Here is a 46,358-nt window from a genome sequence, read left to right on the forward strand (position 1 = left end):
TGCTCGGTTCGCTCGTCGACAAGTCGCTGGTCCTCGCCGACCTCACCGACGACGGCGCCCGCTACCGGATGCTGGAGACCATCGGCGAGTACGCGGCCGAGCGGCTCGACGAGTCGGGTGAGCGCGCGGCGGTCGAGCGCCGCCATCTCCGCTGCTTCCGCGAGTACATCCGCACCACCGACCCCAAGCTGCGCGGCGCCGACCAACTGCTCTGGCTGGCACGGGTGGAGCGCGAGCACGAGAACCTGCGGGTCGCGCTCCGCCGTGCCGTCGAGCTCGGCGACGAGCAGGAGGCACTGCAACTCGTGCTGTGCTGCGGCTGGTTCTGGGAGATGCGCAACTACCACACCGAGCAGCTGACCTGGCCGGCCGCGGTGTCGGCGCTGGGACCCGACCCCTTCGACGAACCGCCCGTGCTGGAACCGGTGGAGCACGGCCCGCTGGAGACGCCGCCGCCGATGGGCCCGGCGCAGCTCGACGAGGCACGGCGCTGGGTGCGAATGATGCAACTCGTCGCCAACGACGCGGACATGGAGAACCGCTGGGGCGAGCCCGACGTGGCCAGGGCCGGCCGGGCGATCATCGAGGCCTATCCGCCGCATCTGCCGCAGACGGCCCGGCGGCCGGGACTGATGAGCCCCTTCGCGGCCTTCCTGTCCGGGGACTTCGAGCGGCTGCCGGAGCTGGCGGACAACCTGGTGCGGAGCTGCCGGGAGTTCGGCGGGCCCTGGGAGCTGGCGTTCGCGCTGCAGATCCGCGCCAAGATGCTCAACGACGTGTCCGAGAAGCTCGAACAGTCGATGGCCGACGTACGGGAGAGCCGGGAGCTCTTCCGGCAGGTCGGCGACCGCTGGGGGATGGCCGAGGCGCTCGCCGCCGAGGCCGAGGCGACCGCGAACGGGGGTCAGTGGGAGCGCTCGGCCGAGTGCTGCCGTGAGGCGATCGGGCTGGCCCGGGAACTGGGTTCGTATCAGCAGGTGCCGCTCCTCAAGGTGCGGCTCGCCGACATGATCATCAACATCGGGGACGTCGACGCGGGCGAGGCGATGCTCCGGGGGGCGATCGAGGACGCCGACGAACTCGGTCCCGTCGCGGGCGGCTCCGCCTTCTACGGACGGGTCCTGCTCTGCGCGCTGCTCGCCCGCCGGGGCGAACTCGACGAGGGCCACGCCCTCGTCGACCGGATGCTGGCCGTCCCGCCGACCGGCGTCCCGGTGTTCGTCCAGGGAATGCTGCGCGGGATCAAGGGCTGGCTGACCTGCCGCAGCGGCGACCCCGAAGGGGGCATGGTGCTCCTGCGGCAGGGGCTCGACGAGCTGAGCAGCAGCGTGCTGACCGAGGTCATCGCCCCGCGGATCGGCATGCTGCTGATTCCGGTGGCGGTGACGATCCTGGTCGCCCAGGCGTCCGCCGCACCCACCCCGCAGGTCAAGGAGACGATGGCGGCCCGGGCCGCCACCATGCTCGGCGCGCACGACCGGCTGCGGCCCACCGTCCCCTCCCCGCTGGAGAAGCTGGAACTGGCGGAGGGCCAGCGGGATCTGCGGGCGCTGATCGGCGACGCCGCGTACGAGACGGCATACGCGGAGGGCGATGGCCTCTCCGCTCTGGAGACCATCGCCCTGATGCGTGACGGGGACTGACACGGGGACTGACACGGAGGCCAGTCCTGACCGGGCCGGCGGGTGCCGGTCAGGTCTTGTTGCGGAACTTCCGGACGGCCAGCGGCGCCGTCACCAGCGTGATGCCGACCGACCAGGCCAGGGTGACCAGGACCGAGTGGGCGACGGGCCCGCCGTTCATCAGGTTCCGGGCGGAGTCCGCCAGGTTGGACAGCGGATTGACATCGGTGAAGCTCTGCAGCCAGCCCGGCATCGTCGTCGTCGGTGCGAAGATCGACGATCCGAACTGCAGCGGCATCAGGACGAGCATGGCCACCCCCTGTACGGCCTGCGCGGTCTTCATCGTCAGCCCGAGCAGGATGAAGATCCACATGAGTGAGGCTCCGAAGACCATCGAGAGCGCGACCGCGGCCAGCAGATGGAACACGGACGTCGAGATCGACAGGCCCAGGATGAATCCCATGACCAGCAGAATCGTGGTGGCGACCAGCATCCGGCCGATCTCCACGATGATCTTGGCGATCAGCACCGAGGAGCGGGCGATCGGCATGGTGCGGAAGCGGTCCATCACACCGGTGCTGAAGTCCTGGTTGACGCCGGTGCCGACGGCCATCGAGATGTTCATGCCCATCATCGCCATCAGGCCGGGGATCACGTAGTTCACGTAGTCCTGCTGATGGCCCTTGCCGGAGATCGCGCCGCCGAAGACGAAGACGAACAGCAGCGTGAAGATGATCGGCATCAGCACGGCGTCGAACATCGACTCCGGGTCTTCCTTGATCTGCAGCATGTTGCGGCGCGCGAGCGCCCCGATGTGCCGCAGATTGGCCCGGAACCCTATCCGGCCCTCATGGGACTGCGCCTTGGCGGGCGCGGTGGTGGTGATGACTGCGGCGCTCATGCCGCTACCCCCTGTTCTGCGTCGGACTTCTCGGTGGCGGACCCGGACTGCTCGCCGGAAACGGACTGCCCGGCGCTGCCGGGCTGCCCGCCCTGGTCCGGCTTCTGGCCGGTGATGGAGAGGAACACCTCGTCCAGGCTGGGGAGATGGGTCCCTATCCCGGCGATGCCGAAACCGCGGGTGCCCAGCAACCCGACCACCGCGGTCAGCTGCTCGTCGCTGAGGATCGGCACATTGAGCACGCCCTCCTCGTGGTCGACGGTGGAGCCGGCCACCCCGTCCAGCCCCGCGTCCGCGAGCGCCGCCGACATCGCGGGCAGCGTCACCGTGTCGATCGGCCGGATCTGCAGGGTCCGCCCGCCGACCTTGGCCTTGAGCTCGTCCACCCGGCCGTTGGCGATCACCCGGCCGCGGTCGATGACCGTCAGCTCGTCGGCGAGCTGCTCGGCCTCCTCCATGTACTGCGTGGTCAGCAGGACCGTCGCGCCGTCGGCGACCATCCGCTTGACCTCGGCCCACACCTCGTTGCGGGTGCGCGGGTCCAGGCCCGTCGTCGGCTCGTCCAGATAGAGCACCGACGGATTGCCGATCATGGAGGCCGCCAGGTCCAGCCGGCGCCGCATACCGCCGGAGTACCCGCTCGCCGGCCGCTTGGACGCCTCGGTGAGCGAGAACCGCTCCAGCAGCCCGTCGGCGCGGGACCGCGCGTCCTTGCGGGACAGATCGAGCAGCCGCCCGATCATGTAGAGGTTCTCCCAGCCGGAGAGCTTCTCGTCCACCGAGGCGTACTGCCCGGTCAGACCGATCACCCGGCGCAGCTGCCGCGGCTGCTTGAGTACGTCGTAGCCGGCGACCCGGGCACTGCCCGCGTCCGGCTGGATCAGGGTGGACAGCACCCGTACCAGCGTCGTCTTCCCGGCCCCGTTCGGTCCCAGCACACCGAGCACGGTGCCCTGCCGAACGTCGAGGTCGACACCGTCCAGGGCCTTCGTCTCGCCATAGTGCTTGACCAGCCCCCGTACCTCGACGGCGGCGCCCAACTTGTCACTCTGTCGCGTCGTCATGCGTCAACAATGGCGGGCCCCGCTGACAGCGGACCGACACGCCACCGACACCGCCCCCACCGGGCTGACACGACGATCACACGGCGATGACACGGTGATCGGCCGGCGACCGCCGGCCGTCACGCGGTCGGAACGGAGACCAGGTGCTGCCCGGTGGAGGTGACGACGTCGAAGCCGGTGATGTCGGCGGGGGAGAGGCCTGCCGCACCCTGGACGGTGAGCGGTTCCGGCTGCGCGGTGGTGCCGTACCCGGCCGACGGAACCGACCAGGTGGCGACGGTCTGCCGGCTTCCGTCCCGGCCCACGGCCACCAGACTGCAGGTCAGCGGGCCGTTGACACCGGACAGCTTGAGATCGACCTGGGTGCCCCACTTCTTGCCGGTGACGCCGACCGTGGCACTGGCCCCGGTCGCCGGGTCGCCCGCCGTGAACTGCGCGGCGGCCGCCGCCGGCGCCCCGCTGTCCTGCTGGGTGACGAGGACCGCGACGGCCGAGCCGCCGAGGGCCAGCACTCCGCAGGCCGCCAGCGCGAGCACCAGCCGCCGGCCGCGGCCGGGCCGCCGCCTGGGACGGTGCGTCGCGATCTGCTGGGCCGGCTGTACGGTCCGCTGGGCGTAGGGCTGCGCGGCGGGATCGGGGAACGGCTGCGGGAACGGCTGCCCCGCCGGTCGCGCGGACGTCGCGCCGGACGGCCACTCCCGCACGGGCTCCGGTACGCCGCCGCTCTGCCGCAGCTCACCGAGGAGCGGTACGAGTCCGCTCAGCTCGTCCAGCTGCCGTCCGCACTCCTCGCAGCCCGCGAGGTGCTGCTCGAAGCGCGTCATCGCGTCGTCGTCCAGCGCGCCGATGAGGTAGGCGCCGACCTCCAGGTGCGGGTCGGGGGGTGCCCCCGGTCCGGGTGCGTACTCCGTCATGAGGTGGTCACCCCTCTCTCCTCCAGTGCGTTCCTGAGCGCCCGCAGGGCGTAGAACACCCTTGAGCGCACCGTGCCGGGCGGTACGCCCAGCTCGTCCGCCGCCTCGGTCACCGTACGACCCGCGAAATACGTCTCGATCAGCACCTGCCGGTGCGCCTCGGTCAGATCGCCGAGTGCGTCGGAGATCGTCATGAGCCGCAGCGACCGGTCGAGTTCGTCCTCGGCGGGCAGCAGGTCGAGCGCGGCCGGCGGCGCTTCGGGCGGACGGGACTGCCGGCTGCGATGGCCGTCGATCACGATACGTCGCGCGACCGTCACCAGCCAGGGCCGCAGCGAACGGGCCGCCGGATCCAGCCGTCCCGCGCTCTTCCAGGCCCGCAGCAGCGTCTCCTGGACGACGTCCTCCGCCAGATACCGGTCACCACCCACCAGGTTCAGCACAAAGCCCAGCAGCGCGCCCGCGTGTTCGCGGTACAGCGCGCGCATGAATTCCTCTTCCGGGAGCGGCCCGGTGGGATCCCCGTCCACGGCGGCATCCTGTCGTACCCGGCGCCGCGGCGCGAGTGTCGGCGATGAGTGGTTCTGCATCAGTACCCGTTCGACCCGGTATCGGACGGTGTGGGCGTCTGCGCCGCACCGCCGGCCTTGGTGCCGTCGGGGGCCACCGCGAACCAGGTGCCGCCGACGCCCTGGCCGTGCGTGTCGCCGGCCTTGGCGTCACCGCTGTAGCGGTAGAGCGGCCAGCCGCCGAGGGTGGCCTGCTTGCTGCCGTCGGCGCGGGTGACGGTGCCCACCAGGTTCTGGTCGACGCCCTTGACCGCGGTGTCCGACACCGCGGCGACGGGCGGCCAGATGGCCGCGCACTGTCCGGCGCAGTTGGACGTCGGCGGAGCGGCCTTGTCCTTGTCGAACCGGTAGAGCGTGAAGCCCTGCGCGTCCGTGACGATCGCGCCGAGCTTGGCGTCCTGCGCGGCCGCCAGCCCCGCGCCGGCGTTGGTCGACGCGGACGCGGCCGGGGGAGGCGGGGTGGTGTCGCCACTGCTGCCGGAATTCGAGGATCCGCATGCGCTGAGTGCCAGCAGTGCCGCGGCGGCGAAAGCTCCGGCCGCCGCCGTTCTGCTGGTGAGGGTGATAGGCATGATGACTTCCCGTACTGTGCGGGGTTCGCCGCCGCTGGCGGCGCTCACCCTGTAGTACGCATCCCGGGCCCGGACGACTCACCCGCCGGCGAACGAGTCGTCCGGATCCGGAACGGCTCCGCCCTGCTAGTGGAAGCTGTGCTCCTCGGCCGGGTACGCCCCGCCGGTCACGTCCTCGGCGAACGCCTTCGCCGCGTCACCCAGCGCCGAGCGCAGCTGCGCGTACTGCTTGACGAAGCGCGGCACGCGGTCGCCGGTCATGCCCGCCATGTCGGTCCACACCAGCACCTGGGCGTCGCACTCCGGCCCGGCGCCGATGCCGATGGTCGGGATGTGCAGCGACCGGGTGACCTCGGCGGCCAGTCCGGCCGGCACCAGCTCCAGGACGACCGCGAAGGCGCCCGCGTCCTGGGCCGCCTTGGCGTCGCGCAGCAGCTGGTGGGCGGCCTCGTCGCCGCGGCCCTGGACCCGGTAGCCCATGGCGTTGACGGACTGCGGGGTCAGTCCCAGGTGCGACATGACCGGGATACCGGACTGCACGATCAGCTCGGTCTGGGCCAGCGAGCGCTCGCCGCCCTCCAGCTTGACCGCCTGCACCCCGGCCTCCTTGACCAGCCGGGTCGCGCTGCGCAGCGCCTGGACCGGGCCTTCCTGGTAGGAGCCGAACGTGAGGTCGCCGACGATCAGGGCACGGTTGGTGCCGCGCACGACGGCTGCGGCCAGCATCGTCATCTGGTCCATGGTGACCGGGACGGTGGTGTCGTAGCCCAGGTGACAGTTGCCCATCGAGTCGCCGACCAGCAGCACCGGGATCCCGGCCTCGTCGAAGACGGAGGCGGTCACCGCGTCGTAGGCGGTGAGCATGGGCCACTTCTCGCCGCGGTCCTTGGCGGCGGTGATGTCGCGGACGGTGATGCGGCGCGTGCCCGTGCCCCCGTACAGCGCGCGGACGCTGTCGGATTGCTTCTGGGCAGCCGGAATCTGCGTCATTGCAACGGCTCCTTCAGTCATCTCGAGGCACCCTGACGGCGTCCCCGGATCCCTTCCATGCTGGCACGTGCGGCCGCCTACGCAAAGAGCCCCCCTGTTTTTACCCCTGCTTTACGATACGAGACGGTCCCGTATCGGAAATGCGGGCTAGCGTGGAGCCATGTCCATACCCTCGAGTCAGTCCCGAGCCATCCCCGAGGCGATCCACCGCCGCCGGTGGGCGATCCTCACCGTTCTGCTGTTCAGTCTCCTGGTGGTGGTGCTGGACAACTCGATCCTCAATGTGGCGATGAAGACGATCGCCCAGCCCGCCCCCACCGGCCTCGGGGCGACCCAGAGCCAGCTCGAGTGGGCGATCAACTCCTACACCCTGGTCTTCGCCGGGCTGCTGTTCACCGCGGGACTGCTGGGTGACCGGCTGGGCCGCAAGAAGGTGCTGCTCTTCGGCATGCTCGTCTTCGGCATCGGCTCCGCGCTCTCCGCGGTGTCCGACTCGTCGGGGCAGCTCATCGCCTTCCGTGCGCTGATGGGCTTCGGCGGCGCGTTCATCATGCCCGCGACCCTCGCGATCATCATGAACGTCTTCGAGCGCGACGAGCAGCCCAAGGCCATCGGCATCTGGACCGGTGTGGTCGGGCTGGCCATCGCGATCGGCCCGATCACCGGCGGTGCGCTGCTGGAGCACTTCTGGTGGGGCTCGGTCTTCCTGATCAACGTGCCGATCGTGGCCGTCGCCCTGGTCGCGATGGTGATCCTGGTGCCCGACTCGAAGGACCCCGACCCGGGCCGTCTCGACCCCGTCGGCGTGCTGCTCTCCGTCGTCGGCCTGGTCGTGCTGATCTACGGCATCATCAAGGGCGGCCAACTCGGTGACTTCACCCGGCCCCAGGTCTGGCTGACGATACTGGCCGGCCTCGTGGTGATCGCCGGCTTCGTGGTCTACGAGAAGCGCAGCGACCACCCCGCCTTCGACGTCAACTACTTCCGCAACCGGCAGTTCTCGGCGTCGGTCGCCGCCATCGGCCTGGTCTTCTTCGCGCTCATGGGCGTGACGTTCTTCGTCGTCTTCTACACGCAGAGCGTGCGCGGCTACAGCGCCCTGGAGTCCGGCGTGCTGCTGCTGCCGCTGGCCGCCGCCCAGATGATCTTCGCGCCGCGCGCCCGGCTGGTCGTCGACCGGTTCGGCCCGCGTGCGGTGTGCGCGGCCGGGCTGGGGCTGACGGCCGTCGCGTTCCTCGGCTTCCTGCTGCTCGACCAGGACACCCCGATCTGGATCCTGGAAGTGATCTTCTTCCTGATGGGTACGGCGATGGCACACGTCATGCCGCCCGCCACCGTCATGATCATGTCGTCGCTGCCGCGGGAGAAGGCCGGCTCCGGATCCGCCGTCAACAACACCTTCCGGCAGGTCGGCGGCGCGCTCGGGGTGGCCATCCTCGGCTCGCTGCTCTCCACCACCTACCGGGACGGCATCGACAGCCACCTCTCCGGTGTCCCGGCGCCCGCCCGGCACGCGGCCGGTGAGTCCATCCAGGCGACGCTCGGCGTCGCGGAGAACATGGGGCCCGCGGGCAAGGCCCTCGTCCAGCCCGCCAACAACGCCTTCATCCACGCCATGCACATCACCGCGATCGGGTCCGCGTCCGTCGCGGTCGTCGGCACCCTCGTGGTGCTGGCCTTCCTGCCGCGCAAGGACGCCGTGCCCGAGCAAGGCGGAGAGCGGGCCCCGGAGGCGGTCGGAGCGGAGCGATGAGCGACGCCGGTACCGACGCCGTACCGCGCGGCCGCCCGCGCAGCGCCGCCGCCGACAGCGCGATCACCGAGACGGTGCTCCGGCTGCTGGAGGAGGGCGTCACGATCGGCGATCTGTCCATCGAGGGCATCGCCCGTGACGCCGGGGTCGGCAAGGCCACCGTCTACCGGCGCTGGCCGGGCAAGAACGCGCTGCTGATGGACGTACTGAACTCGATCGACGAGCCGACGCCCGAACTGGCGGGCACCTCGGTACGGGACGACCTGGTCACCATGATCGACGCCATCCGGCGGCGCGGTCTGGCCAAGCGCTCCTCGGCCGTGATGCGCAACATCCTCCTGCAGTTCCAGCAGGTCCCCGAGTTGTGGAAGCAGTACCACGACACCGTGATCGTCACCCGGCGCGACGCCATGCTCGCGGTGCTGGAGCGCGGGGTGCGAACCGGCGAGATCCGTGCGGGACTCGACCTGGAACTGCTCGGCGACATCTTCGCCGGCCCGATGCTGAGCCGGGCCATGATGCGGCCGGGCGCGTCGCTGGAGGACGGTCTCTCGGAGCTGATCGTCGACACGGTCCTGGAGGGCGCGCGCCCGCGTTGACCGCGTTGACCGATATGTACGCGTCTTGTCACAGGGGAAGGGGCGGCGGGTTCCGGTGGAACCCGCCGCCCCTTCCGGCCCGTCGGTTCTTATGTCGATCCCTTAGGGTCGGCATGGCAATCGGCAAGGCAGTGAGGACCCCCCATATGACCCAGGCGCACATGACCGACGCGACCACGGACGGCCCCGAGCCGAACCGTTCGGCCTCAGGAGCGCGACGGCGCTTCGGCTGGCAGCGCGACGGCATGTGGCGCAGAGGCATCATCACCGCCGCTCTCGCGCTGATCCTGGCACTGCTGTTGTCCTTCCACTCCGACGTGCCGAACCGGATCGGCAACCTCGGCAGCCTGTTGGAGACGTTCCTGCCCTGGCTGGGCCTGGCCCTTCCGGTGCTGGTGGTGGTGGCACTGGTGCGCCGCTCGGCGACGGCGCTGATCGCCGTACTGCTGCCGGTCCTGGTGTGGTTCAACCTCTTCGGCGGACTGCTCACCGACAACGAGGAGTCCGGCGGCAACCTGACGGTGCTCACGCACAACGTGAACGCCGACAACCCCGACCCGACCGGCACCGCGAAGGACGTCATCGCCGCGGGCGCCGACCTCGTCGCGCTGGAGGAGCTGGCGGCCGGTCAGGTCTCCACGTACCGGGCGGCGCTGGCCGGCGCCTACCCCTACCACTCGGTGCAGGGCACCGTCGGGCTGTGGAGCAAGTACCCGATCCAGGGCGTGCGCGCGGTCGACATCAGGCTCGGCTGGACGCGGGCGATGCGGGCCGCGGTCTCCACCCCGCAGGGCCAGATCGCCGTCTACGTCGCGCACATGCCGTCGGTGCGCGTGAAGTTCAACGCGGGCTTCACCGCCGGGCAGCGCGACAGCGCGGCCGACGCGCTCGGGCAGTCCATCGTGCAGGAGCCGCTGACCAAGGTCGTGCTGCTCGGTGACCTCAACGGCACCATGAACGACCGCTCGCTGGCGTCCGTCACCTCACAGATGCGCTCCACGCAGGGCGCGGCGGGCAACGGCTTCGGCTTCAGCTGGCCCGCCGACTTCCCGATGGCCAGGATCGACCAGATCATGGTCAAGGGCATCGAGCCGATGCGGTCCTGGACGTTGAAGAAGACGGGCAGCGACCATCTGCCGGTCGCCGCCCGTCTGCAGATCTGAGCCGGGGAAGGTCAGTTCTCCGCGCGGCCGGTCTCGCGCCACCGCGAAGTGATCGGCAGCCGCCGGTCCTTGCCGAAGCCCTTGGCCGAGATCTTGGTGCCCGGCGGGTACTGGCGGCGCTTGTACTCGGCCGTATCGGTCAACTTCAGGATCCGGGTCACCAGCTCCGGGTCGAAGCCCGCGGCGATGATCGCGTCCCGGCCCTGGTCCCGGTCGACGTAGAGCTCCAGCACCCGGTCGAGCACGTCGTAGTCGGGCAGTGAATCGGTGTCGACCTGGCCCGGGCGCAGTTCGGCGCTGGGCGGCTTGCTGATCGAGTTCTCGGGGATCGGCGGGGTCCCGCCCTTCGCCGCGGCCGACGCGTTCCGCCAGCGGGCGAGCTGGAAGACCGTCGTCTTGTAGACGTCCTTGATGGGCCCGTACGCGCCGACCGAGTCGCCGTACAGCGTCGAGTAGCCGACGGCCAGCTCGCTCTTGTTGCCCGGCGCGAGCACGATGTGGCCCTCCTGGTTGGAGATGGCCATCAACGTGGTGCCGCGCAGCCGGGACTGCAGGTTCTCCTCGGCGAGGCCGGTGAGCCCCAGCGCCGCCATGTACGCGTCGAACATCGGCGCGATGGGGACGGTCCTGAGGTTCAGCCCGGTGCGGCGGGCCAGTTCCTCGGCGTCACCGATCGAGTGCTCCGACGAGTACCGGGACGGCATCGCGACGCCGTAGACGTTGGCGGGCCCGATCGCGTCGCAGGCGATGGCGGCCACCAGCGCGGAGTCGATACCGCCGGACAGCCCGATCAGCACCGACCGGAAGCCGTTCTTCGTGACGTACGCGCGCAGGCCCGTGACGAGGGCCGTGTAGACCTCCTCGTCGTCGGTCAGCCGCTCGGCGTAGCCGCCGGCCACCTCCGGCTCGTAGCGCGCGACCGGTTCGGTGGAGAGGGTGACGTGCTCGATCTCCAGGCCGTCGTCCAGGACGCCGGACGGCACCGCGCCCGCGGCGGGCAGCTCCAGGTCGACCAGCACGCAGCCCTCCTCGAACTGCGGGGCACGGGTGATCACTTCGCCGGTCGCCGAGACGACGATCGAGTCCCCGTCGAAGACCAGCTCGTCCTGGCCGCCGGTCATCGCCAGATAGGCGAGGGTGCAGCCGGCCTCCTGGGCGCGCTTGCGCACCAGCTCAAGACGGGTGTCGTCCTTGTCCCGCTCGTACGGCGAGGCGTTGACCGACACCAGCAGCCCGGCGCCGGCGGCGCGGGTGGCGGGCACCCGGCCGCCGTCCTGCCACAGGTCCTCGCAGATGGCGAGCGCGACGTCCACACCGTGTACCCGGATCACCGGGAGGGTGTCACCGGGGACGAAGTAGCGGAACTCGTCGAAGACGCCGTAGTTGGGAAGGTGGTGCTTGGCGAAGCGCAGCGCGATCCCGCCGCGGTACAGCACCGCCGCCGCGTTGCGCGGAGCCCCGGCGGGCTGCCCGTAGCGCGGCTGGGCCTTCTCGCTGCGGTCCAGATAGCCGACGATCACGGGCAGTTCCCCGAAGCCCTCGGCGGCCAGCCGGCCGGCGAGCCCGGCCAGCGCGGACCGGCTGGCCTCGACGAAGGACGACCGCAGCGCGAGGTCCTCCACGGGGTATCCGGTCAGCACCATTTCGGGGAACGCCACCAGGTGGGCTCCACGCTCTGCCGCATGCCGGGTCCAGTGCACGATCGACTCGGCGTTCCCGGCGATGTCACCGACGCAGGAGTCGATCTGATTCAAGGCGAGGCGAAGTTGAGGCACCCCTCCACTGTAATCGTCACACCGACGCGATGTCCTGGCCGGACGGCGTGTCCGCCAGCACATCGCGTCGGCCCGACACGTCCCGCACCCGTGTCCCGCAGGGGCCCGCCGGGTCCCGTCAGGCGCCGGATCCGTCCCGGGTCCGCAGCCAGACGGCCGTGTCCGACGGCAGCAGATCGCCGGTGAGCGGGCCGCTGGCCAGCAGCACGGCGGTGTCCGGCGGTAGCGCGACGGCGTGGTCCGAGAGGTTGACGACACAGGTGAAAGCGTCCGTCCGGCGGAACGCCAGCACCCCGGGAGCACTCTCCAGCCAGCGGATCGGCCCGTCCCCCAGACCGGGCTCGGTCGCCCGGAGCCGCAGCGCGAAGCGGTAGAGCTCCAGCATCGAGGCGGCGTCACCGGTCTGCGCCCCGGCCGTCCGGTCCGCCCAGTCGGCGGGCTGCGGCAGCCACGGCGGCCGCGCCGCGCCGTCGGGGCTGAAGCCGAACGGCGGCTCCTTCCCCGACCACGGCATCGGGACGCGGCAGCCGTCCCGCCCCGGCACGGTGCCGCCGGAGCGCAGGTACATCGGGTCCTGCAGCCGCTCGGCCGGGATGTCCTCGACCTCGGGAAGCCCCAGTTCCTCGCCCTGGTAGAGGTAGACCGAGCCGGGCAGCGCCAGCGTCAGCAGCGCGGCGGCGCGCGCCCTGCGGGTACCGAGCACCAGGTCGGTCGGGGTGCCGTGGGCCTTGGTCGCGAAGTCGAAGCCGGTGTCGGAGCGGCCGTAACGGGTCACCGTGCGGGTCACGTCGTGGTTGGACAGCACCCAGGTGACGGGCGCGCCCACCGGCTCGTGCGCGGCGAGCGTCGTGTCGATGGACGCGCGGAGCAGCGCCGCGTCCCAGGGGCACGACATGAAGTCGAAGTTGAAGGCGGTGTGCATCTCGTCGTGCCGCAGATACCGCGCGAACCGCTCCGCGTCGGGCATCCACACCTCACCGATGAGCGCGCGGCTGCCGGGATAGGAGTCGGCGATCCGGCGCCAGGAGCGGTAGATGTCGTGCAGCTCGTCGCGGTCGTCGTAGGGGTGCGGGCCGTTCCGGTCCTCGGTCAGGTCCGGCAGGGCCGGGTCCTTCACGGGCAGGCTCGCGGAGTCGATGCGCACTCCCGCCGCGCCCCGGTCGAACCAGAAGCGCAGCACGTCCTCGTGCTCGCGCCGCACGTCCGGGTGCTCCCAGTTCAGGTCCGGCTGCTGGCTGTCGAACAGGTGCAGGTACCAGTCGCCGGGCGTTCCGTCGTCGTTCACGGTCCGCGTCCAGGGCACCCCGCCGAACTGGGACGGCCAGTTGTTGGGCGGCAGTTCGCCGTGCTCGCCGCGCCCGGGCCGGAACCAGAAGCGTTCCCTGGCCGGACTGCCGGGACCGGCCGCCAGCGCCTCGCGGAACCACGGGTGGGCGGACGAGACATGGTTCGGGACGATGTCGATGATGCTGCGGATCCCCAGGTCCAGTGCCTCGGAGATCAGCTTCTCGGCCTCGGCCAGGGTGCCGAACACCGGGTCGATGTCCCGGTAGTCGGCGACGTCGTAGCCGCCGTCGAACATGGGGGAGGGGTACCAGGGGTTGAACCAGAGGGCGTCCACGCCCAGCTCGCCGAGGTACGGCAGCTTGGCCCGGACACCGGCGAGGTCTCCGATCCCGTCGCCGTTGCCGTCGGCGAAACTACGCGGGTACACCTGGTAAATGACCGCGTTGCGCCACCAGTCGCCCGCAGCGGGGTGGTGGTCGGAGACGGGCGGGCGGGTGTCTGCCACGGAGACGTCCTTTCGGGCAGGAGGGACCCCGCCGCCGGCCATTCAGCGGGGATGGGGCAGGGGACCGGCGGCGGAGTTCTGAGGGGTTCAGTCCTGGCGAAGCGCTGGTCAGCCCTTGAGGCTGCCCGCGGTCAGACCGGACATGATGTTGCGCTGGAAGAGCAGGAAGATGGCGATCGTCGGCAGGGCCGAGATGGCCAGCGCGGCGATGAGGACGTTCTGCGGCACGCCCTGCGAGAGGGAGTTGATCCCGATGTTGATCGGCTGCTTGTCCGTGTCGGGCTGCACCAGCATCGGCCAGAGGAAGTCCTTCCACACGTTGACCACCGCGAAGATGGACACCACGCCGAGGATCGGTCTGGACATCGGCAGCACGATCGACCACAGGGTCCGCAGCGGACTCGCCCCGTCGATCGCCGCCGCGGACATCAGGTCCTCGGGGATCGAGTCGAAGAACCGCTTCAGAAGGAAGATGTTGAACCCGTTGGCCACGGTGGGCAGCCAGATCGCCCAGGGGGTGCCGATCAGATTGATGTGCAGCAGCGGCAGGTCGAGCACGGTCAGGTACTGCGGCACGATCAGCACGGCGGCCGGGATCATCAGCGTGGCCAGCATCATGCCGAGGATCAGATTCCCCAGCACCGGCCGCAGCTTGGAGATCGCGTAGGCCGCGGCCACGTCGAAGACCAGCTGGAAGGCGAGCGCGCCGAAGGCGTAGTACATCGTGTTGAACAGCAGCCGGGCGATCTTCAGCTGGCTCCACGCCGTCTTGTAGGTGCCCGGCTTCGGGTCCTTGGGGAAGAGGGTCGGCGGATTCTGGAGCACTTCCTGCGCGGATTTGAAGCCGCCGGAGACCATCCAGTAGAGCGGCCCCAGGAAGACCAGGGTGAAGACCACGACGGTCAGCGAGAGAACGGTCCAGTAGATGAGCTTCCCGCGGGGCCTGTTCAGCGCGGCCGCGGATATCAGGGTGCGCTGCTGCGGTTGGTTCGCTGCCATGTCCTTCTCCCCGTCCTAGTCGCTGTTGCGGCTGAGCCGCGCGTACAGGCCGGAGAATCCGCCGAGTACCACCAGCATGATGAGTCCGAGCGCCGAGGCGCTGCCGAAGCTGTCGTAGCGGAACGCGTACTGGTACACCATGTAGACCACGGTCCCGGTGGAGTTCTCCGGGCCGGCGCCGCCGGTGAGCAGATAGACGTTGGTGAATTCCTGCATCGTCGCCACGATCTGGAGCAGCAGCATCAGCGACAGGACCGGCCTGGTCTGCGGGATGGTGATGTGCCAGATCTTGCTCAGCAGCCCGGCACCGTCCAGGTCGGCGGCCTCGTACAGCTCACCTGGCACGTTCTGCAGTGCCGCCAGGTAGATGAGGGTGGCACCGCCGGCGCTCATCCAGGTGGCCGCGATCACCACGGAGATCATCGCGGTGCTCGACGAGTCCAGCCAGGCCTGTTCCGGCAGGTGCAGGAAATGCAGGATGTGATTGAAGAGGCCGTATTCCGGGTTGTAGAAGTACTTGAAGAGCAGCACCCCGGCGACCGGCGGCAGCATCACCGGCAGATACACCAGGATGCGCAGATACGCCTGGGCGTGCCGGAATTCGTTGAGAACGATGGCGATGACGAACGGCACCGCGAATCCGATCACCAGCGCGTACAGCGTGAACTGCATCGTGTTGCGCCAGGCCGGCCAGAACCCCGGGTCGTTCCAGACCGTTTCGAGGTTCTTCCAGCCCACCCAGGTGGTCTCGCCGCGCTTGGTCTTCTGGAAGCTCATGATGACTTCGCGGACCATCGGATACCAGGAGAAGAATCCGAAGCAGAGCACCGCGCCGATCATGAATGCATGCGCCTGCAGATCGCGGCGCAGTCTCCGGCCGAACCCCGCGCGGGCGTTCTCGTCCGGAAGTCCCGGACGGCGCCGGGAACCCCTCGGCGACGACTGCCCGGAACCGCGTTTGGCCTTGTTGTGGGAGACGGTGGTCGCCGCCATGAGAACTCCTCGACTGGGGCCGGGGGCATCCCCGGTGGGCACAGCTGCTGATCGGCGGACGGTTGCCGCGGCGCGGGGGCCGGCGCTCCGGCCGGCCCCCGCGCCCGCTGCTACTGGCTGGCGGCCAGCAACGTGTTGACCTGCGTCTCAGCGGTGGAGAGGAGCTTGCCGATGTCGGCGTTCTTGTTGGTCAGCGCACCCGACATCGCGTTGTCCAGGACCGTGTAGATCTTCTGGGCGTTCGGCGGCTCGGGCTTCACCGGGACCTGGGCGGCCACGTAGGTGGCGAAGTTCTCGACCGGTACGGTCGCGCTCGCGGTCTTGGTGGAGGTGTCCTTGTCCTTCGACGCGCCGGTGAAGAAGAACGGCTGCGGCAGTCCGACCGGGATGCCGTCGGTCTTGTTGCGGGCGTAGTTGAACTGGCCCTTCTCCAGGGTCAGGAACTTGAAGTTGACCCAGGCGATGCCGGCCTTGATCTGGTCGGGCGTGGACGACTTCTTGAACATGTAGTCGGCGCCGCCGAACAGCGAGGTCTTGCCGCCCGGGATCGGCGCCATGCCGAGGTCCTCGAACTTGGCCTGGTACTGCTGGACGACGAGCGGGATGTCGTCAGGAGCACCGACGTACATACCGACCTTGCTGGTGCCCATGGCCTTCTGGACGTCGCCCCACGCGAGTCCGGGGGTCGCGGGCAGGCTGTTGTCGGTGAAGCGCATGTCATGCAGGGTCTGCAGGAGGGTCTTGCTCTCGTCCGTGTTGAAGGCGGCCTTCTTGCCGTCCTCGGAGGTCACCTGGCCGCCGAGCCCGTAGAGCTCCGAGGTGAAGTGCCAACCGCCCTGGTTGCCGCCGGCGTTCTCGATGAAGCCGTGGATGCCCTGGCTGCCCAGCTTGTCCTGGATCGTCTTGGCCGCGGCCCGCACGCCTTCCCAGGTGGTCGGGGGCTTGTTGGGGTCGAGACCGGCCTGGGTGAAGATCTTGCGGTTGTAGATCAGGCCCATCTGGTAGTTCGAGGTGGGCAGGCCGTACAGCTTGCCGCCGTCCTTCAGCACGTTCATGACGTTGGGGTCGATGTCGTTGAGGTTCGGAACGGTCTCCGGCGTGACGTACGGAGTGATGTCAGCGGCCTGACCCGCGTCCAGAACCTGGTCCTTGTCGGTCATGTACGTGTAGAAGGTGTCTGTTTGCGTTCCGCCCTTCATCATGGCCGTGAACTTCGCCGGATCCTCGCACGGGAATCCGTCCTTGCCGTTCACCGTGACGTTCGGGTAGAGCACCTTGAACGCGGCTATGTCGTCGAGCCACTGCTTGCGCTCGGCCGCCTTGGTGGTGGGCGGCATGCAGTCGACGCTGATGGTGACCTTGGTGCTGGGGTCCAGCTTGGCGCTCGCGCTCTTGTCACCTGAACCGGGGTCCTTGGCCGTGTCCTTGCTGTCGGAACATGCCGCGGCGGTCATGCCGACGCCGGCGACCAGCACGATGGCCACCAGCGTCCGGTAGCGGTTTGTCTTCATTGATCAACCCTTCCCCTGAACCACTGCGCGACGATGCTCCGCGCTCTGAGATCTGCGAACCCTGCGCGGTTGCGTGGCGCGGGGTGTGCGCCGCCGTCTCGGGTGGGCTCAAGGTACTGAACCCGATAGATGTCCGCAAGATTTCGCGCGAAGCTCGCAAAGACACGACTTGATTACGAAGCCGTTTCCCAGTCAGTGGTGTCGGGGAGGGTTGCCAACGAGATTGCCAACGAGATTGCCAACGACCGCCGGAGCCGGACCGGCCCTACCTGCTGGTCGCTTCCACCCCCGGCTGCTGGGGCTGTTCGGCCCGCGGCGCGGGGCCCGTGGAGCCGCGTACGACGAGCTCGGGCTCGAAGAGCAGCTCGTCGTGGTCGACCGGAGTGCCGCTGATCTGACCGCTGAGCAGGTCGACGGCGGCCCGGCCCATGGCTTCGATGGGCTGGCGCACGGTGGTGAGCGGCGGATCGATGCAATTCATGAACATCGAGTCGTCGTAGCCGATGACCGAGAAGTCCTGGGGCACCGACAGCCCGCGGCGGCGGGCGGACCGGATGGCGCCCAGCGCGATCGGGTCGCTCGCGCAGATGACGGCGGTGACGCCGCGCTGGATCAGCCGGCTGGCCGCGGCCTGCCCGCCCTCCAGGGTGAACAGCGCGTGTTCGACGGCGGTGTCCGGGAGTTCGCCGCCGCGCTGCCCGATCCAGCGGCGGGCCGCGGCGAGCTTGCGCCGCGACGGAACGTGGTCGGGCGGGCCCAGGATCAGGCCGATCCGCTCATGGCCGAGCGACGCGAGATGGGTCATCCCCTGTTCCACGGCGACCGCGTCGTCGCAGGACACCCTCGGGAAGTCGAGATCGTCGATGGCGGCGTTCATCAGCACGGTGGGCAGATTGCGCTCGGCGAGCCGGGCGTAGTGCTCGTGCGACGACTCGGCCTGGGCGTACAGACCGCCGAAGAAGATCGCCCCGGAGACGTGCTGCTGCAGCAGCAACTCCACGTAGTCGGCCTCCGACACCCCACCGACGGTCTGGGTGCAGAGCACGGGCGTGAACCCCTGCTGTGCCAGGGCGCCGCCCACCACCTCGGCGAAGGCCGGGAAGATCGGATTGGAAAGCTCCGGGAGAACGAGCCCGACAAGCCGGGCACGCTCCCCGCGCAGCTGGGTCGGTCGTTCGTAACCGAGCACATCGAGTGCGGTCAGCACTGCGGCTCTGGTCGCATCGGAGACTCCGGGCTTCCCGTTCAGCACTCGGCTGACGGTCGCCTCGCTCACCCCGACCTTCTTTGCCACCGTGGCAAGTCGTCGTGTCATGACGTCAACTCTAGTACAGGTTTCGCAAGTTTCTTGCGGGAAATTTGCGCCAATCCTGCAAGGTTCCGCGTCCGGCCCGGTGTCCGGTGGATCACCCCGGACACCGGTGATCCGTTACTGGCGGTAGCCGAGGACCGCCATCATGCCCACCTCCGCGTGGTAGACGTTGTGGCAGTGGATCATCCACAGTCCTGGATTGTCCGCGTCGAGATCGACGCTGAGTGTCCGTCCGGGCAGCACGATAGCGGTGTCCTTGCGGGCGCCGCCGCCGGTCAGCGAAAAGGTGTGCCCGTGCAGATGCAGGGGATGCCACATCCGGGTGTTGTTCGCGAGCGTCAGCCGGACCCGTTCGCCCTGCCGCACGTCATGGCGGACCGCCGGATCGTAAGCCGCCCCTTCGAAGGCCCAGTTGTAGTTGGCCATGCTGCCGGTCAGCCGCAGCTCGACCGTGCGGTCCGGCGTCCGGCCCGGGTCCGGCAGGGCCACCGAAGGGTCGGGCCGCAGATCGCCGGCCTGGAGGAGCCGCCCGGACAGTTCCTGCGGGCGGTCGGCGGCGGTCGGCGCCGTTCCACCGCCGGTGCGCAGCACGTCCAGCGCCGCCGCGTCCTTCCCCTCCGCGAGGGCGACCAGCGGGAAGACCCCGTCACCCGCCGTGACCAGCACGTCGTACCGTTCGCCCATGCCGATCAGCAGCGCGTCGGTCGCGGCGTGCACGACGGGGTAACCGTCGGTGTGCGTGATGGTCATCCGGTGCCCGCCGAGCGCGACGCGGAAGGCGGTGTCGCCGCCCGCGTTGACGAAACGGATCCGGATCCGGTCGCCGGGCTTGGCGGTGAAGCCGCGCGGGGCTTGCGGGGCGCGCCCGTTGACGAGGTAGTACGGGTACTTCACATCGCCCGGGTCGCCGCCGAGCAGATCGCTGGTGGCGCCCGTCAGCATGCGGCTGGGTCCGGCCGGGGCGGCCGGGTCCTGGCTCGCCGGGCCGTCCATTCCTTCCATGCCGTCCATGCCGGAGTGGTCCGTCCCGCTCCGGCCACTGCTGCCGGCGGCCGCCGTGCCCGCGCTCTTGGTGAGCTCGGCGAGGACCGCGTCCGGGGTGCTGCCGTCGACCCCGTCCACCCAGTCGTCCAGGACGACGACCCACTCCTTGTCGTACTGCAGCGGCTCCTTCGGGTCCTCGACGATGAGCGGCGCGTACAGCCCGCGGTCCAGCTGCACGCCGGTGTGCGGATGGAACCAGTACGTGCCCGGCCGGGCGACCGCGAAGCGGTACGCGTAGTCGGCGCCGGCCTTGATGGCGGGCTGGGTCAGCCCCGGTACCCCGTCCATGTCGTTGCGCAGGGCGAGGCCGTGCCAGTGCGCGGACGTGGCCTGCGGCAGATGGTTGGCGAGCGTCGCGGACAGGGTGCCGCCCGCCGTCACCCGGATCTCCTTGCCGGGCAGTTCGCCGTCGTACGTCCAGGTCTTGACCGTGGGACCGCCGAGGTCCACGACGCCTTCGACGGCGGTCAGCCGGACCTCGCTGACCGGTCCGTCCCCGGCGCGCGCCTTCTCCGCGGCGACGACCTCGGGGCCGTCGGGCGCGAGGTATCCGTCTCCCGCGGACTGGGAGTTGCCGTGCCCGGGATGCCCTGACGACGCGGATCCGCCGGAACAGGCGGCGAGCAGGCCGCCTCCGGCGACCGCGATTCCCGCGCCGAGCACGGCGCGGCGGTGGTAGGTACGCATGCTGAATACACCTCATGGGTGTCGATGGATGGGCAGGACGGACCGCGTGACCGTCCCCGGGGTACAGGCCCCGGGGCGGCCGGGCGGCGTCCTATATGCGCAGCACCGGCAGACGGGAGAGGGGTATCCGTGGGGGCGGTGGCCACGGCCACCGCCCCCGGGGGAGCAGGGAGCGGGCCGCCGCCACGGAGCCGGCCGGCGGGCCGGCCGGCAGGCCGAGGGCGGCGAGCAGGACGACGACGGCGGTGCCGAGCACGGCCAGGCAGAGCGTCAGCGGGCTCGTGTCGTGAGCGGGCCGGTGCGCGGGCGCCGGCCCGTGCCGGTCGGCGTCCTCATGCGCCATTCCCATCGCATCAGGGGAGGCGCCATGCTGGGAGGCCCGGTCCACGGCGGCGGGCCGCGTCTCCTCATGGCCGCCGCCCGCCGGATGGCCCACCGTGTGCATGGCAAAAATCCCGAGGAGGAGAGCGGCGAACAGGAGCATCCGGCGCGTCATCGCATACCCCTCTCCGGTATCGGAACCTGACAGGACCCTACACAAGCGCACCGACAACCGGGCGTTGGTCCCCACAGGTGTCCGACGGATCACCGGCGCCCGTTACGCAGGGCGCAAAACAGCAGGCAGTATGGGCACAGCAGTACGCCCCCACCGGCTCGTGCGTTCGGACGAGGTCCGAAACGTGCCAGAAACCGTGTGGTGGGATGCTCATGTGCCCCGAGGTGCCCCGCGGCGCGGGAGCAGGCAGCCTGATCAGCGAGGATGGGTGGAAATGGATAAGCAGCAGGAGTTCGTGCTCCGTACGCTCGAAGAGCGCGACATCCGCTTCGTACGGCTGTGGTTCACCGACGTGCTCGGCTATCTGAAGTCGGTCGCCGTCGCCCCCGCCGAACTGGAGCAGGCCTTCGACGAGGGCATCGGCTTCGACGGCTCGGCGATCGAGGGGTTCGCCCGGGTCTACGAGTCGGACATGATCGCCAAGCCCGACCCCAGCACGTTCCAGATCCTGCCGTGGCGTGCCGAGGGCCCCGGGACCGCGCGGATGTTCTGCGACATCCTCATGCCGGACGGCTCGCCCTCGTACGCCGACCCGCGCTATGTCCTCAAGCGCGCACTGGCCAAGACCTCCGACCTCGGGTTCACCTTCTACACCCACCCCGAGATCGAGTTCTTCCTGCTCAAGGACAAGCCGCTCGACGGCAGCATCCCCACCCCGGCCGACAACTCCGGCTACTTCGACCACACTCCGCAGAACGTCGGCATGGACTTCCGCCGCCAGGCGATCACCATGCTGGAGTCGATGGGCATCTCGGTGGAGTTCTCCCACCACGAGGGCGCGCCCGGCCAGCAGGAGATCGACCTCCGCTACGCCGACGCGCTGTCCACCGCCGACAACGTCATGACGTTCCGGCTGGTGATGAAGCAGGTCGCGCTGGAGCAGGGCGTGCACGCGACCTTCATGCCCAAGCCGTTCTCGGACTTCCCCGGCTCGGGCATGCACACCCACCTCTCCCTCTTCGAGGGCGACCGCAACGCGTTCTACGAGTCCGGCTCGGAGTTCCAGCTCTCCAAGGTCGGCCGCTCCTTCATCGCGGGACTGCTCAAGCACGCCGGCGAGATCTCCGCCGTCACCAACCAGTGGGTGAACTCCTACAAGCGCATCTGGGGCGGCTCGCAGCGCACCGCGGGCGCCGGCGGCGAGGCCCCCTCGTACATCTGCTGGGGCCACAACAACCGGTCCGCGCTCATCCGCGTCCCGATGTACAAGCCCGGCAAGACCGGCTCCACCCGCGTCGAGGTCCGCTCCATCGACTCCGGCGCCAACCCCTACCTCGCCTACGCGGTCCTGCTCGCCGCCGGCCTGAAGGGCATCCAGGAGGGCTACGAGCTCCCGCCCGGCGCCGACGACGACGTCTGGGCCCTCTCCGACGCCGAACGCCGCGCCCTGGGTATCGAGCCCCTCCCGCAGAACCTGGGCGAGGCCATCACCCTGATGGAGCGCAGCGAACTGGTCGCGGAAACGCTCGGCGAGCACGTCTTCGACTTCTTCCTGCGCAACAAGAAGCAGGAGTGGGAGGAGTACCGCTCCGAGGTGACGGCCTTCGAACTCCGCAAGAACCTCCCCAACCTGTAAGAGGGTCTCGTTCCTGACGGCATCCGGGCCGGTGGCGTCATGCCGTCGGCCCGGATGCCGTTTGCGCTGCCGCCCCTGGTGGCTACGGGGCCGGGGCGATGTTCTGGTTGGCGTGGAAGAGGTTGTCCGGGTCGTAGGTGCGTTTGAGCGCCGCGAGCCGGTCGTAGTGGTCGCCGTAGGTGGCCCTGACGCGGTCCTGGCTCTCGCCGGCGCCGATGAAGTTGACGTAGCCGCCGCCCATGGAGTGCGGGTGCAGGTCCTCCCAGTAGTTGACGCACCAGTCCTTCACGAGCCCCGCGTTGGCTGGGTCGGGGTCGATGCCGCCAATGACGCCGGACCACATGGCGTCCCGGTAGGCCCATGCCGTGTCGCCCGCGGCGACCCGGTGCGCGGCTCCGTCGACCGGGTAGAGGTGCATGGTCGACAGGTCGGTGGGGAGGTTCTCGGCGTACTTGGCGTGCACGTCGATGGCGTCGTCCGTGATCCGGTCGAAGAAGTCACCGCGCCAGTACCACTGCAGGCCCTTCGGGATCAGCTCGTCGAACATGGTCTGCAGCATGGGGTACGGCATCGGCGTCGAGAAGTGGAAGGCCGGCGTGCCCGCGTCGTTCACCGGGGCCAGGGCCTGCTCGATGCCGTCCGGGTCCCCGGTCCAGCACCACACGACACCGCACATCTTGCGGCCGTGGATCTCCTCGGGGAACGGGGGGCCGGGCGGGACGGCCAGGACGGCGAAGAAGCCGTTCAGGTCCTCGGGCGCCTGCGGCAGGAAGTCGCGGTACCAGCGCAGCACCTCGTGGATGTGGTCGACCGGCCAGAGGCTGATCGCGAGACCGACGGTGTGCACCGGGTGCAGCCGGAAGCGGAACGAGGTGACGATGCCGAAGTTCCCGCCGCCGCCGCGCAGCGCCCAGAACAGGTCCGGGTTCTCGTTCTCGCTCGCGGTGACGAAGCTGCCGTCGGCGAGCACCACGTCGGCGGCCACCAGACTGTCCATCGTGAGGCCGTACTTGCGGGTGAGGTGGCCGTGGCCGCCGCCGAGGGCGAGCCCGCCGACGCCGGTCGTCGACATGATGCCGGCGGGTACGGCCAGCCCGAACGCGTGGGTGGCGTGGTCCAGGTCGCCGAGCTGGGACCCGCCGCCGACCCGGGCGGTCTTCGCGGCGGGGTCGACGCGCACCCAGCGCATCGGTGACAGATCGACGGTGACGCCGTCGTCGACCAGGCACAGACCGGCGCCGCTGTGCCCGCCGCCCCGGACGGCGAGTTCCAGTCCCTGCTCACGGACGAAGTCCACCGCGGCCATGACGTCCGCCGTGTCGGAGCAGCGCACGATCGCGGCCGGGCGCTTGTCGACCATGGCGTTGTAGACCTTGCGGGCGTCCGGGTAGTCGGGATCCTCCGGAGCGATGACCGGGCCGCGCAACGCGGTCCGCATCGCTTCAAGTGTGCTGCCGTCCATGGCGATCTCCTCGGCGAGACTCGGGCCGCCTCCTCCACCCGGCCGCTCCCCGGCCGGGCCGCCGGTGGGCGGTTGTGCGCCGACGCCCTGGGCACCCTCCATCTGCCATGGGGCATCGCGGACCCCAGGCCGATACATCCAGCATCCCGCCGGTCGGGGAGGATCGCATGTTCACCCGGATGCCTGGTTTCGGCGGGAAGCGCACCATGAAGGAATGGACGGACGCTTCGCCGACATCAGCCCGGCCGGCCGCCTCGCGGATCCCGCGGAGGGGATCAGCCCGGAGGAACTCGCGCTCGCGGCCCGCAACCACGGCCTGCCGCTGGAGGCCCTGCGCTACGACCTGACCCCGCCGGGACTGCACTACGTGCTGGTCCACTACGACATCCCCGCCGCCCGGGAGGACGACTGGCGGCTCACCGTGGGAGGCAGCGTCCGGACGGCGCTGACGCTGGACATGGCGGCCCTGCGCTCGTTCCCCGCCGTCACCCACCGCGTGACGATGGAGTGCGCGGGCAACGGCCGGGCGCGGCTCACCCCGCGGCCGGTGAGCCAGCCGTGGCTGGTCGAGGCGGTCGGAACGGCCGAGTGGACCGGGGTGCCGCTGCGAGTGCTGCTCGCCGAGGCGGGAGTGGAACCGGCTGCCGTCGAGGCCGTCTTCCGCGGCGCGGACCACGGTGTCGAGCGCGGTGTCGAACAGGACTACCGGTGGAGTCTGCCGCTGGCGGTGGCCGCCGGCGCCGATCCTGACGTGCTGGTCGCGTACGCCATGAACGGGCTGCCCCTGCCGCCGCAGCACGGCCATCCGCTGCGGCTGGTGGTGCCCGGGTGGTACGGGATGGCGCAGGTGAAGTGGCTGCGCGGGATCACGCTCACCGACACGCCGTTCACCGGATTCCAGCAGACGGTGGCGTACCGCTACCGGCAGCGGGCCGGTGAACCCGGCGAGCCGGTCACCCGGATCGCCCCGCGGGCGCTGATGATCCCGCCCGGGTTCCCGGACTTCATGTCCAGGACCCGCGTCGTACGCCCCGGCCCGGTGCCGCTGGAGGGCAGGGCCTGGTCCGGGTTGGCACCGGTCACGAAGGCCGAGGTGAGTACGGACGACGGACGTTCCTGGCGGGCGGCCGAGCTCGCCCCGCCGGACGGGCACGACCGGGCCTGGCGGAGCTGGCGGGCGTCCTGGACGGCGGAGCCCGGCCGCCATGTGCTCAGCGCCCGCGCCACCGACGCCGAGGGCAACACCCAGCCGCTCGCCCAGCCGTGGAACCGCGGCGGCTTCGGCAACAACCTCGTCCAGCGGATCACCGTCCACTGCCTTCCGGACGACTGACCTGAGCCGGGGGTTGTCCGCGCGTCAGCCGGTGTACGCGGGGGCGAGCGCCGCCGGGGTCAGCGTGCGGGGCGTGCCGGTGCCGTCGGCGGGGACCGTGTAGAGGTCCGCGCCGAAGTCGCCCGGCAGCGAGTAGGCGACGGTGTGGTCGTCGGTCCAGACCGCCTGGTCGTCGACGCTGCGGTTCTCGGACAGCGGGGTCTCGCGCATCGTGGCGAGGTCGAGGGCGTAGAGCCGCCAGGGGGCGTCGGGGGACAGGCCCGGGACGCGCTTCTTGAAGACCAGACGGGTGCCGTCGGGCGAGAGCGACGGGCACTCCACGTTCGGGCGCAGCGTCGTCACGGTGCGGGCCGCGATGTCACCGCGGATGAGGTACGTCCTGCCGCCGGTGGCGAGCGTCGCGTAGAAGTGCCCGTCGTCGGCGAAGGTGACGCCCCAGAAGTTCACGTCGGTGGCGCGGTAGCGGTGGCCGTCCTTGAGGATCGTGAAGTCCTCCAGGCTGGCGTCGAGCCTGCCGGTCCTGACGTCGAGGATCGAGGTGCGGGTGGAGAAGTCGGTGCCCGCGTACGAGTCGCCGCCGACGAAGACCGTCCAGGCGGCGAGGTGGCCGCTGGGCGATACCCGGGCGCGGGTCGGGATCCCGTTCAGCGGGTAGTGCCGGGTCTCCTTGAGGTGGGAGTCGAGGACGACCGCGCGGTAGGTGTCCTGGACGGTGCCGTGCACGGACTGCAGACAGATGCCGGTGCCCGCGGCGGCGTGGAAGCGCAGACAGCGGACGCCCGAGGCGGTACGGGTCGCCCCGGGCGAGGCGGCGGGCACGGTGGCGAGTTCATCGCGGTGCGGACCCCAGGCCATGTTGCGGAAGACCATGAGCCGGGGCCCGGCCGGGGCCAGCGACACCGCGCCCTGGACGACCGGCGGGCCGCCGGCCTGCTCGGTGTTCCTGCGGGCGGCCCGGTCGGAGGCGTGCCAGACCGCCGCGCCCGCCACACAGGCGAGCACGGCGGCCGCCGCGACGAGGATCAGCAGCCGGTTCCGGGTGGTCATGGCGCCGGCTCCGCTCACGGTCAGCTGGTCCAGATGCCGGTGATGTCGGTGGCGGAGGCGGCGTTCCCCGCGTGCGAGGTGCCGAACATGTCCTCCAGGGTGCGCAGCAGGTTGTAGTGGTTGTACGTCGTCGACGAGGTGCTGCCCGGGGTGACGCGCTGTCCGTAGAGGACGGTGGGGATGCGGTTGCCGGCCAGCCGGTTGTCCTCGTCGAAGGTGACGATCAGCAGGCTGTTGTGGGTCTTGGCCCACGTGGCGTAAGCACCGAGATTGTTCTTGATCCAGGTGTCACCGGTGCCGACGGAGCAGTCGTGCATGTCGCTGCACAGGTTCGGCACGACGAACGAGACCTGCGGCAGCGTCGTGTAGTCCGAAGGGAACTGCGCGAACGTCTTGGCGCTGGAGGTCGGCACGTTGCTGAAGCCGAACCAGGGGTTGTGCTTCTGCGCGTACTTGCCGCTGCTGCAGGTGGTGGAGCCCTGGCTGGGGAGCGTCTCGTTGTAGCTGCCCCAGGTCTTGCCCGCGGCGATCAGCTCGGAGGCGAGGTTGGGCGCGGAGCTGAAGCCGGGGGTGACGCAGCTGTCGCCGGTCACGCCCTGGTTGCTGCCGGAGAACACCTGGTAGTAGTTCGGCTGGCTCGGGTGCGTGACGCCGTACGAGGCGGTGAGGTTCGCGCCGCCGGTCTTCAGCGAGTTGATGTAGGGGGCGCTGGAGCTGCCGATCACCTGGTTGTACGCGTGGTTCTCCATCATCACGACGATCACGTGGTCCGGAGTGGGGACGGCGGCCGCCGCGTGCGCGGTGGACGCGCCGCCGAGGCCGGCCCACAGGCCGACGGACGCGCCGGCCAGCCCGAGGGCGGCGGCGAGGGCGGTGAGGGGGCGACGCGGAACGGATATCGACAAGCCGGGCACGGCTTACCTCCGGTGGGGGGGGGTATGGGGGCGCGGAGCGCTGTCAGCGTAGGAGCGGCCGGCGGAACTGAGAAGATCCGCAGACGTGAATGGCCGGGAAACGAACGGTGCGGGCCCCCCGGGACGGGCGCGGCCCGCCGCCCGCACGGGCAGCGCCGTCTCCCCGGACCGGCAGCGCTGTCTCCCCGGACCGTGCCGCCGGCCGTCCGGACCGGCAGCGTCGTCTCCCCGGACCGTGCGCCGGCCGTCCGGACCGGTCCTGCCGGCCGCACGGACCGGCTCCGCCGTCACGGAACGGCGCGGGAACCGTCCGGTGCACGCCGTTCCAGGTCGGCGGCCGGGCGGTTACGCTCAGCTGGGACCTTGATCGCAGGCATGACGTACCGGAGGCGAGATGTCGCTGCCGCAGGGGCGCCGGAGCAGCACGTTCTCCCGGCTGCTGCGCCACGGGTTCACCGATCCGGCGGCGGCCGAGGTGCTGGTGGAGGCCGCGGGGCTGACCGCGGTACGGACCGATCCGGTGCTCCTGGACGCGCTCGGCGCGACGGCGGACCCCGATCAGGCGCTGCTGGGCCTGGTCCGGCTGGTGGAGGTGCTGGACGAGGGCGAGCGGCGGACCCTGCTCGACACCCTGACCAGCGCCAAACCGCTGCGCGACCGGCTGCTCGGGGTGCTCGGCGCCTCCGAGGCGCTCGGCGACCACCTCGCCCGGCACCCGCGCGACTGGCACGCGCTGGTGACGTACGAGTCCGCCGACCTGCACCCCGGCGTCGCCGAGTTCGAACGCGGGCTGGCCTCCGCCACCGACCCCGACCTGCTGCGCGCCGCCTACCGCCGCTGCATGCTGGCGATCGCCGCCCGCGATGTGTGCGGCACCAGTGACCTGGTGCAGACGGCCGCGGAGCTGGCCGACCTGGCCACCGCGACCGTGCGCGCGGCCCTCTCCATCGCCGCCGCCGAGGCACCGGAGGACGCGGCGCTGTGCCGGCTCGCGGTGATCGGCATGGGCAAGTGCGGCGGCCATGAACTGAACTACGTCTCGGACGTCGACGTGATCTTCGTGGCGGAACCGGCCGACGGCGCCGAGGAGGCCGGGGCGATGCGGGCCGCGACGCGGCTGGCCGCCCGGATGATGCGGGTCTGCTCCGACACCACCGCCGAGGGCACCATCTGGCCGGTCGACGCCAACCTGCGGCCGGAAGGCAAGAACGGCCCGCTGGTACGCACGCTTTCCAGCCATGTCGCGTACTACAAGCGGTGGGCCAAGACCTGGGAGTTCCAGGCGCTGCTCAAGGCCCGGCCGATGGCGGGCGACCGTGACCTGGGCCTGGCGTACGTCGAGGCGCTCTCGCCGATGGTGTGGCAGGCCGCCGACCGCGACCACTTCGTCACCGACGTCCAGCAGATGCGCCGCCGCGTCGTGGAGGGCATCCCCGCCGCGCACGTCGAGCGGGAGCTGAAGCTCGGTCCCGGCGGGCTGCGCGATGTCGAGTTCGCCGTCCAGCTCCTGCAGTTGGTGCACGGCAGAACCGATTCCTCACTGCGCAGCGGCACCACCCTCACCGCGCTCGCCCAACTCGCCGCCGGTGGTTACGTCGGCCGCGCGGACGCCGCCTCGCTCGATGCCGCCTACCGCTTCCTGCGGCTGATGGAGCACCGCATCCAGCTGTACCGGCTGCGCCGTACCCATCTGGTGCCGGACGACGAGGCCGGGCAGCGCCGCCTGGGCCGGTCGCTGGGCTTTCGCGCCAACCCCGTCGCCGAGCTGAACCGGGAGTGGAAGCGGCACGCCGTCGAGGTGCGCCGGCTGCACGAGAAGCTCTTCTACCGGCCGCTGCTCGACGCGGTCGCCCAGCTCGAACCGGTCGAGACCCGGCTCAGCAACAACGCCGCGATGCAGCGTCTGCAGGCACTGGGGTACGCCGATCCGGCCGCGGCCTACCGTCATCTGGAGGCGCTGGCCAGCGGCGTCAGCCGCAAGGCCGCCATCCAGCGCACCCTGCTGCCGGTCCTGCTCGGCTGGTTCGGGGACTCCGCCGACCCGGACGCCGGGCTCTTCGGCTTCCGCAAGGTCTCCGACGCGCTCGGCAAGACCCCCTGGTACCTGCGGCTGCTGCGGGACGAGGGCGCCGCCGCCGAGCATCTCGCCCGGGTGCTCTCCTCCGGCCGGCTCGCCCCCGACCTGCTGATGCGAGCCCCGGAGGCGGTCGCCCTGCTCGGCGCCCCCGAGGGCCTGCGGCCGCGGTCCGCGGTGGCGCTCGAACAGGAGGTGCTGGCCGCGGTCGGCCGCGCCGAAACCCCCGAACAGGCGGTCACCGCGGTCCGCGGCGTCCGGCGCCGCGAGCTGTTCCGGACGGCGGCGGCCGATGTCATCGGCGAGCTGGACGTGGACCAGGTGGGCACCGCCGTCACCGACATCAACGCGACCACCGTCGTCGGCGCCCTGCGGGCGGCCGTGAACGCCGTCGAGGCGGCGGACGGGCCCCTGGCGACCCGCTTCGCCGTCATCGGCATGGGCCGCTTCGGCGGGCGCGAACAGGGGTACGGCTCGGACGCCGACGTGATGTTCGTCCATGAACCGCTCGACGGCGCGGAGGAGGGCCGAGCCGCCGGACAGGCCCTCAAGATCGCCAACGAGCTGCGCCGGCTGCTGCAGATCCCCACCGCCGACCCGCCGCTGATCATGGACGCGGATCTGCGCCCGGAGGGCAAGAGCGGCCCGCTGGTGCGGTCGCTCGGCTCGTACGCCGCCTACTACCGGCGCTGGTCGCTGGGCTGGGAGAGCCAGGCGCTGCTGCGCGCCGACCCCATGGCAGGGGACCAGGGGCTCGGCGAACGCTTCATCGAGCTGATCGACCCGCTGCGGTACCCCGCGGACGGGCTCGACGAGGACGCGGTGCGCGAGATCCGGCGGCTCAAGGCCCGGATGGAGTCCGAGCGGATGCCGCGCGGCGCCGACCCCACCACGCACGCCAAGCTCGGCCGCGGCGGGCTCTCCGACGTCGAGTGGACCGTCCAGCTGCTGCAGATGCAGCACGGCGGGCGGCGGAAGGAACTGCGCACCACCCGTACCCGCCGGGCGCTGGAGGCCCTGCGCGCCGCCGGTCTGGTCGGCGCCGACGACGCGGCCGTCCTCGACGAGGCATGGGTGCTGGCCACCCGGGTCCGCAACGCGGTGATGCTGGTCCGCGGCCGCCCGGGGGACACGTTCCCCGGCGACGGCCGGGAGCTCGCCGCCGTGGGCCGCTACCTCGGCTACTCGGCCGGCCACGTCGGCGACATGGTCGAGGAGTACCGCCGGACGACCCGGCGGGCTCGCGCGGTCGTCGAGCGACTCTTCTACGAGTACGAGGCGTGACGGTACGAGGCTTACGAGGTGTGACGGCCGGCCGCGGAAACAGGCTCAGCGGAAACAGGCTCAGCGGCGGGCGGTCGCCGGGTAGCGGGGCAGGTGGTAGACGAAGCGGCCGTAGACCGCGTAGACCAGCGCGAAGCCGGCGCCCAGGCACACGGCGCCCCCTATGGCGTCGAGCCAGAAGTGGTTGGCCGTCGAGATGATCACGACCAGGGTCGCCAGCGGATAGAGCATGCCCAGCACCCTCACCCACAGCGGCCGGGCGAGCATCGCGACGGTGATGCCGCACCACAGAGACCAGCCGATGTGCATGGACGGCATCGCGGCGTACTGGTTCGACACGTGCGCCAGGTCGCCGGAGGCCATCGAGCCCCAGGTGTGGTGCGCCTTGACCGTGTCGATGAAGTCGATGCCGTGCATCAGCCGGGGTGGGGCGAGCGGATAGAAGTAGAAGCCGACCAGCGCGATACCCGTGGTGATGAAGAGGACCGTGCGGGCCGGGCCGTAGCGGCCCGGATGCTTGCGGTAGAGCCACACCAGGACGCCGATGGTGATGATGAAGTGCAGCGTCGCGTAGTAGTAGTTCATCCCTACGATGAGCCATGTCACCGAGTTCACGGCGTGGTTGACGCTGTGTTCGACGGCCAGCCCGAGGTGGTTCTCCACCTTCCAGATCCAGTTCGCGTGCCGCATCGCCGCCGACTGCTGCTCGGGGACGGCGTTCCGGACGAGCGAATACACCCAGTAACTGACCGCGATCAGTGCGATCTCGAACCACAGACGCGGTCTGCGGGGGGTGCGGAGCCTCGACACGAGGGTATGGCGGGGTGCCGTAGGGCCCTCGCTCGGCGCTCCATCGGAATCAGCGGAACCGATGGAGCGCGGCGGGGCGGCCGTACGGCCAGCCAGGATCTTCGCGGTCGGTTCCCCCATGGAGGAATAGTCTGCCAGACCCACGCGAGCTCGCAGATCAGACGCCGGTCGGATCCTGTGCATTCGATGTATGCCTTCCGGCCGACTGCTGGACCAGCAGCGGCGGTGTCTGGCTGCTGGGCACCGCGGCCGTCGAACCGCGTACGACCAGCTCCGGGAGGAAGACGAATTCGCTGTGCGGGGCGGGGGTGCCGCCGATCTCCTCCAGCAGCGCCCGCACCGCCGCCTGCCCCATGGCGGCCACCGGCTGCCGGATGGTGGTGAGCGGCGGATCGGTGAAGGCGATCAGCGGGGAATCGTCGAAACCTACGACGGAGACGTCTCCGGGCACCGACAGGCCCTGCTGCCGGGCGGCCCGGATGGCGCCCAGCGCCATCATGTCGGACGCACAGACGATCGCGGTGCAGCCGGACGCGATGAGCGCCGTCGCGGCCGCCTGGCCGCCCTCCAGCGTGTACAGCGAGTGTTGGATCAGTTGTTCGGACTGCTCGGCGGTCAGGCCCAGCACGTCCTCCATGCTGCTGATGAAGCCCTGGATCTTGCGGAGTACCGGCACGAAACGCTTCGGTCCGACCGCCAGTCCGATTTTCTCATGTCCGAGTGCCGCCAAATGGGTGACGGCCAGCCGCATCGCGCCCCGGTCGTCCGGGGACACGAACGGCGCCTTGATCCTGTCCGAGAAGCCGTTGATCAGCACGAACGGCACACCCTGGCCGTGCAGCCTGGCGTACCGCTCGGTGTCGGCGGTGGAGTCGGCGTGCAGACCGGAGACGAAGATGATCCCGGCGACGCCGCGTTCCACGAGCATCTCGACCAGCTCGTCCTCGGTCGAGCCGCCCGGCGTCTGGGTGGCCAGCAGCGGGGTGTACCCGTCGCGGGTCAGCGCCTGACCGATCACCTGTGCGAACGCCGGAAAGATCGGGTTCTCCAGCTCCGGGGTGATCAGACCGATCAGACCCGCGCTGCGCTGCCGCAGCCGGACCGGCCGTTCGTAGCCGAGCAGATCGAGCGCGGCCAGCACGGATTCACGGGTGGTGGCGGATACGCCGGGCTTGCCGTTGAGGACCCGGCTGACCGTTGCTTCGCTGACACCCGCCTGGGTTGCGATGTCAGCAAGCCTTGCGGTCACAGCACCGGATGCTAGGGGACGGATGGCAGCCACGTCAGATCGCCCACCAAATCGTGGTGTCCGCGGGGATGACGGCGTTCGCTCCGTCCGCGGTGAAACCGGCTCCGGCGAGCAGCGCGCGGCCGGGCGCCGGGATCGTGACGGGGGTTCCGCCGACGTTCGCGGTGCAGACGAACGAACCCTCGGCGCTGTCCCGGCGGAACGCCAGCACGCCGGACGGCGCCGCCAGCCAGGTCACCTCGGAACCCGCGCCCAGGGCGGGGTGTTCGCGGCGGACGGCCAGCGCCTCGCGGTAGAACTCCAGCGTCGAGGTGGGGTCGCCCTCCTGGGCCTCGACGCTGAGGCCGGCCCAGGCGTCGGGCTGCGGCAGCCAGCTGGGGCCGCCTTCGACCGGGCCGAAGCCGTACGGCGCCGTCGTGCCCGACCACGGCAGCGGTACGCGGCAGCCGTCACGGGTGCCGTCCTGGCCGGCGTTGCGGAAGAACGCCGGGTCCTGGCGCACCTCGTCCGGCAGGTCGGTGACCTCGGGCAGGCCCAGCTCCTCGCCCTGGTACAGGTATGCGGAGCCGGGCAGCGCCAGCATCAGCAGGGTCGCGGCCCGCGCCCGGCGCAGACCGAGCGCCTGGTCGCCGTCGGCGAAGCGGGTGGAGTGCCGCACCACGTCGTGGTTGGACAGCACCCAGGTGGCGGGCGCGCCGACCGAACCCATCGCGGCCAGCGACGTGTCGATGACCCGGCGCAGCGCGGCGGCGTCCCAACCGGACGTCAGGTACTCGAAGTTGAACGCCTGGTGCAGCTCGTCGGGGCGCAGGTACAGGGCGCTGCGCTCGACCGTCGGCGTCCACGCCTCGGCGACGGCGATCCGGTCGCCCGCGTACTCGTCCAGGATCTTGCGCCAGCTGCGGTAGATCTCGTGCACGCCGTCCTGGTCGAAGTACGGCATCGACGCGGTGCCCAGCAGCTTCAGCTGCTCGTGGGAGCCGATGTCGGGCAGGCCCGCGGCCTTGACCATGCCGTGGGCGACGTCGATCCGGAAGCCGTCGATGCCCAGGTCCAGCCAGAACCGCAGGATCGAGCGGAACTCGTCGTGCACGGCCGGGTGGTCCCAGTTGAAGTCCGGCTGCTCGGGGGCGAACAGGTGCAGGTACCAGTCGCCGGGGGCGCCGTCAGCGTTTACGGTCCGCGTCCAGGCCGGTCCGCCGAAGATGGACTCCCAGTCGTTGGGCGGGAGTTCACCACTGGCACCCTTGCCGGGGCGGAAGTGGAAGCGCTCGCGGATCGGCGAACCGGGGCCCTCGCGCAGCGCCTGCTTGAACCACTCGTGCTGGTCGGAGCAGTGGTTGGGGACCACGTCCACGATGACCCGCAGATCCAGCGCGTGGGCGGCTCGCACCAGGTCGTCGGCGTCCGTCAGGGTGCCGAACATCGGGTCGACGGCTCGGTAGTCCGCCACGTCGTAGCCGCCGTCGGCCTGCGGGGAGGCGTAGAACGGCGACAGCCACACGGCGTCCACCCCGAGCGACCGGAGGTAGGGCAGCCGGGCGGTGATCCCGGGCAGGTCGCCCATCCCGTCGCCGTTGCCGTCGGCGAAGCTGCGCGGGTAGACCTGGTAGATCACCGCGTCACGCCACCAGTCTCTGCGCCCGGCGTCGGCGGCGTTGTCGGCGGCGGAGCGGGGCGCGTCGGTGAGGTGCTGGCTCATGGATTCCCTTGATGTGTGCGGGGAACGACAGGTGGCGTGGGTGTGCGCGTTGCCGCTGGACGGATCAGGACTTGGCGGCGCCGGCGGTGAGGCCGGAGACCAGGTGGCGCTGGACCAGGAAGAAGACGAGGGCGGCCGGGATGGCGATGATCACCGCGGCAGCGGTCAGCGAACCCCAGTCCGCGCGCTGGTCGGTGGCGAGGGTGCGGATGCCGGCCGCCAGCGTGAAGTTCTCGTTGGTGCTCATGAACTGGCTCGCGTAGGCGACCTCGCCCCAGGCGGTCAGGAAGCTGTAGAAGGCGGTGACGGCCAGTCCCGGCCGGGCCAGCGGCAGGATCAGCCGCCAGAACGTGCCGAACGGGGTGAGCCCGTCGATCCGGCCCGCCTCGTCGATCTCGTGCGGGATGGTGTCGAAGTACCCCTTGAGCATCCAGGCGCAGAACGGCACCGAGATCGTGCAGTAGGTGACGATCAGACCGAGGTAGCTGTCGAGGAGGCCGAGGGTGCCGAGCAGGTTGTACAGCGGCACGATCAGCACGGCCATCGGGAACATCTGCGTCGTCAGGAAGGTCCACATCAGCTGCTTGTGGCCGGGGAACTTCATCCGCGAGATGGCGTAGCCGGCGCTCGCCGACAGCATGACGCCCAGCACGGTCGTCGCGGCCGCGACGATCACCGAGTTGAGGAACCACTTCGGGAAGTTGGTGTGCAGGATGTTCCGGTAGTTCTGCAGGCTCAGGTGGTCGAGGACGCCGCCCGGGTCCGTCCACGCGTTCTTCGGGCCGAAGGAGATGAACGCGATCCACAGCGCCGGGAAGATGGCGATCGCGCTGGCGACCATGAGCGTGGTGTGCAGGGCGACCGAGGCGCCGCGGCCGCGTTCGCCGCGCTGGCGGCCCGGACGGCGGGCGGGCTTCGCGGCGGAGCGGGCCGGGTCGGCGCTTCCCGTGGTGCCGGTGTGGGCTGTTGCACTCATCGTCATGGCTCCTTACGCCTGCTCGGTCTTGGCCTGGTAGCGGCGGTAGAAGGTGGAGAAGACCAGCAGGATGGCGAGGATGACCATGCCGTACGACGCGGCTCCGGAGTAGTCGGACACCCCGGTGAACGCCTTGCGGTAGGCGTAGGTCACGAGGATGTCGGTGTCCCCGCTGTTGTTCTGGCCCAGCAGCAGGAAGATGATCGGGAACATGTTGAAGGTCCAGATCACCCCGAGCAGGATCACGGTGTTGCTGACCGGGCGCAGGCCCGGCAGCGTGATGTTCAGGAACCGCTGCCAGGGGGAGGCGCCGTCCATCTCGGCGGCCTCGTAGAGCTCCTGGGGAACCGACTGCATGCCACCGAGCAGGGCGACCATCATGAAGGGTACGCCCGCCCAGACGTTGACCATGATGACGGCGACCTTCTGGGCGAAGGGGGTGCCCAGCCAGTCCTGGGCCGGCAGTCCGACCTGCGTGATCATCGAGTTGAACACGCCGTACTGCGAGTTGAGCATCAGCCGCCAGGCGAAGACGCTGACGAAGGCCGGGATGGCCCACGGCAGGATCAGTGACAGCCGGTAGAAGAGCCGGAACCGCACCGGGCGGTTGAGCAGCAGCGCCATCCCCATGCCGATGGCGTAGGTGAAGGCGACGCAGGTCACCGTCCAGGTGACGGTCCAGATGAGCCGGGGGTAGAAGTCACCGTCCTGGCCGGAGATGATCTTCCAGTAGTTGTCGAAGCCCACGATGTCGTACGACGCCGGGATGTGGACGGGGCCGATGTTCTTGGCGACCGTCATCTCGTTGGCGTTGGTGAACGACAGATAGGCGCCGTAACCCAGCGGGTACAGCACCAGGACGCCGATCACGATGACCACCGGGGCGACCATGGCCCAGGCGTACCAGTGCTTGTCCCACGACCGCTTGAAAGACGTCATGAGGCCGGCGCGCGGGGCCGTGCCGCGCGATTGCCTGTCAATGGTTGCGGTGGTCATCACTCATCGGCTCTTTCCACGATTACGGATGATGGTGCGAGTGGTGTCGCGGCCCCGGAGCGCCCCTCGGAACGGGGCGGGCGGGGTGGCTCGTTCCCCGGGGCCGCGCGTTCGGCCCGGCCCGGACGGCCGGGCGCGTGGGCCCCGGCCCTCCCAGGAGGAGGACAGGGGCCCCGGCCGACCGGACCGGAGTCTGGTGCCGCTGGGCTACTTGGTGAAGCCCGGCAGGAGCGTGGCGAACTCGGAGGCCGCCGCGTCCAGTCCGGCCTGGACCGAGACCTGGCCCTGCAGGATCTTCACGTACTGCTGCTGGAGCGGGGTGAAGAGGCTGCCGACCTGGGCGAGTGCCACCCGCGGGCGGGCGGTGTCCATGATGCTCTTGAAGCCGGCGATCTTCGGGTCGGCGGTCACCGCGGGGGTGTAGGCCGAGGTGCGGGTCGGCAGGGTGCCGGTCTTGGTCGCGATCGTGACCTGGCTGGCCGAGGAGGTCATGAACTCGGTGAACAGGTAGCTGGCGTCCAGGTTCTTGGAACCCTGGTAGACCGCGAGGTCGTGACCGCCGGTCGGCGCCTGCGGCTTGCCGGTGGAGCCGGCCGGGACCGGGGCGTAGCCGAGGTTCGACTCCTTGCCCTTGAAGGCCGAGCCGCTGATGTCGTCACTGACCGACCAGGGGCCCTGGATCAGCATGGCGACCTTGCCGTTCTTGAACGAGGTCTGCATGTTGTCGTAGGCGCTGGCGAAGTCGACCTTCGCCGAGGAGGTGTCGTAGATCTCCTTGGCCTTGGTGACCGCCTTGACGGCCTCCGGCGAGTTGATCGTGATCTTCTTGGCGGCCGCGTCGGCGAGGTCGGTGCCCTCGCCGAAGAGCAGCGGCATCAGGAAGTACGTGTCCGGGTTGACGTAGGTGCCGGTGACCCCGGTCTTGTCCTTGATCGTCTTCGAGACGGAGATGAACTCGTCCCACGTGGTCGGCGGCTTGGTGATGCCGGCCTTGGCGAAGAGCTCCTTGTTGTACAGCAGGCCCAGGGTGTCGGTGACCGACGGGACCCCGTAGGTCTTGCCCTCGTACTTGGTGGTGTTGAGCGGGCCCTGCGTGAAGTCGCCGGTGTCCTTGAGGGCGGCGGTGCCGTCCAGCGGGGCGATGTAGTGGTTGGAGGCGTACTCCGGGATCAGGCCGACATCGGCCCGGACCACGTCGGGGGCGCCCTTGCCGCTCTGCGCCGCCGTCTTGAACTTGTTCTCCACGTCGGAGAACGGGACGTTGACGTACTTGACCTTGATCTTCGGGTACTTCGCCATGAAGTCCTTGATCAGGCTCTGGTAGACAGGCGCCTCGTTGGTGGCGTCCGAGGTGTCCCAGTACGTGATGTCCCCGGAAACTCCGGCCGGGTCCTTCGCCGCGTCCCCGGTGCTCTTGTTGTCGCTGCTGCCGCCACAGGCGGTGGCTCCGAGAACGATGGCCGCGGCCATCGCCACGGCGGATATGCCGCGTCGCATACCTGTCTCCTTGATGAGGGTAAAACCCGGTTCACCCTGGAGTGGGTGATGCGCGCCGCTTGTGCTGTGCGGCTGCTCGGGCTGGGCAGGAACGTAACAGCGATGTAAGACCTTGCGAAAGAGCCTGCAAGAAAGTTTCCGCAGGGTCTGCCGAATGTGACATCCCCGTTACCTGCGGATGTCCGGTGCAGGCCCAGGGCCTGAAGAAGTCCGTTGCAAGGTCTTGCTGCAAGGAGCGGGCAGCGATAGCGTCCGCAGCGCCCGGCGGTGCTGCCGGGCGGCCGCGGGACTCGGCGCGTAGTGCCCCGGCACGAGCTTTCCGTATCGAGGAGACCCGCCCGTGTCCGTACCCGCACGCATACGACGTGTGGCAGCGACGGTGGTGTCGGCGCTGCTGCTGGCCACCGTGCCGGCCGCCGTGCCCGCCCTGGCCGCCGCGCCACCCGCCCCGCCGTCCGACGCGGCGCTCGCCGCCCAGCCGGCCCGCCACGACCTCACGCGTGAGCAGTTCTACTTCGTCCTGCCGGACCGCTTCGCCAACGGCGACACCCGCAACGACACCGGCGGGCTCACCGGCTCCCGGCTGGTCACCGGCTACGACCCCACCGACAAGGGCTTCTACCAGGGCGGCGACCTCAAGGGCCTGACCGGGAAGCTCGACTACATCAAGGGGCTCGGCACCACCGCCATCTGGATGGCGCCGATCTTCAAGAACCAGCCCGTGCAGGGCACCGGTAAGGACGCGTCGGCCGGCTACCACGGCTACTGGATCACTGACTTCACCCAGGTCGACCCGCACTTCGGGACCAACGACGACCTGAAGAAGCTCATCGCCGCCGCCCACGCCAAGGGCATGAAGATCTTCTTCGATGTCATCACCAACCACACCGCCGACGTCGTGGACTACAAGGAGAAGGCGTACTCCTACCTCTCCAAGGGCGCGTTCCCGTACCTGAGCAAGGACGGCACGCCCTTCGACGACTCCGACCACGCCACGGCCGCAGCGGGCAAGGACTTCCCGGCGGTCGACGCCGACTCCTTCCCGCGGACCCCCGTCGTGGCGCCGGAGAAGAAGAACCTCAAGGTGCCGGCGTGGCTCAACGACCCGGCGATGTACCACAACCGTGGCGACTCCACCTACGCCGGGGAGAGCACCGACCAGGGCGACTTCTCCGGCCTCGACGACCTGTGGACCGAACGTCCCGAGGTCGTCCAGGGCATGGCGAAGATCTACGAGAAGTGGGTCAAGGACTTCGCGATCGACGGCTTCCGGATCGACACCGTCAAACACGTCGACCTGCCGTTCTGGACCCAGTGGGCCACCGCGCTGGACACGTACGCCGCCCAGCACGGCCGGAAGAACTTCTTCATGTTCGGCGAGGTCTACTCCGCCGACACGGCGATCACCTCGCCCTACGTCACCCAGGGCCGGCTCGACGCGACCCTGGACTTCCCGTTCCAGGACGCCGCCCGCTCCTACGCCTCCCAGGGCGGCTCCGCGGCCAAGCTGTCCGGCCTGTTCGCGCAGGACTACCGGTACACCACCGACAAGGCCAACGCCTACGAGTCGGTGACGTTCCTCGGCAACCACGACATGGGCCGGATCGGGACGTTCCTGAAGCAGGACAACCCCGGCGCCACCGACGCGGAGCTGGTGCGGCGGGACCAGCTCGCCAACGAGCTGATGTTCCTCAGCCGCGGCAACCCCGTCGTCTACTACGGCGACGAGCAGGGCTTCACCGGGGCCGGCGGCGACAAGGACGCCCGGCAGACCATGTTCGCCTCCCAGGTCGCCGACTACCTCGACGACGACGAGCTGGGCACCGACCGCACCCACGCCGGCGACGCCTACGACACCGCGGCGCCGCTGTACCGGACGATCGCCGCGCTCTCGAAGCTGACCAAGGAGAACCCGGCGCTGCGCGACGGCGTGCAGACCGAGCGGTACGCGGCCGACGGCGCGGGCGTGTACGCGTACTCCCGTACGGACCCGAAGGCGCGGACCGAGTACCTGGTCGCGGTGAACAACGCGGCCGAGGCGAAGACCGTGGCGGTGCCGACCGGCGCGGCCGGGGCGGACCTCCGCGCGCTCCACGGCGCCACCGGCACCCTGCACAGCGGCGGCGACAGCAAGGTCACCGTGACCGTCCCCGCGCTGTCCACCGTCGTCTACAAGGCGGACAAGCCACTCGGCGCCCCGGCCACCCGGCCGTCGATCGCGCTGCAGGCCCCCGCCGCCGGCGCGACCGGCACCGTAGAGATCTCCGCCGGCGTGACCGGCGGGCAGCTCGACCGGGTGGTCTTCGCCGCCCAGGTCGGCAACGCCAAGTGGCAGGTGCTCGGCTCCGCCGACCACGCGCCCTACACCGTCACCCAGGCGCTCGACGCGGCCGTCCCCGCCGGGACCGCCCTGCGCTACAAGGCGGTGGTGACCGACTCCGCAGGCCACATCAGCAGCGCGACCGCCGCCACCACCAGCGGCGCACCGGTCCGGCCGACGCCGCCCAGCGCCGTCTCCCGCGACTACGCGGTCGTGCACTACCAGCGCACCGACGGCGACTACACCGACTGGGGCCTGTACACCTGGGGCGACATCGCCGACGGCGAGGGCACCACCTGGCCGGCCGGCAAGCCCTTCTCCGGGCGCGACGCCTACGGCGCCTTCGCCTACGTCAAGCTCAAGCCGGGCGCGTCCAGCGTCGGCTTCATCGCCGTCGACAAGAACGGCGTCAAGGACACCGACGCGGACCGGTCCGTCGACCTCACGAAGACCGGCGAGGTGTGGATCAAGCAGGGCAGCACCGAGGTGCTGAACGCGCCGCCCACGGGCGCCTACCCGCCGCAGGACACCACCAAGGCCGTCCTGCACTACCAGCGCGCCGACGGCGACTACGCCCACTGGGGCCTGCACACCTGGACCGGCGCCGCCACGCCCACCGACTGGACCAAGCCGCTCCAGCCGACCCGGATCGACGCCTATGGTGCCGTGTACGAGGTGCCGCTCGCCCCGGGTGCCACCTCGGTGAGCTACATCCTTCACAACGGCGACGCCAAGGACCTGCCCTCCGACCAGTCCCTGGACCTCGCCTCCAGCGGGCATGAGGTGTGGCTGTTGGCCGGCACGCAGAAGTACCTGCTCCCGCAGCCCAAGGGCACGGGCGGAGACCTCGACCTGAGCAAGGCGCAGGCGCAGTGGATCGACCGCGACACCGTCGCCTGGCACACCGACGCGAGCGCCTCCGCCAGCCAGCAGCTCGTCTACGCCCCCGACGGCGGCATCACCGTCAAGGACGGCGCCCTGTCCGACGAGGGCCACTGGCTGCGGCTGTCACCGGTCGCCGGCGGCCTGACCGCCGCCCAGAAGGCGAAGTACCCGCAGCTCAAGGAGTACGCGGCCTTCACCGTCGACCCACGCGACCGGGACCGGATCGGTGCCGCGCTGCCCGGCCAGCTCATCGCCACCCAGCGCGCCGCGAACGGGGCGCTGCTCGCCGCCACCGGTGTGCAGACGCAGGGGGTGCTCGACGACCTGTACGCCGCGAAGGCGCAGCGCGCGGCGCTCGGCCCGGTCTTCGACCACGGCCGGCCCGCCCTGTCGGTCTGGGCGCCCACCGCGCACAGCGTCGCGGTGGAGATCGACGGCAGGACCGTCCCCATGCGGCGCGACGCCGGCAGCGGCGTCTGGTCGGTGACCGGCGGCCGCGACTGGACGGGCAAGCCGTACCGGTACGCGGTCACCGTCTGGGCGCCGAGCGTCCAGAAGCTGGTCACCAACCTGGTGACCGACCCGTACTCGGTCGCCCTGACCGCCGACTCCGCCCGCAGCCTCCTCGTCGACCTGGCCGACCCGAAGCTCGCCCCCAAGGGCTGGCAGCGGCAGGCCAAACCGGCGGCGGTGCCGCTGGCCCAGGCGCAGATCCAGGAGCTGCACATCCGTGACTTCTCGGTCGCGGACACCACCGTCCCGGCCGCGCAGCGCGGCAAGTACACCGCCTTCACGGTTCCCGGTTCGGCGGGCATGACGCATCTGCGCGCGCTGGCGAAGGCCGGCACGGACTACGTGCACCTGCTGCCCGCGTTCGACTTCGCGACCGTCCCGGAGAAGACCGCCGACCAGGCGGTCCCGGACTGCGACCTCGCCTCCTTCCCGGCCGACTCCGAGAAGCAGCAGGAGTGCGTGGCCAAGGCCGCGGCCAAGGACGCCTACAACTGGGGCTACGACCCGTACCACTACACGGTCCCCGAGGGCTCCTACGCCACCGACCCGGACGGCGCCGGCCGCACCACCGAGTTCCGGCAGATGGTGCAGGGCCTGAACAACGCGGGGCTGCGGGTGGTGATGGACGTGGTCTACAACCACACCTCCGCCTCCGGCCAGGCCGACACCTCGGTCCTCGACAAGATCGTGCCCGGCTACTACCAGCGGCTGATGCCGGACGGCTCGGTCGCCAACTCCACCTGCTGCTCCAACACCGCGCCGGAGAACGCGATGATGGGCAAGCTGGTCGTCGACTCCCTCGTCACCTGGGCGAAGGAGTACAAGGTCGACGGCTTCCGCTTCGACCTGATGGGCCACCACCCGAAGGCGAACATCCTCGCCGTCCGCAAGGCGCTGGACGCGCTGACGCTCGCCAAGGACGGCGTCGACGGCAAGAAGATCATCATGTACGGCGAGGGCTGGAACTTCGGCGAGGTCGCCGACAACGCCCGCTTCGAGCAGGCCACCCAGGCCAACATGGCCGGCACCGGCATCGCCACCTTCAGCGACCGGGCCCGCGACGCCGTACGCGGCGGCAGCCCGTTCGACGCCGACCCCGGCGTGCAGGGCTTCGCCAGCGGCCTCTACACCGACCCCAACTCCTCGACCGCCAACGGCACCACCGCCGAGCAGAAGACCCGGCTGCTGCACTACCAGGACCTCATCAAGGTCGGGCTCACCGGCAACCTGAGCGCGTTCACCTTCACCGACTCCGCAGGCAAGCAGGTGCACGGCTCCGAGGTCGACTACAACGGCCGGCCCGCCGGATACGCGGCGGCACCGGGCGACGCCCTCGCCTACGTCGACGCGCACGACAACGAATCGCTGTACGACGCCCTCGCCTTCAAGCTCCCGGCCGCCACGACGGCCGCCGACCGGGCCAGGATGCAGGTGCTCGCCGAATCGACCGCCATGCTCTCCCAGGGCCCGGCGCTCTACCAGGCGGGCAGCGACCTGCTGCGCTCCAAGTCCCTGGACCGCAACTCCTTCGACTCCGGTGACTGGTTCAACGCCATCCACTGGGACTGCGCCACCGGCAACGGCTTCGGCCGCGGCCTCCCGCCGGCCGCCGACAACCGGTCCAAGTGGCCGTTCGCCAAGCCGCTGCTCACCTCACCCGCGCTGCACCCCGGCTGCGCCGAGATCACCGGCGCCTCCGCCGCCTACCAGGACCTGCTCAGGATCCGCTCCACGGAACCGGCCTTCGCACTGACCTCAGCGGCCCAGGTCCAGGACCGGCTCTCCTTCCCGCTGTCGGGCCAGGACGAGGCCCCGGGTGTCATCACGATGCGCCTCGGCGACCTGGTCGTCGTCTTCAACGCCACGACCACCGCCCGGACCCAGCGAGTCCCCGCCCTCACCGGCACCCCCTACGCCCTCCACCCGATCCAGTCCACCGGCTCCGACCCGATCGTCAGAACCGCCACCTACGACAGAACCACCGGAACCTTCACGATCCCGGCCCGCACGGTCGCGATCTACACGAAGCGATAACCGCGCGGAACGACGGACAGGGCCCGCCTCCCACCCGGGGGGCGGGTCTCGTCAGTCGACGAGCCGTTTCTCCAGGAGGGTTACCGCGTACCTGCTGCCCTTGCCACCGTCCTTGAGGGGTTGTTCGCCGGTCACGGTGTAGCCGGCGGACTCGTAGTACGCGCGCAGGCGGGGGTTGGTCGAGACACAGTCCAGGCGGCTCAGGGTGCGGCCGGTTCGGGTGATGCGGTGTTCAGCGTGGGTGAGCATCGCGCGGCCGAGGTTCGGCGGGGCGGTGGCGCGGTCGGTCATCAGGCGGTGGATGTAGCCCGCGACCGGGGGCTGCGGGCCCCAGGCGGGCTCGTCGTCCCACCACAGTTCCCAGCCGCCGACCGGGGCGGCGGCGCCGGTGTCGGCGAGCCAGACCTCGCCCTCCTTCATACGGAGCAGGAAGTGGTCCTCGCTCTTCTGGCCGGGCTTCCACTGGTCGATGCCGTGCCGCTGCATCCAGCGGGCGGCGCCGTCGTACAGGGCGACGAGGGCGGGTACGTCGTCCTCGGTGGCCTGCCGGAAGATCACACCGTCTCGTTGAAGATCGCTCATGGCCGTCATTCTCACCCGGAGCCCCCGGCCCGGAACCGGCCACCCCCGAGGGGACGTCCAGGGGATCATGAACGCCATATCCGTCACGATCCGTGACGCCGATCCCGGTGACCTGGACAGCATCGCCGACGTGCACCGCAGGGCCCGCGCCACGTACTACGAGGGGCACCTCCCCGAGGAGGCGTACAACGGCCCCGACGAACTGCGCCGCTGCCGGGAAGGCACCGAGCGCGCGATCGGGTCGGCCGACCGCAAGGTGCTCTGTGTGCTGCGCGAGGACCGGGTGGTCGCCTTCGCGGTGCTCGGCTTCCGGCCCGGCGAGGAGAAGCTCTTCCAGTTCCACGTCGACCCGGAGCTCTGGCGGGCGGGCCTCGGCAGCGCCCTGCACCGGGCGTGCGTCACGGCCTGGCAGGACGCCGCCGTGACCGCCGCCCGGCTGGAGGTCTTCGGGCCCAACCGGCGGGCCCAGGCGTTCTACGCCCGCCAGGGCTGGGCCGAGGACAGCCACGTGGACGACCACGTCACGATGTCCCTGGCCGTCCCCAGCCGCTGAGTCGCTACCCCAGCGCGTCCAGGGTCCTGCCGGTCGTCAGCCGGCCCGTCAGCTTGGCGTTCGCGCCGCGTTCCGCGCGGACGGCGAGCAGCGGGCCGTCCGCGCTCGCGCGGACGCCGCCGGTGGCCGAGACCTTGGTGACCTCGCGGCTGCCGGCCGCGAGCAGGAACCAGTGGCCGGCCGGGGACTTCCACATGACGCCGGCCAGCACGTGCTGGCCGAACCGGCTGCACGCGTTGGTGTCCTCGGCCTGTGCGGCCACCGCCGCGAGAGCGGTCGGCGACGAGCCGGGGGGCTGGAACTGCACCATCGCCTGCCCGGCGCCGCGCCAGGTGTCCGTCCGCGTGCACACCCACGACGCGGGTGCGCCGCCCTCGGGCAACCGCTGCTCGGCGAACTCCCAGTTGTTGACGGCCCGTACGCCCTGGCCGCGCAGCGCCCCGAGCCGGCACGCGCTGTGCGCCCAGTTCAGCAGGGCCTGCGACCCGGTGGCCTCGCGCGGCTGCCGGGCCGGGGCGGACGTGCCGCCCGGCGGCGGGGTGTACGTGAGATGGACCGGGGTCAGATCGCCCAGGTCGGTCAGCAGGAACGAGTGCTGTTCGACGACCTTTGCCGAGGAGCGGAACTGCAGCACCGGCCACGCCGTCCCGCACTGGCCCGCAGGGGCGCCCGCGCCCGGACTTCGGACGGGGTCGGTGACGCCATCGGCCGCGACGTGCAGCGGTTGTCCGGCACGGTTGGGCTGGAGCAGGTCGCGGGTCTGCGCGTCGTCGACCCAGGGGGCGGTCAGGAAGCGGGTGTTGCCGTCGACGCGGCCGACGACGACGGCCGCACCGGTGGTGACGTCCGCGTCGTCCACCCGCGCGAAGTCCAGCGCGGCGAAGCCCTTGCCGTCCTGCGGCTCCGCGTACCGGACGATCCGCATCCCGTCGTAGAGCACGACCACGGCCGCCTCGCCCACATCGCCCGCGTACAGCAGCTGCGGGGGCTGGGCGGGCAGGCCGCGCGAGGTGCCGGGGGTCGCCGAGACCTGCACCCGCTCCCCGGGCCGCGACCACACGGCGAGGGCGCGGCGCAGCAGGTCGGTGTCGTCCTTCCGGCCGCCCCGGGCCGGCCACGCGGTGAAGTCCATCCGTGCCGTGTGCTCCCACAGCGCGGTGTCGGCCCGTACCAGCGCCGACGACTCCAGCGGGCTCGCGGATCCGGCGGGCGTCCCGGCGGCGTACGAACCGGGGTCGCCGTCGTCGGAGCCGGCCAGCGGCAGCAGCACCGCCGCGACCACCACGGCCGCGCCCGCGAGGCCCGCGGCCCGCATGTGCTGCCGGCGGCGCAGCAGATCGGTCGGCCGCGCCTGCACCGTGCACGGGTCGAACTCGCCCCCGCCGAGCAGCGCCCGGACCGGCTCGCCGCCCTCACCGGCGGCCGCGGCCGCCTCGGCGACAGCGGTGCGGGGATCCGCGACGCCCGCCGCGGCCAGCACCTGCCGCACCTCGCGTTCGGCCAGCCCCTCCAGGGCGCTCAGCGCGAACGCGGCACGGGCGGGACTGCCGAGCGCGGAGAGCGAACGGTCCAGGGCGAGTTCGTCCGTACCGCCCGCCTTGGGGTGCAGCCGCAGCCCCCACACATGCGGCAACGGCAGCCAGCCGCGCGCCTCGTGGGCCCGCTTCCGCCACCCGTCCTCCGCGCCGTGCGCCACCGCCCCGCGCAGCACCTCCTGGCGCACCAGCGCGTACGC

General features: G+C 70.6%; 34 protein-coding genes (1 of these 34 only partly in view). 9 read left to right on the plus strand and 25 right to left on the minus strand.

What is annotated here, in order from left to right:
- Positions 1 to 1,643 carry the end of a BTAD domain-containing putative transcriptional regulator gene (locus tag G3I60_RS22490; protein ID WP_164294721.1) on the plus strand. 1,717 nt of this gene lie to the left of the window's left edge, so only the last 1,643 of its 3,360 coding nucleotides appear in the window; its start codon lies off the left edge, out of view; it ends in the stop codon at positions 1,641 to 1,643.
- Positions 1,644 to 1,692: 49 nt separating this feature from the next.
- Here the strand turns inward: G3I60_RS22490 and G3I60_RS22495 are convergent, their stop codons facing one another.
- The 6 genes from G3I60_RS22495 to panB all read right to left on the minus strand — a co-directional run bounded on the left by G3I60_RS22495 (position 1,693) and on the right by panB (position 6,632).
- Positions 1,693 to 2,523, minus strand: a complete 831-nt coding sequence (locus G3I60_RS22495; protein ID WP_138353782.1) for an ABC transporter permease — start codon at positions 2,521 to 2,523, stop codon at positions 1,693 to 1,695.
- The gene (locus tag G3I60_RS22500; protein WP_164294722.1) at positions 2,520 to 3,587 is read right to left on the minus strand and encodes an ATP-binding cassette domain-containing protein; all 1,068 of its coding nucleotides are present in this window, start codon (positions 3,585 to 3,587) and stop codon (positions 2,520 to 2,522) included. The genes G3I60_RS22495 and G3I60_RS22500 overlap by 4 nt, the downstream gene beginning before the upstream one ends.
- Positions 3,588 to 3,706: 119 nt before the next feature.
- Positions 3,707 to 4,501: an anti-sigma factor gene (locus G3I60_RS22505; RefSeq protein WP_164294723.1), complete on the minus strand. Its 795-nt coding sequence runs from the start codon at positions 4,499 to 4,501 to the stop codon at positions 3,707 to 3,709.
- The gene (locus G3I60_RS22510) at positions 4,498 to 5,031 is read right to left on the minus strand and encodes a sigma-70 family RNA polymerase sigma factor (RefSeq protein WP_138353779.1); all 534 of its coding nucleotides are present in this window, start codon (positions 5,029 to 5,031) and stop codon (positions 4,498 to 4,500) included. Before G3I60_RS22510 ends, G3I60_RS22505 begins: the two co-directional genes overlap by 4 nt.
- A 59-nt stretch (positions 5,032 to 5,090) precedes the next feature.
- Positions 5,091 to 5,642, minus strand: a complete 552-nt coding sequence (locus G3I60_RS22515; protein WP_138353778.1) for a hypothetical protein — start codon at positions 5,640 to 5,642, stop codon at positions 5,091 to 5,093.
- 126 nt (positions 5,643 to 5,768) lie between these two features.
- The gene (panB, locus tag G3I60_RS22520; RefSeq protein ID WP_164294724.1) at positions 5,769 to 6,632 is read right to left on the minus strand and encodes a 3-methyl-2-oxobutanoate hydroxymethyltransferase; all 864 of its coding nucleotides are present in this window, start codon (positions 6,630 to 6,632) and stop codon (positions 5,769 to 5,771) included.
- Positions 6,633 to 6,792: 160 nt separating this feature from the next.
- Here panB and G3I60_RS22525 point away from each other — a divergent pair, with 160 nt between their 5' ends.
- From G3I60_RS22525 to G3I60_RS22535, 3 genes are all read left to right on the plus strand, one after another.
- Positions 6,793 to 8,385, plus strand: coding sequence for an MFS transporter (locus G3I60_RS22525; RefSeq protein ID WP_138353776.1), 1,593 nt, complete (start codon positions 6,793 to 6,795; stop codon positions 8,383 to 8,385).
- Complete coding sequence (locus tag G3I60_RS22530; RefSeq protein ID WP_164294725.1) at positions 8,382 to 8,984, plus strand: TetR/AcrR family transcriptional regulator C-terminal ligand-binding domain-containing protein; 603 nt, start codon at positions 8,382 to 8,384, stop codon at positions 8,982 to 8,984. Before G3I60_RS22525 ends, G3I60_RS22530 begins: the two co-directional genes overlap by 4 nt.
- Positions 8,985 to 9,130: 146 nt before the next feature.
- Positions 9,131 to 10,147 (plus strand): endonuclease/exonuclease/phosphatase family protein, encoded by a 1,017-nt coding sequence (locus tag G3I60_RS22535; RefSeq protein ID WP_138353774.1) that lies wholly within the window; start codon positions 9,131 to 9,133, stop codon positions 10,145 to 10,147.
- Positions 10,148 to 10,158: 11 nt separating this feature from the next.
- On the opposite strand, the gene G3I60_RS22540 is transcribed toward G3I60_RS22535, so the two are convergent.
- The 8 genes from G3I60_RS22540 to G3I60_RS22575 all read right to left on the minus strand — a co-directional run bounded on the left by G3I60_RS22540 (position 10,159) and on the right by G3I60_RS22575 (position 20,756).
- Complete coding sequence (locus G3I60_RS22540; protein ID WP_138353773.1) at positions 10,159 to 11,922, minus strand: NAD+ synthase; 1,764 nt, start codon at positions 11,920 to 11,922, stop codon at positions 10,159 to 10,161.
- Positions 11,923 to 12,040: 118 nt separating this feature from the next.
- A complete protein-coding gene (locus tag G3I60_RS22545; protein ID WP_343241180.1) occupies positions 12,041 to 13,714 on the minus strand; it encodes a glycoside hydrolase family 13 protein in 1,674 nt (557 codons plus the stop codon).
- 108 nt (positions 13,715 to 13,822) lie between these two features.
- Positions 13,823 to 14,713 carry a carbohydrate ABC transporter permease gene (locus G3I60_RS22550; protein WP_138353771.1) on the minus strand — a complete coding sequence of 297 codons (891 nt, stop codon included), beginning with the start codon at positions 14,711 to 14,713 and terminating at the stop codon, positions 13,823 to 13,825.
- A 15-nt stretch (positions 14,714 to 14,728) separates the two neighbouring features.
- Positions 14,729 to 15,706 carry a carbohydrate ABC transporter permease gene (locus G3I60_RS22555; protein ID WP_138353770.1) on the minus strand — a complete coding sequence of 326 codons (978 nt, stop codon included), beginning with the start codon at positions 15,704 to 15,706 and terminating at the stop codon, positions 14,729 to 14,731.
- 110 nt (positions 15,707 to 15,816) lie between these two features.
- Positions 15,817 to 17,217, minus strand: a complete 1,401-nt coding sequence (locus tag G3I60_RS22560; RefSeq protein ID WP_164294727.1) for an ABC transporter substrate-binding protein — start codon at positions 17,215 to 17,217, stop codon at positions 15,817 to 15,819.
- Between the two features lie 265 nt (positions 17,218 to 17,482).
- Entirely contained in the window at positions 17,483 to 18,532 is a 1,050-nt protein-coding gene (locus G3I60_RS22565) for a LacI family DNA-binding transcriptional regulator (protein ID WP_164294728.1), read from the minus strand.
- Between the two features lie 114 nt (positions 18,533 to 18,646).
- Positions 18,647 to 20,260, minus strand: coding sequence for a multicopper oxidase family protein (locus G3I60_RS22570; protein WP_164294729.1), 1,614 nt, complete (start codon positions 20,258 to 20,260; stop codon positions 18,647 to 18,649).
- A 91-nt stretch (positions 20,261 to 20,351) separates the two neighbouring features.
- Positions 20,352 to 20,756 (minus strand): DUF6153 family protein, encoded by a 405-nt coding sequence (locus G3I60_RS22575; RefSeq protein ID WP_164294730.1) that lies wholly within the window; start codon positions 20,754 to 20,756, stop codon positions 20,352 to 20,354.
- Positions 20,757 to 21,030: 274 nt separating this feature from the next.
- On the opposite strand from G3I60_RS22575, the gene G3I60_RS22580 reads away from it, so the two are divergent.
- Positions 21,031 to 22,392: a glutamine synthetase family protein gene (locus G3I60_RS22580; RefSeq protein ID WP_138353765.1), complete on the plus strand. Its 1,362-nt coding sequence runs from the start codon at positions 21,031 to 21,033 to the stop codon at positions 22,390 to 22,392.
- Positions 22,393 to 22,474: 82 nt separating this feature from the next.
- Here G3I60_RS22580 and G3I60_RS22585 read toward each other — a convergent pair whose 3' ends face one another.
- The gene (locus G3I60_RS22585; RefSeq protein ID WP_164294731.1) at positions 22,475 to 23,854 is read right to left on the minus strand and encodes an FAD-binding oxidoreductase; all 1,380 of its coding nucleotides are present in this window, start codon (positions 23,852 to 23,854) and stop codon (positions 22,475 to 22,477) included.
- Positions 23,855 to 24,068: 214 nt separating this feature from the next.
- Between G3I60_RS22585 and G3I60_RS22590 the strand changes: the two genes are divergently transcribed.
- The gene (locus G3I60_RS22590) at positions 24,069 to 25,187 is read left to right on the plus strand and encodes a sulfite oxidase (RefSeq protein ID WP_164294732.1); all 1,119 of its coding nucleotides are present in this window, start codon (positions 24,069 to 24,071) and stop codon (positions 25,185 to 25,187) included.
- A gap of 24 nt (positions 25,188 to 25,211) precedes the next feature.
- On the opposite strand, the gene G3I60_RS22595 is transcribed toward G3I60_RS22590, so the two are convergent.
- Together G3I60_RS22595 and G3I60_RS22600 are read right to left on the minus strand one after the other, a co-directional pair.
- A complete protein-coding gene (locus G3I60_RS22595; protein WP_164294733.1) occupies positions 25,212 to 26,234 on the minus strand; it encodes a TolB-like translocation protein in 1,023 nt (340 codons plus the stop codon).
- 20 nt (positions 26,235 to 26,254) lie between these two features.
- A complete protein-coding gene (locus G3I60_RS22600) occupies positions 26,255 to 27,148 on the minus strand; it encodes an alkaline phosphatase family protein (protein WP_187144845.1) in 894 nt (297 codons plus the stop codon).
- A gap of 394 nt (positions 27,149 to 27,542) precedes the next feature.
- Here G3I60_RS22600 and G3I60_RS22605 point away from each other — a divergent pair, with 394 nt between their 5' ends.
- Positions 27,543 to 30,506: a bifunctional [glutamine synthetase] adenylyltransferase/[glutamine synthetase]-adenylyl-L-tyrosine phosphorylase gene (locus G3I60_RS22605; protein ID WP_138353760.1), complete on the plus strand. Its 2,964-nt coding sequence runs from the start codon at positions 27,543 to 27,545 to the stop codon at positions 30,504 to 30,506.
- 60 nt (positions 30,507 to 30,566) lie between these two features.
- Here G3I60_RS22605 and G3I60_RS22610 read toward each other — a convergent pair whose 3' ends face one another.
- From G3I60_RS22610 to G3I60_RS22635, 6 genes are all read right to left on the minus strand, one after another.
- Positions 30,567 to 31,436 (minus strand): phosphatase PAP2 family protein, encoded by an 870-nt coding sequence (locus tag G3I60_RS22610; RefSeq protein WP_164294734.1) that lies wholly within the window; start codon positions 31,434 to 31,436, stop codon positions 30,567 to 30,569.
- 37 nt (positions 31,437 to 31,473) lie between these two features.
- Positions 31,474 to 32,565: a LacI family DNA-binding transcriptional regulator gene (locus G3I60_RS22615; RefSeq protein WP_343241190.1), complete on the minus strand. Its 1,092-nt coding sequence runs from the start codon at positions 32,563 to 32,565 to the stop codon at positions 31,474 to 31,476.
- Positions 32,566 to 32,599: 34 nt separating this feature from the next.
- Positions 32,600 to 34,267, minus strand: a complete 1,668-nt coding sequence (locus tag G3I60_RS22620; protein WP_164294736.1) for a glycoside hydrolase family 13 protein — start codon at positions 34,265 to 34,267, stop codon at positions 32,600 to 32,602.
- A 64-nt stretch (positions 34,268 to 34,331) separates the two neighbouring features.
- Entirely contained in the window at positions 34,332 to 35,243 is a 912-nt protein-coding gene (locus G3I60_RS22625; protein ID WP_138353756.1) for a sugar ABC transporter permease, read from the minus strand.
- A 12-nt stretch (positions 35,244 to 35,255) separates the two neighbouring features.
- Positions 35,256 to 36,182 (minus strand): carbohydrate ABC transporter permease, encoded by a 927-nt coding sequence (locus G3I60_RS22630; protein WP_232484786.1) that lies wholly within the window; start codon positions 36,180 to 36,182, stop codon positions 35,256 to 35,258.
- A 264-nt stretch (positions 36,183 to 36,446) separates the two neighbouring features.
- Positions 36,447 to 37,736, minus strand: a complete 1,290-nt coding sequence (locus G3I60_RS22635; protein WP_138353754.1) for an extracellular solute-binding protein — start codon at positions 37,734 to 37,736, stop codon at positions 36,447 to 36,449.
- A 340-nt stretch (positions 37,737 to 38,076) separates the two neighbouring features.
- Here G3I60_RS22635 and pulA point away from each other — a divergent pair, with 340 nt between their 5' ends.
- Positions 38,077 to 43,488: a pullulanase-type alpha-1,6-glucosidase gene (gene pulA / locus G3I60_RS22640; RefSeq protein ID WP_164294737.1), complete on the plus strand. Its 5,412-nt coding sequence runs from the start codon at positions 38,077 to 38,079 to the stop codon at positions 43,486 to 43,488.
- Between the two features lie 51 nt (positions 43,489 to 43,539).
- Here pulA and G3I60_RS22645 read toward each other — a convergent pair whose 3' ends face one another.
- The gene (locus tag G3I60_RS22645; protein WP_187144843.1) at positions 43,540 to 44,070 is read right to left on the minus strand and encodes a GNAT family N-acetyltransferase; all 531 of its coding nucleotides are present in this window, start codon (positions 44,068 to 44,070) and stop codon (positions 43,540 to 43,542) included.
- 67 nt (positions 44,071 to 44,137) lie between these two features.
- On the opposite strand from G3I60_RS22645, the gene G3I60_RS22650 reads away from it, so the two are divergent.
- Positions 44,138 to 44,623 (plus strand): GNAT family N-acetyltransferase, encoded by a 486-nt coding sequence (locus G3I60_RS22650; protein ID WP_164294739.1) that lies wholly within the window; start codon positions 44,138 to 44,140, stop codon positions 44,621 to 44,623.
- A gap of 4 nt (positions 44,624 to 44,627) precedes the next feature.
- On the opposite strand, the gene G3I60_RS22655 is transcribed toward G3I60_RS22650, so the two are convergent.
- Positions 44,628 to 46,358: hypothetical protein (locus tag G3I60_RS22655; protein ID WP_203673513.1), on the minus strand; the 1,731-nt coding region annotated here is incomplete at its 5' end.

It is taken from the genome of Streptomyces sp. SID13666, from assembly GCF_010548325.1.
GTDB classification, from domain to species: domain Bacteria; phylum Actinomycetota; class Actinomycetes; order Streptomycetales; family Streptomycetaceae; genus Actinacidiphila; species Actinacidiphila fildesensis.

Bases quoted from the DNA above. Each gene is read 5' to 3' on its own strand.
- G3I60_RS22630 (WP_232484786.1), bottom strand. From the start codon at position 36,182: ATGACGTCTTTCAAGCGGTCGTGGGACAAGCACTGGTACGCCTGGGCC.
- G3I60_RS22580 (WP_138353765.1), top strand. From the start codon at position 21,031: ATGGATAAGCAGCAGGAGTTCGTGCTCCGTACGCTCGAAGAGCGCGAC.
- G3I60_RS22590 (WP_164294732.1), top strand. From the start codon at position 24,069: ATGGACGGACGCTTCGCCGACATCAGCCCGGCCGGCCGCCTCGCGGAT.
- G3I60_RS22495 (WP_138353782.1), bottom strand. From the start codon at position 2,523: ATGAGCGCCGCAGTCATCACCACCACCGCGCCCGCCAAGGCGCAGTCC.
- G3I60_RS22645 (WP_187144843.1), bottom strand. From the start codon at position 44,070: ATGAGCGATCTTCAACGAGACGGTGTGATCTTCCGGCAGGCCACCGAG.
- G3I60_RS22570 (WP_164294729.1), bottom strand. From the start codon at position 20,260: ATGCGTACCTACCACCGCCGCGCCGTGCTCGGCGCGGGAATCGCGGTC.
- G3I60_RS22550 (WP_138353771.1), bottom strand. From the start codon at position 14,713: ATGGCAGCGAACCAACCGCAGCAGCGCACCCTGATATCCGCGGCCGCG.
- G3I60_RS22575 (WP_164294730.1), bottom strand. From the start codon at position 20,756: ATGACGCGCCGGATGCTCCTGTTCGCCGCTCTCCTCCTCGGGATTTTT.
- G3I60_RS22595 (WP_164294733.1), bottom strand. From the start codon at position 26,234: ATGACCACCCGGAACCGGCTGCTGATCCTCGTCGCGGCGGCCGCCGTG.
- G3I60_RS22555 (WP_138353770.1), bottom strand. From the start codon at position 15,706: ATGGCGGCGACCACCGTCTCCCACAACAAGGCCAAACGCGGTTCCGGG.
- G3I60_RS22535 (WP_138353774.1), top strand. From the start codon at position 9,131: ATGACCCAGGCGCACATGACCGACGCGACCACGGACGGCCCCGAGCCG.
- G3I60_RS22530 (WP_164294725.1), top strand. From the start codon at position 8,382: ATGAGCGACGCCGGTACCGACGCCGTACCGCGCGGCCGCCCGCGCAGC.
- G3I60_RS22650 (WP_164294739.1), top strand. From the start codon at position 44,138: ATGAACGCCATATCCGTCACGATCCGTGACGCCGATCCCGGTGACCTG.
- G3I60_RS22620 (WP_164294736.1), bottom strand. From the start codon at position 34,267: ATGAGCCAGCACCTCACCGACGCGCCCCGCTCCGCCGCCGACAACGCC.
- G3I60_RS22585 (WP_164294731.1), bottom strand. From the start codon at position 23,854: ATGGACGGCAGCACACTTGAAGCGATGCGGACCGCGTTGCGCGGCCCG.
- G3I60_RS22625 (WP_138353756.1), bottom strand. From the start codon at position 35,243: ATGAGTGCAACAGCCCACACCGGCACCACGGGAAGCGCCGACCCGGCC.
- G3I60_RS22505 (WP_164294723.1), bottom strand. From the start codon at position 4,501: ATGACGGAGTACGCACCCGGACCGGGGGCACCCCCCGACCCGCACCTG.
- G3I60_RS22565 (WP_164294728.1), bottom strand. From the start codon at position 18,532: ATGACACGACGACTTGCCACGGTGGCAAAGAAGGTCGGGGTGAGCGAG.
- G3I60_RS22500 (WP_164294722.1), bottom strand. From the start codon at position 3,587: ATGACGACGCGACAGAGTGACAAGTTGGGCGCCGCCGTCGAGGTACGG.
- G3I60_RS22525 (WP_138353776.1), top strand. From the start codon at position 6,793: ATGTCCATACCCTCGAGTCAGTCCCGAGCCATCCCCGAGGCGATCCAC.
- panB (WP_164294724.1), bottom strand. From the start codon at position 6,632: ATGACGCAGATTCCGGCTGCCCAGAAGCAATCCGACAGCGTCCGCGCG.
- G3I60_RS22560 (WP_164294727.1), bottom strand. From the start codon at position 17,217: ATGAAGACAAACCGCTACCGGACGCTGGTGGCCATCGTGCTGGTCGCC.
- G3I60_RS22635 (WP_138353754.1), bottom strand. From the start codon at position 37,736: ATGCGACGCGGCATATCCGCCGTGGCGATGGCCGCGGCCATCGTTCTC.
- G3I60_RS22515 (WP_138353778.1), bottom strand. From the start codon at position 5,642: ATGCCTATCACCCTCACCAGCAGAACGGCGGCGGCCGGAGCTTTCGCC.
- G3I60_RS22605 (WP_138353760.1), top strand. From the start codon at position 27,543: ATGTCGCTGCCGCAGGGGCGCCGGAGCAGCACGTTCTCCCGGCTGCTG.
- G3I60_RS22610 (WP_164294734.1), bottom strand. From the start codon at position 31,436: ATGGGGGAACCGACCGCGAAGATCCTGGCTGGCCGTACGGCCGCCCCG.